General features: G+C 61.9%; 44 protein-coding genes and 1 pseudogene (2 of these 45 running past the window's edge). 30 read left to right on the top strand and 15 right to left on the bottom strand.

Features of this window, described 5'->3' with window-relative positions; genetic code table 11:
- From OSJ75_RS08155 to OSJ75_RS08115, 9 genes are all read left to right on the top strand, one after another.
- On the top strand, positions 1-118 hold the end of the coding sequence (locus OSJ75_RS08155) for a hypothetical protein (protein ID WP_250019374.1). It extends 389 nt beyond the left edge of the window; 118 of the gene's 507 nt are visible here — the last part of the coding sequence; its start codon lies off the left edge, out of view; its stop codon occupies positions 116-118.
- A gap of 15 nt (positions 119-133) precedes the next feature.
- The gene (locus OSJ75_RS08150) at positions 134-310 is read left to right on the top strand and encodes a hypothetical protein (protein ID WP_250019375.1); all 177 of its coding nucleotides are present in this window, start codon (positions 134-136) and stop codon (positions 308-310) included.
- A gap of 260 nt (positions 311-570) precedes the next feature.
- Positions 571-1,533, top strand: a complete 963-nt coding sequence (locus tag OSJ75_RS08145) for a sulfate ABC transporter substrate-binding protein (RefSeq protein WP_371929557.1) — start codon at positions 571-573, stop codon at positions 1,531-1,533.
- A 6-nt stretch (positions 1,534-1,539) separates the two neighbouring features.
- On the top strand, positions 1,540-2,400 hold the full coding sequence (gene cysT, locus OSJ75_RS08140; RefSeq protein WP_250019377.1) for a sulfate ABC transporter permease subunit CysT: 861 nt from the start codon (positions 1,540-1,542) through the stop codon (positions 2,398-2,400).
- Positions 2,390-3,262, top strand: a complete 873-nt coding sequence (cysW, locus tag OSJ75_RS08135; protein WP_250019378.1) for a sulfate ABC transporter permease subunit CysW — start codon at positions 2,390-2,392, stop codon at positions 3,260-3,262. Before cysT ends, cysW begins: the two co-directional genes overlap by 11 nt.
- An 11-nt stretch (positions 3,263-3,273) precedes the next feature.
- Complete coding sequence (locus tag OSJ75_RS08130; protein WP_250019379.1) at positions 3,274-4,311, top strand: sulfate/molybdate ABC transporter ATP-binding protein; 1,038 nt, start codon at positions 3,274-3,276, stop codon at positions 4,309-4,311.
- Between the two features lie 233 nt (positions 4,312-4,544).
- Positions 4,545-13,124 (top strand): GH36-type glycosyl hydrolase domain-containing protein, encoded by an 8,580-nt coding sequence (locus tag OSJ75_RS08125; protein ID WP_267227481.1) that lies wholly within the window; start codon positions 4,545-4,547, stop codon positions 13,122-13,124.
- 87 nt (positions 13,125-13,211) lie between these two features.
- The gene (locus tag OSJ75_RS08120; protein WP_267227479.1) at positions 13,212-13,880 is read left to right on the top strand and encodes a class I SAM-dependent methyltransferase; all 669 of its coding nucleotides are present in this window, start codon (positions 13,212-13,214) and stop codon (positions 13,878-13,880) included.
- A gap of 123 nt (positions 13,881-14,003) precedes the next feature.
- Positions 14,004-14,441, top strand: a complete 438-nt coding sequence (locus OSJ75_RS08115) for a Fur family transcriptional regulator (RefSeq protein WP_267227478.1) — start codon at positions 14,004-14,006, stop codon at positions 14,439-14,441.
- Between the two features lie 42 nt (positions 14,442-14,483).
- On the opposite strand, the gene ptsN is transcribed toward OSJ75_RS08115, so the two are convergent.
- The 6 genes and pseudogenes from ptsN to lptC form a co-directional block, all read right to left on the bottom strand.
- Positions 14,484-14,948, bottom strand: a complete 465-nt coding sequence (gene ptsN, locus OSJ75_RS08110) for a PTS IIA-like nitrogen regulatory protein PtsN (protein WP_250019383.1) — start codon at positions 14,946-14,948, stop codon at positions 14,484-14,486.
- A gap of 70 nt (positions 14,949-15,018) precedes the next feature.
- Positions 15,019-15,609: a ribosome hibernation-promoting factor, HPF/YfiA family gene (hpf, locus tag OSJ75_RS08105; RefSeq protein ID WP_250019384.1), complete on the bottom strand. Its 591-nt coding sequence runs from the start codon at positions 15,607-15,609 to the stop codon at positions 15,019-15,021.
- A gap of 200 nt (positions 15,610-15,809) precedes the next feature.
- Positions 15,810-17,405: an RNA polymerase factor sigma-54 gene (rpoN, locus tag OSJ75_RS08100; protein ID WP_267227477.1), complete on the bottom strand. Its 1,596-nt coding sequence runs from the start codon at positions 17,403-17,405 to the stop codon at positions 15,810-15,812.
- Positions 17,406-17,566: 161 nt separating this feature from the next.
- Positions 17,567-18,301 (bottom strand): annotated as a pseudogene (gene lptB, locus OSJ75_RS08095) (LPS export ABC transporter ATP-binding protein); the annotation flags it as partial.
- A gap of 108 nt (positions 18,302-18,409) precedes the next feature.
- Positions 18,410-19,015 (bottom strand): LptA/OstA family protein, encoded by a 606-nt coding sequence (locus OSJ75_RS08090; RefSeq protein ID WP_250019386.1) that lies wholly within the window; start codon positions 19,013-19,015, stop codon positions 18,410-18,412.
- Positions 19,016-19,064: 49 nt separating this feature from the next.
- The gene (lptC, locus tag OSJ75_RS08085; RefSeq protein ID WP_267227476.1) at positions 19,065-19,802 is read right to left on the bottom strand and encodes an LPS export ABC transporter periplasmic protein LptC; all 738 of its coding nucleotides are present in this window, start codon (positions 19,800-19,802) and stop codon (positions 19,065-19,067) included.
- 235 nt (positions 19,803-20,037) lie between these two features.
- Here lptC and sppA point away from each other — a divergent pair, with 235 nt between their 5' ends.
- The 14 genes from sppA (at position 20,038) to OSJ75_RS08015 (ending at position 36,139) form a co-directional block, all read left to right on the top strand.
- Entirely contained in the window at positions 20,038-21,024 is a 987-nt protein-coding gene (sppA, locus tag OSJ75_RS08080) for a signal peptide peptidase SppA (protein WP_250019388.1), read from the top strand.
- Positions 21,025-21,105: 81 nt separating this feature from the next.
- The gene (locus OSJ75_RS08075; RefSeq protein ID WP_250019389.1) at positions 21,106-21,393 is read left to right on the top strand and encodes an integration host factor subunit beta; all 288 of its coding nucleotides are present in this window, start codon (positions 21,106-21,108) and stop codon (positions 21,391-21,393) included.
- A 34-nt stretch (positions 21,394-21,427) separates the two neighbouring features.
- Entirely contained in the window at positions 21,428-21,760 is a 333-nt protein-coding gene (locus OSJ75_RS08070; RefSeq protein WP_250019390.1) for a LapA family protein, read from the top strand.
- Between the two features lie 72 nt (positions 21,761-21,832).
- The gene (locus OSJ75_RS08065) at positions 21,833-22,807 is read left to right on the top strand and encodes an ornithine cyclodeaminase family protein (RefSeq protein ID WP_267227475.1); all 975 of its coding nucleotides are present in this window, start codon (positions 21,833-21,835) and stop codon (positions 22,805-22,807) included.
- Positions 22,808-22,876: 69 nt separating this feature from the next.
- The gene (locus tag OSJ75_RS08060) at positions 22,877-23,980 is read left to right on the top strand and encodes a class I SAM-dependent rRNA methyltransferase (RefSeq protein ID WP_323748349.1); all 1,104 of its coding nucleotides are present in this window, start codon (positions 22,877-22,879) and stop codon (positions 23,978-23,980) included.
- The gene (locus tag OSJ75_RS08055; RefSeq protein WP_250019393.1) at positions 23,977-24,840 is read left to right on the top strand and encodes a TrmH family RNA methyltransferase; all 864 of its coding nucleotides are present in this window, start codon (positions 23,977-23,979) and stop codon (positions 24,838-24,840) included. Before OSJ75_RS08060 ends, OSJ75_RS08055 begins: the two co-directional genes overlap by 4 nt.
- A 6-nt stretch (positions 24,841-24,846) precedes the next feature.
- Positions 24,847-25,338: a signal peptidase II gene (lspA, locus tag OSJ75_RS08050; RefSeq protein WP_250019394.1), complete on the top strand. Its 492-nt coding sequence runs from the start codon at positions 24,847-24,849 to the stop codon at positions 25,336-25,338.
- Between the two features lie 141 nt (positions 25,339-25,479).
- A complete protein-coding gene (locus OSJ75_RS08045) occupies positions 25,480-26,319 on the top strand; it encodes a GNAT family N-acetyltransferase (protein ID WP_416362532.1) in 840 nt (279 codons plus the stop codon).
- Between the two features lie 198 nt (positions 26,320-26,517).
- Positions 26,518-29,178: a DNA mismatch repair protein MutS gene (gene mutS / locus OSJ75_RS08040; RefSeq protein ID WP_267227514.1), complete on the top strand. Its 2,661-nt coding sequence runs from the start codon at positions 26,518-26,520 to the stop codon at positions 29,176-29,178.
- A 112-nt stretch (positions 29,179-29,290) separates the two neighbouring features.
- Positions 29,291-32,104 (top strand): [protein-PII] uridylyltransferase, encoded by a 2,814-nt coding sequence (locus OSJ75_RS08035; protein ID WP_250019395.1) that lies wholly within the window; start codon positions 29,291-29,293, stop codon positions 32,102-32,104.
- A gap of 1 nt (position 32,105) precedes the next feature.
- Entirely contained in the window at positions 32,106-33,698 is a 1,593-nt protein-coding gene (murJ, locus tag OSJ75_RS08030; RefSeq protein ID WP_267227473.1) for a murein biosynthesis integral membrane protein MurJ, read from the top strand.
- Positions 33,699-33,869: 171 nt separating this feature from the next.
- On the top strand, positions 33,870-34,949 hold the full coding sequence (trpS, locus tag OSJ75_RS08025) for a tryptophan--tRNA ligase (protein WP_267227471.1): 1,080 nt from the start codon (positions 33,870-33,872) through the stop codon (positions 34,947-34,949).
- A 32-nt stretch (positions 34,950-34,981) separates the two neighbouring features.
- On the top strand, positions 34,982-35,470 hold the full coding sequence (locus OSJ75_RS08020) for a universal stress protein (RefSeq protein WP_250019398.1): 489 nt from the start codon (positions 34,982-34,984) through the stop codon (positions 35,468-35,470).
- 90 nt (positions 35,471-35,560) lie between these two features.
- Entirely contained in the window at positions 35,561-36,139 is a 579-nt protein-coding gene (locus OSJ75_RS08015; protein ID WP_250019399.1) for a NifU family protein, read from the top strand.
- Positions 36,140-36,189: 50 nt separating this feature from the next.
- On the opposite strand, the gene OSJ75_RS08010 is transcribed toward OSJ75_RS08015, so the two are convergent.
- The 3 genes from OSJ75_RS08010 to xylF all read right to left on the bottom strand — a co-directional run bounded on the left by OSJ75_RS08010 (position 36,190) and on the right by xylF (position 39,413).
- Positions 36,190-36,969: an ATP-binding cassette domain-containing protein gene (locus OSJ75_RS08010; protein ID WP_250019400.1), complete on the bottom strand. Its 780-nt coding sequence runs from the start codon at positions 36,967-36,969 to the stop codon at positions 36,190-36,192.
- Positions 36,970-36,982: 13 nt separating this feature from the next.
- Positions 36,983-38,290, bottom strand: a complete 1,308-nt coding sequence (locus OSJ75_RS08005) for a sugar ABC transporter permease (protein ID WP_267227470.1) — start codon at positions 38,288-38,290, stop codon at positions 36,983-36,985.
- Positions 38,291-38,369: 79 nt separating this feature from the next.
- Positions 38,370-39,413, bottom strand: a complete 1,044-nt coding sequence (xylF, locus tag OSJ75_RS08000; RefSeq protein ID WP_250019402.1) for a D-xylose ABC transporter substrate-binding protein — start codon at positions 39,411-39,413, stop codon at positions 38,370-38,372.
- Positions 39,414-39,622: 209 nt separating this feature from the next.
- Here xylF and OSJ75_RS07995 point away from each other — a divergent pair, with 209 nt between their 5' ends.
- Genes OSJ75_RS07995 through xylA form a run of 3 tightly spaced genes read left to right on the top strand, consistent with a single transcriptional unit; the run spans position 39,623 to position 43,641 of the window.
- Positions 39,623-40,864 (top strand): ROK family transcriptional regulator, encoded by a 1,242-nt coding sequence (locus OSJ75_RS07995; RefSeq protein ID WP_267227469.1) that lies wholly within the window; start codon positions 39,623-39,625, stop codon positions 40,862-40,864.
- Positions 40,865-40,879: 15 nt separating this feature from the next.
- Entirely contained in the window at positions 40,880-42,334 is a 1,455-nt protein-coding gene (xylB, locus tag OSJ75_RS07990; RefSeq protein ID WP_250019404.1) for a xylulokinase, read from the top strand.
- Positions 42,331-43,641, top strand: a complete 1,311-nt coding sequence (xylA, locus tag OSJ75_RS07985; RefSeq protein ID WP_250019405.1) for a xylose isomerase — start codon at positions 42,331-42,333, stop codon at positions 43,639-43,641. The genes xylB and xylA overlap by 4 nt, the downstream gene beginning before the upstream one ends.
- A 132-nt stretch (positions 43,642-43,773) precedes the next feature.
- Here xylA and OSJ75_RS07980 read toward each other — a convergent pair whose 3' ends face one another.
- A complete protein-coding gene (locus OSJ75_RS07980; protein WP_267227468.1) occupies positions 43,774-44,523 on the bottom strand; it encodes an SDR family NAD(P)-dependent oxidoreductase in 750 nt (249 codons plus the stop codon).
- A gap of 124 nt (positions 44,524-44,647) precedes the next feature.
- On the opposite strand from OSJ75_RS07980, the gene glpK reads away from it, so the two are divergent.
- Positions 44,648-46,138, top strand: a complete 1,491-nt coding sequence (gene glpK, locus OSJ75_RS07975; protein WP_267227467.1) for a glycerol kinase GlpK — start codon at positions 44,648-44,650, stop codon at positions 46,136-46,138.
- Positions 46,139-46,162: 24 nt separating this feature from the next.
- On the opposite strand, the gene OSJ75_RS07970 is transcribed toward glpK, so the two are convergent.
- Entirely contained in the window at positions 46,163-48,343 is a 2,181-nt protein-coding gene (locus OSJ75_RS07970) for a transglycosylase domain-containing protein (RefSeq protein ID WP_250019408.1), read from the bottom strand.
- A 224-nt stretch (positions 48,344-48,567) separates the two neighbouring features.
- On the opposite strand from OSJ75_RS07970, the gene OSJ75_RS07965 reads away from it, so the two are divergent.
- A complete protein-coding gene (locus OSJ75_RS07965; RefSeq protein WP_250019409.1) occupies positions 48,568-48,753 on the top strand; it encodes a hypothetical protein in 186 nt (61 codons plus the stop codon).
- A 255-nt stretch (positions 48,754-49,008) separates the two neighbouring features.
- The gene (locus tag OSJ75_RS07960; RefSeq protein WP_267227466.1) at positions 49,009-50,145 is read left to right on the top strand and encodes an acyltransferase family protein; all 1,137 of its coding nucleotides are present in this window, start codon (positions 49,009-49,011) and stop codon (positions 50,143-50,145) included.
- An 18-nt stretch (positions 50,146-50,163) separates the two neighbouring features.
- Here the strand turns inward: OSJ75_RS07960 and OSJ75_RS07955 are convergent, their stop codons facing one another.
- Both OSJ75_RS07955 and OSJ75_RS07950 read right to left on the bottom strand, forming a co-directional pair.
- Complete coding sequence (locus OSJ75_RS07955) at positions 50,164-50,781, bottom strand: ribonuclease D (protein WP_250019411.1); 618 nt, start codon at positions 50,779-50,781, stop codon at positions 50,164-50,166.
- A 12-nt stretch (positions 50,782-50,793) separates the two neighbouring features.
- Positions 50,794-52,182, bottom strand: a complete 1,389-nt coding sequence (locus OSJ75_RS07950) for a dipeptidase (protein ID WP_250019412.1) — start codon at positions 52,180-52,182, stop codon at positions 50,794-50,796.
- A gap of 433 nt (positions 52,183-52,615) precedes the next feature.
- Here OSJ75_RS07950 and polA point away from each other — a divergent pair, with 433 nt between their 5' ends.
- Positions 52,616-55,546, top strand: a complete 2,931-nt coding sequence (gene polA / locus OSJ75_RS07945) for a DNA polymerase I (protein ID WP_267227464.1) — start codon at positions 52,616-52,618, stop codon at positions 55,544-55,546.
- 46 nt (positions 55,547-55,592) lie between these two features.
- Here polA and OSJ75_RS07940 read toward each other — a convergent pair whose 3' ends face one another.
- Positions 55,593-57,173, bottom strand: coding sequence for an FGGY-family carbohydrate kinase (locus tag OSJ75_RS07940; RefSeq protein ID WP_267227463.1), 1,581 nt, complete (start codon positions 57,171-57,173; stop codon positions 55,593-55,595).
- A protein-coding gene (locus OSJ75_RS07935; RefSeq protein WP_267227462.1) for an HAD family hydrolase crosses the window boundary here: on the bottom strand, positions 57,173-57,671 show its 3' portion. It continues 188 nt past the right edge of the window; only the last 499 of its 687 coding nucleotides appear in the window; its start codon lies beyond the right edge, outside the window; the stop codon is at positions 57,173-57,175. Before OSJ75_RS07935 ends, OSJ75_RS07940 begins: the two co-directional genes overlap by 1 nt.

The following is a 57,671-nucleotide window of genomic DNA, read 5'->3' as shown; positions in this document are numbered from 1 at the left end:
GAACGCGGCCATCGGCTTTGCCGAAACGCTGGCGGAAATGGACCAGATATTGCTGCCGATCCCGAGGTTCGCCATCGATGACATAATTTCTCGCCCTTTGCGGGCCAAATATCACTGAAAAGGGAACCGAATCATGGCAATCACATCACGCACCGAGCGCCAGCTTTCCATAGCGGCAACCTTGCTGCTCACGGCGGCGATCTTCGTCATTCCGCTGAAAACACCGTACCAGCACGCACCGATCGCCGACCTGAAACCGGTCGTAGTGCACCTCGCCTATGCCGAAACCGCGCTGACCATTCGCAAATGATGGCGGGGAGCCTGTGAGAAGCTCATTCGCCATCCACGGCCAGCACAGGCTCTGGTTAGACGACAATTTCAGTAAGGTATAGCGTCCGGGTAGAATATTCTATCTTTTCGGGATAAAAGGAATTCTTTCTAACGCCCTTCTTTCGGGCGCCTCTGCTACGCTTCGGTTACAACGACACGGAGGCAGGCATGAAAAGTTCCAGACTGATACTGGCCGTAGCGGCGACGCTGCTCTTTGCAACGGCAGGCACCAATAGCATCATGTCCGCCGCCATGGCCGACACGACCTTGCTCAATGTTTCCTATGACCCGACGCGTGAATTCTACAAGGAATTCAATGCTGCCTTCGCGGCCAAGTGGAAGACCGACACCGGCGAAACGCTTACCGTGCAGGCATCGCATGGCGGTTCCGGCAAGCAGGCCCGCGCGGTGATCGACGGGCTCGACGCGGATGTCGTCACGCTGGCGCTGGAAAGCGATATTGCCGCAATCGTCGACAATACGAAGAAAATCAATCCGGATTGGCGCAGCAAGTTCCCGCACAATTCCGCGCCCTACACGTCGACGATCGTTTTCCTCGTCCGCAAGGGCAACCCGAAAGGGATCAAGGATTGGGGTGACCTGATCAAGGACGGTGTCGAAGTCATTACCCCGAACCCCAAGACCTCCGGCGGCGCGCGCTGGAACTATCTCGCCGCCTGGGCCTGGGCGCATGGCCAGTTCGGCGGTGACGAAGCCAAGATCAAGGAATATATCGGCACGCTGTTCCAGCACGTGCCGGTGCTCGATACCGGCGCGCGCGGTTCGACCACCACATTCGCCCAGCGCCAGCTCGGCGACGTGCTGCTCGCCTGGGAAAACGAGGCCTATCTGTCGCTGGCCGAGTTCGGCGAAGACAATTTCGACATCGTGGTTCCGCCGCAGTCGATCCTGGCAGAGCCGCCGGTCGCCGTCGTCGATGCCAATGTCGATGCGAAGGGCACCCGCAAGGCGGCGGAAGCCTATCTGCAATATCTTTATTCGCAGGAGGGGCAAACCCTTGCAGCGAAACATTATTATCGCCCCGCCGAGCCCAGTCTCGTTCCGGCCGAACTCATCAAGAAGCTTCCGGAGTTGAAACTGGTGACGATAGATGATCCAATCTTCGGCGGATGGGCCAAAGCGCAGCCCTACCACTTTGGAGATGGCGGCACATTTGACCAGATTTACAAGCCGAAACAGTAACGAGACATGATTTCCAACCGCGCGAATGCAGGTTGGCGGTTCAAGAGGCCGAGCGTCATTCCAGGATTTGGACTGACACTCGGCTTCACACTTGCCTACCTGGTCCTTATCGTCCTCATTCCATTGGCCGGGCTCGTCTGGCGTTCGGCCGGCCTCGGATGGTCCGGCTTTTCGGCTGTCGCGCTCGACCCGCGAACCGTCAATGCGCTGAAGATCAGCTTCGGCGCCTCGTTCATAGCCGCTCTCGTCAACGTGGTCTTCGGCGTCATCGTCGCCTGGGTCCTGGTGCGCTATCGCTTCCCCGGCAGGCGGATCATCGACGCCATCGTCGACCTGCCCTTCGCGCTGCCGACCGCGGTGGCGGGCATCGCCCTCACCGCGCTCTATGCCCGCAATGGCTGGCTCGGCCAATGGCTGGAACCGCTTGGGGTGAAGGTCGCTTTCACGCCCGTCGGCATCATCATCGCCCTCATCTTCATCGGCCTTCCCTTCGTCGTGCGCACCGTGCAACCGGTGATGGAGGAGATCCGCAAGGAAGTGGAAGAGGCAGCGGCGACGCTCGGCGCATCGCGCTTCCAGACGATCACGCGGGTGTTGCTGCCGGGGCTCCAGCCGGCGATCCTGACCGGTTTCGCCCTGGCCTTTGCGCGGGCGGTCGGCGAATATGGCTCGGTGATCTTCATTGCGGGGAACCTGCCCTACGTCTCCGAAATCGCCCCGCTGCTGATCGTGATCCGGCTCGAGGAATTCGACTACAAGGGAGCGACGGCCATCGCCACCATCATGCTCGGCATCTCGTTCCTCATGCTGCTGGTGATCAACCTGATCCAGGCATGGAGCCGCAGGAGGTATGGCTATGGCACATGAACCGCACGCCGCAGCCGGCAACTGGCACCCCGCGACCACGGAAAGCCGCACCGCCCGCTATATACTGATCGGCGTCACCCTGGCCTTTCTCGGCCTGTTCCTGGTGCTGCCGCTGATCTCCGTCTTCGTCGAGGCGCTGCGCAAGGGCCCGGCGGAATATCTCGCGGCCTTTGCCGAACCCGATGCGCTGGCCGCCATCCGGCTGACGCTGCTGGTCGCGGCCATCGCGGTGCCGCTGAACGTGCTGTTCGGCGTTGCCGCCGCCTGGGCCATCGCCAAGTTCGAGTTCAAGGGCAAGGCGTTTCTCACCACGCTGATCGACCTGCCCTTCTCCGTCTCGCCGGTCATATCGGGCCTCGTCTACGTCCTGCTTTTCGGCGCGAACAGCGTGCTCGGCCCCTGGCTGAAATCGCATGGGGTCGAGGTGCTCTTCGCCGTGCCGGGCATTGTTCTTGCGACAGTATTCGTCACCTTTCCCTTCGTGGCCCGCGAGCTCATTCCGCTGATGCAGGACCAGGGCACGGCCGACGAGGAAGCGGCGCTTTCGCTCGGCGCCAATGGCTGGCAGACATTCCGCTATGTGACGCTGCCGAACATGAAATGGGGCTTGCTCTATGGCGTGCTTTTGTGCAACGCCCGGGCAATGGGAGAATTCGGCGCTGTTTCGGTGGTGTCCGGTCATATTCGCGGGCTGACGAACACGATGCCGCTGCACGTCGAAATTCTCTATAATGAATATAATTTTGTTGCTGCCTTTGCCGTGGCATCGCTTCTGGCGCTTCTGGCGCTGGTGACGCTCATACTCAAGACTCTGCTCGAGTTGCGGTATGGGTCGGAATTGCGGGCCGCCGGCGGGCATTGAAGGGACTGAATATGGAAGTTCGCGTAAGTGGGGTGCGTAAGGAGTTCGACCGGTTTCCGGCCTTGCATGATGTATCTCTGGATATAGATTCGGGCGAGTTGATCGCATTGCTCGGCCCGTCCGGTTCCGGCAAGACGACCTTGCTGCGCCTGATCGCCGGCCTCGAAGTGCCGACGGAAGGCAAGGTCTTCTTCGGCGACGAAGACGCATCGCTGAAATCGGTGCAGGAGCGCAATGTCGGCTTCGTCTTCCAGCATTACGCCCTGTTCCGGCATATGACCGTGCTCGACAATGTCGGTTTCGGTCTCAAGGTGCGGCCGGGTGCGACGCGGCCAAGCAAGGAGGAAATCCGCCGGCGCTCGGCCGAGCTTCTGGATTTCGTTCAGCTTTCCGGCCTGGAAAAACGCTATCCGGCCCAGCTTTCCGGCGGCCAGCGCCAGCGCGTGGCCCTCGCCCGCGCCATGGCCATCGAGCCGCGCGTCCTGCTGCTCGACGAACCGTTCGGCGCGCTCGATGCCAAGGTGCGCAAGGAATTGCGGCGCTGGCTGCGCGAGCTGCACGACAAGACCAAGCATACGACCGTCTTCGTGACGCATGACCAGGACGAAGCGCTCGAGCTCGCGGACCGGGTCGTCGTCATGAGCCAGGGCCGCATCGAACAGATCGGCACGCCCGACGAGGTCTATGATCGGCCGAATTCTCCCTTCGTCTATAGTTTCATCGGCGAGTCCAGCTCGCTTGAACTGGAGGCGGCGAAAGGCGAATTGCGCCTGGCAGGGAAACCCATCGGGCTTGCCGGCGGCGAGGCGGATGGCGCGACCGTGCTCTATTTCCGGCCGCATGACGTCGAGATCGTCACCGACGGCAGCGCCGCGCTGGCCGGCACGGTGGTGGCCAGCCGGCGTGTCGGCGCAAGCCGCAGGGCGGAACTCGCGATCGACGGCAGCGACACCCTTGTCGAGATCGGCATCGATGCGGAACATCCCGCCAATGTCGGCGACCACATAGCTTTCCGGCCAAAGCACTGGCGGGCCTTTCCGAAGGCCTAGTGGCCCGATTCTGACATTTGCATCCCTCCATCACGCGGCCGCCAAATGGCGGCCGCGGCATTTGCAATGCAAATCTTCCATGGCAATCTGACTCATTTTCATCAAAACTGATCGCTATCAGCAAAAGTGGTGATAGCTTCATTGCTGTTAACCGATTAGATCATCAAACTGAGGCCAAACCTCAGCAATACTGCAATCCGAAGAATGTCCTTCTTCCAACCGAAAAGAAGCAAATGGCGTTGTTAAGCTTTCTTCCAGCCTTCGCATCTCAGAAGAAAACGGTCAGTCAGATTTTCGCCGTGCAGCCCAATCCTATCCGGGCGCACTACAAGTCGATCGACGATCTCCGGGTTCTCGGCGGAATGGTTGCCAAGGGGGAGAATGTCCATCTTCCCGACTACGAACCGCTGACCTTCGAGCAGCGCACGGTCGAGAATGCGAAGCTGATACTTCACGTCTACCGCTCGTCGGATGCGGCGGCCCGCAAGGGCGAGACCATCACCCCGGCGGCGCAATGGCTTCTCGACAATTACTATCTCGTCGACCAGAACATCCAGCAGGTCGAGCGCGATCTGCCGAAGAAATTCATCCGCCAATTGCCCACCCTGCACGGCCGCCCGGAAATCCCGCGCGTCATGGCCCTCGCCTGGCTTTATGTCGCCCATACGGACAGCCAGTTCTCGCTCAACAGCCTCAGCGCCATCGTCGAGGGCTTCCAGGCGATCGAGCCGCTCCACATCGGCGAATTGTGGGCGCTGCCTTCGGCGGTGCGCTTCATCCTGATCGAAAATGCGCGGCGCCTGTCGCTGCGCGTCGAGCGTGCGCGCGGCATGCGCGCCTATGCCAACAGCGTCGCCGACGAGATCACCCTGAACGCCGAGAAGGACGCGCTGCCGCAATTGCTGGCGCAATATGCGACGGCGGCGAAGGACAGCACTTTCGCGACCCACCTTCTCTACCGGCTGCGCGGCGGCGCCATGCATTCGGGCGCCGCGGTTGCCTGGCTGGAAGAGGAACTCGAGAAGAACGGCAGCGACGCCGAGAGCGCCATCATCCAGGAACATACGCGCCAATCCACCGGCGGCGTCACCATGGGCAATCTCATCCGCAGCCTCAAGGCCATTGACGACGTCGACTGGATCACCTGGTTCGAGACCGTCAGCGGCGTCGATGCGGTGCTGCGCGAGAATTCGAATTTCGACGCGCTGGATTTCCATTCGCGCAACGCCTACCGCGTCGCGATCGAGAAAATCGCCCGCCGCGCCGGCAAGAACGAAAACGACGTTACCCAGGTCGCGCTCGAGCTCGCCCGCAAGAGCGCCGAGGAAACCGGGACGGAAGGCGGCGTGACCGAGCAGCGCAAGCGCGATGTCGGTTACTATCTCGCCGGCGATGGAAGGCCGGAACTCGAGGAGAAATGCGGATATACGCCGCCGCCGGGATTGCGCTGGGTGCGTTTCTACCGAAGCCTCGGCCTTGCCGGCCTCTGGGTGCCGGCCTCGATCTTCTCGATCGCGATCCTGTTCCTCGTTCATTACTGGCTTTCGCGCGCCGGCCTTTCCGATGGCCTGGTGCTGCTCCTGACCCTTCTCGCTGTCTTCCCGGCCATGGAGACGGCCAATGGCCTCGTGAACTGGATCATTCCGATGTTCATGCCGCCGACGCGGCTGATCGGCTTCGAATACAAGAACGGCCTGCCGCTGGAAGCGAAGACGCTGGTCGCCGTGCCGACGCTGATCACGTCGCGCGATTCCGTGGATGAGCATATCCGCAATCTCGAAGTGCATTACCTGACCAATCCGCGCGGCGAAGTCTATTTCGCGCTTCTGACGGACTGGGCGGACAGCAAGGTCGAGCAGACCGACGACGACCTCGACATCCTGGACTATGCGCGCGAAAAGATCACCGCGCTGAACGAGCATTACACCCAGAGCAATCCGCGCTTCTTCCTTCTGCATCGCAAGCGGCTGTTCAATGCCCAGGAAAATTGCTGGATGGGCTGGGAGCGCAAGCGCGGCAAGCTGCATGAGCTCAACCTGCTGTTGCGCGGCGACAAGGATACAACCTATTTCCCTTCGAACGAGGAGCTTCCCGGCGACATCAAATTCGTCATGACGCTCGACTCCGATACGCGCCTGACGCCGGATTCCGTCAACAGGCTGGCCGGCAAGCTCAGCCATCCGTTGAACCGCCCGATCTACAATCCGAAATCCGGCCGCGTCGTCAGCGGCTATGCGATCCTGCAGCCGCGCGTGACGCCTTCGCTCACCACCGGCGACGATGCCTCGTTCCTGCAACGGGTGTTCTCGGTCAACCGCGGCATCGACCCTTATGTCTTTGCGGTCTCGGACGTTTATCAGGACCTCGTCGGCGAAGGCACCTTCACCGGCAAGGGGCTTTACGACGTCGATTTCTTCGAACATGCGCTTGAAGGCAAGATCGGCGAAAACTCCATTCTCAGCCATGACCTTCTCGAAGGCGGTTATGCGCGCAGCGCGCTCGTCAGCGATGTGGAGGTCGTGGAAGATTATCCGACCGGATACAATGTCGATATTTCACGTCACCATCGCTGGACGCGCGGCGACTGGCAGCTTCTGCCCTACCTTTTCAGCAACAAGCCCGGCGTAACCGCAGTCACGCGCTGGAAGATGGTGGACAATCTGCGCCGCTCGCTGACGCCGATCTTCTGGATCGTCGCCTCGATCGCCGCATGGACCCTGCTCCCGCCAGGCATAGCGGCGCTGTGGCAGTTCTTCATGATCTTCAGCATGTTCATCGTCCCGACGATGATCCTGTTCACCAATCTGGTGCCGACGGACATGAACCTGTCCCTGAAGGGGCATTTCCAGACGATCCTGACGGATATATTCGCCGGCGCGGCCGATATAGCGCTGCGCATCACCTTCCTTGCCAACATGGCCTGCCTGATGGCGGATGCCATCGCGCGCACGCTCTACAGGCTCTTCGTCTCGCGCCGCCACCTGCTCGAATGGCGTGCGGCGGCCCAGGCGAAGGCCAGCGCGCCGGACACGCTCAACTATTACGTCCGGCTGATGTGGCCGGCCGTCATCGTCGCGCTGGTCGCCATTGCGCTGCCGCTCGTCAATGAAAGCCGCGCCTGGATGCTGGCGGTTCCGTTCGCGCTGATCTGGTTCTTCTCGCCGGTCATTGCCTGGCTCGTCAGCCGCTCGGCCAAGCCGCTGGACGATCTCATCGTGCGCTCGTCGGACATGGGCGAGCTGCGCCGTTTCGCCCGGCGCACCTGGCACTATTACGACACTTTCGTCACCAAGGAGCAGAACTTCATTCCTCCGGACAACTTCCAGGAGGACCCGCATCCGGTCATCGCCACGCGCACCTCGCCGACCAATATCGGCATGTACCTGCTGTCGACGGTCGCCGCGCGCGATTTCGGCTGGATCAGCTTCAACGAAACGCTGACCCGCATCGACGATACGCTCGAAACGCTGGAAAAGATGGAGAAATATCGCGGCCATCTCTACAATTGGTACGAGACGACCACGCTTCGCCCCCTGCTGCCGCTCTATGTTTCGGCGGTGGACAGCGGCAATCTCGCCGGCCATCTCGTGGCGCTGTCTTCGGCGCTGGAAAAATGGGCCGAGGCGCCTTCGGTCTATCTGCAGAGCGAGCTCGACGGCATTCTCGACGTCAGCGACATCCTCGAAGAGGCGATCGCCGAGATTCCGGACGATCGCCGTGTCCTGCGCCCGCTCCGGCGCCGGCTCGAGGAGCGGGTGGCCAATTTCCGCCGCGCGATCAAGACGATCAAGGAAGAACCGGAAACCGCTTCCCTGCGCACGATCAATCTCTCGCTCTTTGCCAGCGACATCCAGCGCCTTACCGAGGAGCTGAACGCCGAACTTGCGCTTGGCGTCAGCGAGGCCGCCAATGAATGGGCGCTGCTGCTGGTCAAGACCTGCCAGGGCCATACCGACGACGCGATCGGCACCCACGAAGCCACGGACGTGCTGCGCGACCGGCTGGTGACGCTTGCCACGCGGGCGCGGCAGCTTGCCTTCGACATGGACTTCACCTTCCTCGAGCGCAAGGAACGCCGGCTGCTCTCGATCGGCTTCCGCGTCGAAACCAATGAGCTCGATGCCAGCTGCTACGATCTGCTGGCCTCCGAGGCGCGTCTTGCCAGCCTCTTCGCCATCGCCAAGGGCGACATTCCCGTCGATCACTGGTTCAAGCTCGGGCGGCTGCTGGTGCCGGTGGGCTGGCGCGGAGCGCTGATCTCCTGGTCGGGATCGATGTTCGAATATCTCATGCCGCCGCTCGTCATGATAGAGCCGCTCGGCAGCATGCTGGATCAGACGAACAAGCTCATCGTCCAGCGCCAGATCGAATATGGCGAGTCGAAGGGCCTGCCATGGGGCATTTCGGAAGCGGCCTACAATGCCCGCGACCCCGAGATGAACTATCAGTACACCAATTTCGGCGTGCCGACGCTCGGCCTGAAGCGCGGCCTGTCGAAGAATTACGTCGTCGCGCCCTATGCCAGCATCATGGCCAGCCAGTATCAGCCGGCTGCAGCCGTGCAGAACCTGCAACGGCTGCGCGCCATGGGTGCGCTCGGCAAATACGGCTTCTACGACGCCGTGGACTTCACCAAGTCGCGCGTGCCGGAAGACCAGCAATATGCGGTCGTGCGCAATTACATGGCGCACCATCACGGCATGTCGATCGTGGCGGTGAACAATGTCGTGTTCGAGGGGCGGATGCGCGAGCGCTTCCATGCCGATCCGGTGATCGAGGCAGCCGAACTGCTGCTGCAGGAAAAGGCGCCGCGCGAAATCCCCGTATTGCAGGCCAAGGCCGACAATCCGATGCGCAAGGCGGTCGAGAGCTCCGAGGAGCCAGCCTCGATCCGCTACGTGCCCAATCCGCTGTCGGCGCCGCGCGCCACGCAAGTCATGTCGAACGGGCGCTATTCGGTCATGGTCACCGCCAATGGCGGCGGCTACAGCCGCTGGAACGGCCTCGCCATCACGCGGTTCCAGCCGGACCCGCTCGAAAGCGGCTATGGCACCTTCCTGTTCCTGCGCGATCTCGACAATGGCGACTGGTGGTCGGCCACCGGCGATCCATTGCGCATCGCCGGCGAGAAGAGCACCACGATCTTCACCGACTACAAGGCGGAGTTCATCAAGGAAGTCGGCACCATCCACAGCACGGTCGAGACCATCGTCGCGTCGGATTCCGATGGCGAGGGACGGCGTATCGTCATCACCAATACGGGCTCCAAGGACCGGGTCCTGGAGGTTACGTCCTATGCGGAGCTCGTCCTGACGAGCGAGCAGACGGACATGGCCCATCCGGCATTCGCAAAGATGTTCGTCGAGACCGAAACGGACGAGCGCGGCGATACGATCTACGCGACCCGCCGCAAACGCGGCTCGGACGATCCCGACATCCACGTCGCCCATCTGGTGAGCGACGGCTCGGGCGCCATGCGCGAAGTGGAGACGGAAACCGACCGGCGCAGCTTCATCGGCCGTGGCCGCTCGCTGCGCAATCCTGCCGCCTTCGACGAGAATGCCAAGCTGAGCGGCAGCCATGGCTTCGTGCTCGATCCCATCGCTTCGCTGCGCTGCCGCGTCCGCGTTCCTGCCCACAAGAAGGTCACGCTTGTGTTCTGGACGCTGGTGCACCAGGACCGCAAGGAACTCAAGGACATCGTTGCGCGGTTCCGGCATCCGGATTGCTTCGCGCGGGAATTCTCGCTGTCCTGGACGAGTTCGCAGGTGCGGCTGCACCATATCGGCATCAATCCGGACGAAGCCGCGGTGTTCCAGCGTGTCGCCACCAACCTCATCTATCCGGACAAGACATTGCGCCTGCCGCCGGAAAGCATTGCCAGCGGGCTCGGCAGCCAGTCGGAACTCTGGCCCATGTCGATCTCTGGCGATTTCCCGATCCTTGCCCTTCGCATCGACGACGAGGCGGATATGGAGACGCTGAAGAACATATTGAAAGCCCATGAATATTGGCGGGCCAAGGGCCTCGTGGTCGATGTCGTGGTCATCAATGAGCGCTCGTTCTCCTACGCCCAGGATTTCCAGCGTGGCCTGGAGGCGATCTGCGAAAACAGCCGCGCCCGCGGTGCGCAGATGGGTCCGCGCGTGCATATCTTCACCGTGCGCCGCGACCAGATGAGCGATGCGAGCTACAATACGCTGCTGGCCTCGGCCCGCATCGTGCTGCACGCCCAGAACGGCTCGCTCTCCGAACAGCTGAACCGCAACGAGGAACTCACCGCGGAAAGCACGCCCGTGATCGCCAGACAATCGGCGGAGACGGAAACGGAGGAGCTGCGCGTGGCCCAGCCCGCGCCCTTGCAACTGATTTCGAAGTCCGCTGCCTCGCCGTCGGGCGAAGGCCTGGAGTTCTGGAACGGCTTTGGCGGCTTCGATCTCGCCAGCGGCGAATATGTGGTGCGCCTCGCCGGTACGGCCGCGACACCGCAGCCTTGGATCAACGTCATCTCCAATCCCGGTTTCGGCTTCCATGTTTCGGCCGAAGGCGCCGGCTTCACCTGGTCGGGCAACAGCCGCGATTATCAGCTGACGCAATGGTCGAACGATCCGGTCGTCAATCGCTCCGGCGAGGCGATCTATGTCGCCGACCTCGACAATGGAACGGCGTTCGCCCCGACTGCCTCCGTCCTGCGCGACCCCTCCGTGGTCTATGAAGCGCGGCACGGGCAGGGTTATTCGATCTTCTCGTCGCGACACGGGAGCATCGGGCTCGAACTGATCCATACGGTGGATCCGGAGCAGCCGGTCCGGCTATCGCGCCTGAAGATTACCAATCACGGCAATGCCGGCAGGAAGCTGCGCGCCTATGGCTTCATCGAATGGATGCTCGGCAGCGCCAGGTCGAAGACGGCACCCTTCATCGTGCCGTCCTACGATGCCGGCAAGGGCGTGCTCTTCGCGCGCAACCCCTATGGCATCGAGCGCCGTGACCAGATCGCCTTCTTCGCCTGCAGCGACAAGCCTGCCAGTGTCACCGCCGACCGTGCCGAGTTCTTCGGAAACCTCGGTACGGTCGAACGTCCGGCAGCGGTCCTCGAAGCGAAGGCGCTTTCCAACAGCGTCGAGGCCGGGGGCGACCCCTGCTCCGCGCTGGCGGTCGACCTCACGCTTGCCGCCGGCGAAACGAAGGAAGTCGTGTTCTACACCGGCGATGCAACGAGCATGGAAGAGGCGGTGCAGATCGTCACCGACCATGCCGCGAAGCCCTTCGAGGAGACGCTCGCGGCGTCGAAGCATGTCTGGAGCGATTTCCTCGGCGGCCTTCAGGTGGAAACGCCGGACGAGGCATTCAACGTGCTGGTCAATCGTTGGCTGCCCTACCAGAGCCTTGCCTGCCGGATCTGGGCGCGCTCGGCCTTCTACCAGGCCAGCGGTGCCTTCGGCTGCCGCGACCAGTTGCAGGATTCGCTGTCGATGCTGATCCTCGATCCGACGCTGGCGCGCAAGCAGATCCTCAATGTCTCGGCGCGGCAGTTCACCGAGGGCGACCTTCAGCATTGGTGGCTGCCGACGACGGGCGCCGGCGTGCGGACCCGCATCTCCGACGACGTGGTGTGGCTGGGCTATGCCATAGCCCATTACACCGATGTGACCGGCGATTTTACCATCCTCGACGAAACCGTTCCCTTCATCGAGGGACGTGCCTTGGAGGAAGGCGAGCACGATGCCTTCTACCAGCCGACCATCTCCGAGGAAGTGGTCAGCGTCTATGAACATGCGGCCCGCGCGCTCGATCTTGCGGTCGAACGGACGGGCCAGCACGGCTTGCCGCTGATGCTGACGGGCGACTGGAACGACGGCATGAACCGCGTCGGCGAAGAAGGGAAAGGCGAAAGCATCTGGCTCGGCTGGTTCCTGATCAGCACCCTGCGCGATGTCGTTCCGATTGCGGAGCGGCGCAACGATAGCGAGCGCGCCAAGCGCTGGAGCGCCCATATCGAAAGCCTGAAAGAGGCGCTGGAGAAGAACGGCTGGGACGGCGAATGGTATCGCCGCGGCTATTTCGACGATGGCGCTCCGCTCGGCTCGAAGCAGAGCGACGAATGCAAGATCGACTCGATTGCCCAGTCCTGGAGCGTCATCTCGGGCTTTGGCGATCCGGAACGTTCGAGGCAGGCCATGCAGTCGGTTTCGACGCATCTGGTCGATGACGAGGCGAAGTTGATCAGGCTGTTCACGCCGCCCTTCAACAAGACGCATCACGATCCGGGCTATATCAAGGGTTATCCGGTCGGCGTGCGCGAGAATGGCGGCCAATACACCCATGCGGCGACCTGGGCGGTTCTGGCGATGGCAAAGCTCGGCAATGCCGATGAAGCATATCGCTGGTTCAGCATGCTCAATCCCGTCAACCACTCGCTGGATGCCGAACAGGCCGAATCCTACCGCGTCGAACCCTATGTCGTGGCTGCCGACGTCTATTCGGTCGATCCCATGCGCGGCCGCGGCGGCTGGACCTGGTATACCGGCTCGGCCGGCTGGCTCTACCGCGTGGCGACGGAAGGCATTCTCGGCATCAGCCGCAGCGGCGACCGTCTCTTCATCAAGCCGGCGCTGCCCTCGGCCTGGGAGGGTTTCAGCTTCACGCTGCGCCATGGCGGCGCGAGCTATGCCATCGTGGTCAAGGCAACTGCCAAGGGCGGGGTGACGATCACGGTCAACGGCAAGAAGCTGGCCAAGCCGGAAGACGGCATCCTGCTCGACGAGAGAGCGGCCGGCGCTGTCGCGGTCGGGGAAGCAGCCTCCGGCTGAGAAATGATGGCTGCGGTCGTGGCCGGTTGACAGGACAGACGCATGTAACAATAATAGTTACATGATAGATTTCCGCGATCAACCGGCATGACCGATAGCAAGGCGAACGCCTTCGGCGCAGCCCATGCGCAGAATTACGCGCAAGGGCCGCGCCGGCAGGTACCGGGCTTTGCCGATCTCCACCGCATGACTTCGATGCTGCTGGCCGAGCGCGTCCCACCGCATGGGCGCATATTGGTGGTTGGCGCTGGCGGTGGCCTGGAACTGAAGGCACTGGCAGACGATCATCCGGCCTGGACCCTCGACGGCATCGATCCATCGGCGGACATGCTGCAGGCAGCCGCGACTTTGACCAGCGCACATTCGGAACGGATACGCCTGCATCAAGGCTACGTCGATGCTGCGCCGCCTGGGCCTTTTGACGGCGGCACCTGCCTGCTGACGCTTCATTTCGTCCCCCGCGCCGAGCGACTGGAGACACTCAGCCAGATCCACCGCCGCCTCAAGCCCGGCGCGCCGTTCATCGTTGCCCATGTCAGCTTGCCGCAAAGCCCGTCCGAACGTTCCATGTGGATCAAGCGGCACGTCGCATTCGCCGGCACTGCAAACGCCAGGGAGGCGGAGCGCATCATTGCGAGCCGGCTGACCATTCTGTCGCCCGAGGAGGACGAAAAGCTATTATGCGAAGCCGGCTTTACCGGCGTCAGCCTGTTCTATGCCGGCCTCAGCTTCAAGGGCTGGGTCGGCTATGCCTGACGTCCGGCAGCGCATCCCGTATTCAGGGGGCATGGGCGCCATTTCTGTTCATAGAAGGCCGTTCTTCTCCATGCTCAGTTGAGAATCTTTGCAACTGGCGCCAATCTGGAGCATAGTTGCACCATGGCAAATGCGAGTGGCAACAAACCGGATTACGAGAAAGAGCTGCGCCGGGCCGGCGTGCGGATCACCCGGCAGCGGCGGGTCATCCTCGATATCCTGACATCGACGGAAGACCATCCCGATGCGATGAAGATATTCCATCGCGCCATCGATATCGACGACAGCATCTCGCTTTCCACCGTCTACCGGACGATGAACCTGCTTGAAGAGATGGGCGCCATCCACCGCCATGCCTTCAATGGCGGGCCGTCACGCTTCGAACAGGCCCATGGCGAGCACCATGATCACCTGATCGATATCGACAGCGGTGCGGTCATCGAGTTTCAGTCCGACAAGATCGAACGTCTCCAGGACGAAATCGCCCGATCTCTCGGGTATGACATCGTCCATCATCGTCTCGAATTGTATGGAAGAAAGATCAAGAAAGCCAAAGCCTGATTGGTATGATCAGGCCTTATCGCTGCGGCTGCGGAGTGGCACTCACGCAGCGTTGGACGTCGGCTGGGACGTCAGCAGATCATAAAGCAGCGTCGCATCATGGGCCGTGCGCAACTTCGCGATGCGCTCCGGGTCGCGCAACATGCGCGCGATGCGCGAAAGCGCCTTCAGATGATCCGCGCCTGCATTTTCGGGTGCGAGAAGCAGGAACACGATATCGACGGGCTGATCGTCGAGCGCCTCGAAATCGACAGGTGTCTCCAGCTGCGCGAAAACGCCGGCGATCCGCTTGACGCTGTTCAGCTTGCCGTGCGGAATAGCAATGCCGTTTCCGACGCCCGTCGAGCCAAGCCGCTCCCGCTGCAGGACCGTGTCGAAAATCTCACGCTCGCTCAATCCAGTCAAAGCGGCCGCTTTTTCGGACATGATCTGCAAAAGTTGCTTCTTGGAGTTCACTTTCACTGCAGGCAGGACAGCGTCGGGCTGAATGAGATCACCCAGATCCATTATTTCTATTCCTTCCAGTTACCGCCCGCGCGCCGTGCGCGAACGGTATTTCAATTTGCCTTACCCAATCTCAGCGGGAGGCATTCTGACCGGGAACCGCCGAGGGATCGATCCAGCCGATGTTTCCATCAGGGCGGCGGTATACGATATTAACCTGCGTACTGCCAGCGTTGCGGAACACAACCACAGGACTATCTTTCAGGTCGAGCTCAACGACAGCCGAAGCGACGCTCATGCTCCTGAGCGCCACGGAGGTTTCGGCGACGATGGTCGGCGCATAATCCTCCGGAATGTCCTCGTCATCGTCCGGCACGGGCGCCATGACGCGATAGGAAACATCGTCGAACACGCCGTTCGAGCCCGGCGCCTGGTGCGACTTCAGGCGGCGCTTGTAGCGGCGCAGCCGCTTGTCGATACGTTCGGAGGCGGCATCGAAGGCGAGTTGCGGATCCTGGGCCTCGCCGGCAGCCTGAAGCACCGTACCGGTATCAAGCCGGATGAGGCAGTCGGATATGAAGCGTGAACCCTGCTTTTCCACCGTCACGTGGCCGGAAAAGCCGCCGTCGAAATATTTCGAAACCGTTTCGGATATGCGCTCTTCGATGCGGACCCGAAAGGCATCGCCGATGTCCATATGTTTTCCAGATACACGCAGACTCATGATACCTCACCTTCATTGTGATTTTTCATTGCCCGATTCAATCTACACTGTGTTGAGGGTCGAGCAAAGACGTCCCGCAGTCTCCAGAAGAGACGGCCATCACATTATCCTGTTCTCTGAGTTTCCATTTAAAGGCGCGCTCTCGCTCATTGCCGCAGGTACCAGCGCTTTCTCCCCTGCCGGACTTCTTTTGGCCCGGTCTATTTGCCCACTGGCTCCAATCCTACACTCGACCGGGTGATGAATCCAGAGCCGAGATTGGCACCGCGCGTTCCCGCCTGGGCTTTTTTCTCGCGCCGCCGCTGCACCGAGGAGGCAATGTTCATCGATTCCCGATATTTGGCCACGGTTCGGCGCGCGATGTCGATATTCTGGGCTTTCAAGATATCCACAATCGTATCGTCAGAAAGCACCGCATCGGCCGTTTCGGCGTCGATGAGCTGCTTGATCTGGTGGCGAACGGATTGCGATGAATGATTGTCTTGGCCGTCATTGGCGGCGATGGCAGCGGTGAAGAAATAGCGCAGTTCGAAGACGCCGCGCTCGGTCAGCATGTATTTGTTGGCGGTGACCCGGCTGACGGTCGATTCATGCATGCCGATCGCATCGGCGACGGCGCGCAGATTGAGCGGCTTGAGCTGCGTTACGCCATGCAGCAGGAACTGTTCCTGGCGCCGGACGATCTCGCCTGCCACCTTGAGGATGGTCTGCGCCCGCTGGTCGAGGCTTCGCGTCAGCCAATTGGCATTCTGCAGGCACTCTCCGAGGAAGGATTTGTCGCCGGGAGACACTTTTCCCTGCATCACCTGCGCATAATAGCTGTTGTTGACCAGCACGCGCGGCAGCGCCTCGGGATTGAGCTCGATCTGCCAGGCTCCGGCAGAATCGCGGCGGACATGGATGTCGGGAACGATGCTGTCGGCGACATCGGATGCAAAGGCGGCGCCGGGCTTCGGATCAAGGCCCTGCACCTCGCGCAGCATGGCGAGGATTTCCGCTTCGCTGACACGGCACAACCGTTTCAGGCTGTGAAAATCCCGTTTTGCCAGCAATTCCAGATTCGCCAGCAGGATTTCCATCGCCGGCGTCGACCTGCCCCGCGCCCGCATCTGCAGGACGAGGCATTCGGCAAGATCGCGCGCGAACAGGCCGGCGGGATCGAAACCCTGCAGGGTTGAAAGAACGCGCTCGATATCCGCGCGGCCGGCACCCAATCTTTCACCGATTTCGGCAAGATCGCCGCGGAAATAGCCCGATTCATCGAGATGTTCGGCAAGTTCATGGGCGAGGAGACGCTCGGACGTATCGCGGAAGGCGAAGGCGACCTGTTCCGTCACATGATCGCGCAGCGTGATAGCCGCCGGCGTGACCAGTTCCAGATTGAAGTTCTCATCCCCTGTCGAGACATAACCGTCGCCGGCCGACGATTTCCACTGCGAGGCGAGACTGTCGCCGATAAAATCCCGCGTGCCGGGCTCGTCGGGGAAGACGTTCTCAAGCGAACTGTCGAACGTATCCGCCATGGCCGAAAGATCCGGCGATTCCGGCAGCCATTCCTCACTGCCGTCCTGCGGCTCGGCAAGGTCCATCGCATCGCGGCCATCCGGCTCGACTTCGCCGCCAAAGGGCTCGTCAGCCTGCGCGCGCTCCAGCAGCGGATTTTTCTCGATCTCCTGGTCGATGAAGCTTTCAAGCTCGACATGCGTCAATTGAAGCAGCCGGATCGACTGCATCAATTGCGGCGTCATCACCAGACTTTGGGTCTGCCTGAGGTCGAGTTTTGGCGAAAGAGCCATGGCGGCCGAAGAAACTCCGAAGAAAATTTACTCCGGAAACAGAACTGGCCCAAACCTTGCTTGTCAAACAAAAACTGCCATCGAGCGGCAGTTTCCGATCAAATCAGCAGCTTTTCGACCTAAGATTGCAGAATAACCGCTGCTTCGCGCCAATATTGCGGTCAGAGTCGGAATTCGTCGCCGAGATAGAGCCGGCGGACATCGGGATTGGCGATGATTTCGTCCGGTCGCCCATGCGTCAGCACCTGGCCGGCATGGATGATATAGGCGCGGTCGATCAGCTTCAACGTCTCGCGAACATTGTGATCGGTGATCAGGACGCCGATGCCGCGTCCGGTCAGGTGCCGGACCAATTGCTGGATATCGGCAACGGCGATCGGATCCACGCCGGCGAAGGGCTCGTCGAGCAGCATGAAATTCGGGCGCGACGCCAGGGCGCGGGCAATCTCGAGCCGCCGGCGCTCACCGCCCGACAGCGAAATTGCGGGCGCCTTGCGCAGATGGGCTATGTGGAACTCCTCAAGCAGGGAATCGAGCTCCTGCGCGCGCGCATGCCGGTCCTTTTCGACAACCTCAAGCACTGCCTTGATGTTGTTTTCCACCGAAAGGCCACGGAAAATGGAGGCTTCCTGGGGAAGATAGCCGATGCCGAGGCGCGAGCGGCGATACATCGGCATGGTGGTGACGTCGAAACCGTCGATCTCGATGGTGCCGCTGTCCACCGGCACCAGTCCGGTCACCATGTAGAAGCAGGTGGTCTTGCCGGCGCCGTTGGGGCCAAGAATGCCGACGGCCTCGCCGGCGCGCACGCCGAACGAAACGCCGTTGACCACCTGGCGGCCATTATAGCTCTTGGTGATGCCGCGGGCGACCAGCGTGCCCTTCATGCGATCCGCCGCCGTGCTGCTGGCGGGCCGCATTTCCTGGGTCACAGTCGATTCAGTGCGCGCCTGAACCTTGTTGGGTGAGCGTGAGAACAAGGACACTAAAGGATTTCCAGCGGCTCAGTTTTTCTGGTCATTATTCGGCGCCACGACGATCGAGACTCGTCCGGTCTGGCCGCTCTTGCAGCTTTCAAGCTGGGCCTGCCCGGTCTTCAACTGGGCGGTCAACTTGCAGCCGACGGCGACATTGTCGCCCTGCGACAGGACGACCTTGCTGCCGGTCAGCACCAGCACTTCGGTCTTCATGTCGAACGTGCCCTTGTCGCCCGTGGCAACCTGATCCTCGGATTTCACATAGACCTTGTCGCTGACCTCGAGATGGTCGATGTCCTGCGAGCCGGCGGCGCCCACACCCGATGATGCCTGCTCTCCGGAAGCCTGCTTGGGCTCGCCTTCCTTCTTCTTGATGTAGTAGACGACCATCGTGCCGGCCTTGAGCAGGGTCGGGCCCTGCGTCACGGTCACATTGCCGGTGAATGTCGCGGTGGCTGCGTCATTGTTGAGGACGACCTTGTCTGAATCGATCTGGATCGGCTGGTCGCCGGAAAGCTTGATGCCGCCGGGCGCCGTGGTCGTATTCTGCTGTGCGGTCGCCGGCATCGCCAGGGCGAAGGCCAAGCCCAATGCAAGCGACGAAATGCTGAACAGTCTAACCCCAGACGACATCGTCTCTCTCCTAACCCGAGAAATAAGTTGAAACCGCGTCCGCCCGATACTATCCGGGCGAAGCGGCTGGTTTTTCACCTTCTTGCAGCTTTGTGGGCTGAATGACAAGCCTTACGCGCTTCTCAAAGGTCACTACCTTGCCGCCCTCGCCCACCTGCATGCTGCCCGCGACTATGCTGCCGTCCTTGCTCGTGATGCTCACCGGATCGTTGGTGGACATCGTATTGCCGGCAATATCGATATTGGCCGATTTGAGCTCAGCCGTCATACCGTCCGACGTTACCAGCCGTATGTCGCTGTCGAGCGTCAACTGCCGATTGGCATTGTCGAACACGCCCGTCCGCGCCTTCACCTGTGCCCGCAGCTCGTCTCCAAGCGGAATTTCGGCATCTATGCCTTCGAGCGAGACGACCGAACTGTTTCCAACCTGCTGCAGGGCACGCAAGGCGCTCATTTTATATGGCAATTTGTCTTTCGTGAAGCCATCGAGCTTTGGATTCGTCATCACGAGCTTGCCGTCTTCGATGTCCGCCTTGTCGAGCGAGATATTGCTGGGAAGGCCCGTTGCCGAGAAGAAGGTGAACCAGGAGAACACCACCGCGCTGATGATGGCGACGACCGGCAATGCGATTTTCAGCAGGCGGACACGGCGGGAATGGCGCTCGGCGGCCTTGAATATGGCGGAATCCTTGTCCGAGCCCGCAAATTGCCGCGCCACCTCGGCATGGTGGTCGGCACTGGCAACCTCTTTGGGCGCCGCATCGATGGGCATTCTCTGAGTGGACATGGTCTGGTTGCTTTTACCGAATAGAGTAAACTAGCTATACTGCCGCTATTATGGTTATTTTTCGATGAACCCGCGCTTAACGTTGCGAACTCCAATAATGGCCTTACCTATGCTTTCCACGGGTGCGTTACAAGACCAAATCGACGAGGCTCTTCCTGCATCCGCGCAGTATGGACTTCCGCTCCAGCATGTCGCAGAACAGATGACGGCTATTCGGCAAGATGGATGAACGAGCATGGCAGATACAGCAGAGGCGATAATCGACAGGCGGAAAATGCGTCGGAAACTCACTTTCTGGCGCGTCTTGACGCTTTGCCTGGTAGCGCTCGGCCTCGTCGTGCTGTCGGTGATGAGCGGCGGCCCGGATGGCTATTCCGGCCGCTCGACACCGCACATCGCCAAGGTACGCATCGAAGGAACGATCCTCGAAGACGAGGAATTGCTGAAGCGTCTGCGTGAGGTCGAAGAATCGGATGCGGTCAAGGGCGTCATCCTGACGATCGATTCACCGGGCGGCACCACGGCCGGCGGCGAGGCGATCTATGAGGCGGTGCGCCGGGTCGCCGCCAAGAAGCCCGTCGTATCGCAGGTAGGCACGCTGGCGGCCTCGGCCGGATATATGATTGCGATCGCCTCGGACCATGTGGTGGCGCGCCAGTCCTCGATCATCGGCTCCATCGGCGTGCTGTTCCAGTATCCGGACGTTTCGCAATTGCTGACCAAGATCGGCGTCAAGGTCGAGACGATCAAATCCAGCCCGCTCAAGGCAGAGCCGAATTTCTTCAATCCCGCCAGCGACGAAGCCAAGGCGATGATCCACCGGATGATCATCGATTCCTACGACTGGTTCGTCGGCCTCGTCCAGGAACGGCGGAATTTCAACCGGGAGCAGACGCTGGCGCTCGCCGATGGCTCGGTGTTCACTGGCCGTCAGGCCGTGGCCAACAAGCTCGTCGATGAACTCGGCGGCGAGGACACCGCCGTGGCGTGGCTGAAAACGAAGGGCGTCGCCGACAATCTGAAGGTGCTGGAATGGAAGCCGGCGGAGAAATCGTCGCTGGGCATGTTCTTTTCCCGATCGGCACTGAAAATGATCGCGCAATATCTCGGCATTCCGCAGGAGAGCGCCGGCGTACTCGAAGAAGTGACGGGCAAGCGCATCTTTCTTGACGGACTTGTTTCGGTTTGGCACGTTGACGGAAAGCCTGTTGGGGGGCAATAAGATAATACATAAGATCAGTGACATATCGGCATTTCATAATAATGGAATGTTGCTGATCACAGAACCGGAAGGGACCTCACCGTGATCAAATCCGAGCTTGTGCAGATTATCGCCAACCGCAATCCGCATTTGTTTCAGCGCGACGTTGAAAATATAGTCGGCGCCATCTTCGATGAGATCACCGACGCGCTGGCGGAGGGCAACCGGGTCGAACTGCGTGGCTTCGGAGCGTTTTCGGTCAAGAACCGCCCTGCACGCAGCGGACGCAACCCGCGCACCGGCGAAAGCGTCGAGGTCGAGGAGAAATGGGTTCCATTCTTCAAGACGGGCAAGGAACTGCGTGACCGGCTGAACGCCAACAATAGCTGAAATGGCTTGAACGGAACGGATCCGGGAATTGTCCATGATCAATCGAATTGTCGTCGTCGTGATCCTGATACCCCTGGCGATCATCCTGATCGCCCTGTCGGTCGCGAACAGGAGCACGGTTTCCTTTACGATCGATCCGTTCAATCCGGGCAATCCGGCGCTTTCCTATAACGCGCCGCTCTTCGTCTGGCTGTTCGCCGCGCTCATGCTCGGCCTTGTCATCGGCAGCCTCGCGACCTGGTACAATCAGGGCAGGTACCGCAAGGCGGCGCGCCAGCGCAGGCTCGAAGCGGAGATGCTGCGCAAGGAAGCCCGGCGGGCCTCCGCCGAAACCGGATCGACGCCGAACCTTCCGTCTCTTCACTAGAACGCCCTGCCTCAGGATATTCCGGGCATCGTCGGCGCCCGGCAATCCGTAGCCTTCATTCGGGAATCAATCATGAAAATCATCTCCCCCGCCGAGGTCGACCAGCTTTTGACCTGGCCTGACATGGTCGATGCGATCGGCGACGCCTTCCGCCAGGGCATGATCCAGCCGGTGCGCCATCACCATACGGTCGATCGACCCGACGGCGCCGCCTCGACGCTGCTGCTCATGCCCGCATGGTCCGATTTCGATGCCCTCGGGGATTCCGCCAAGGGCTATATGGGCGTGAAGATCGTCACAGTCTCCCCCGATAACGGCCTCGTTGCCAAGCCTGCGGTCATGGGCGTCTACCTGCTCCTCGACGGCAAGACCGGCGAGCCGAAGGCGATCGTCGACGGGCAAAGGCTGACGCTCTGGCGCACGGCGGGCGCTTCCGCCCTTGCTGCGCGCTATCTCGCGAGGGAGGATGCGGAGCATCTCCTGGTTCTGGGCGCCGGGGCGCTGTCGGCGTTCCTCGCGCGGGCGCACAGCGCGGTGCGACCGATCAAGCGCATATCGATCTGGAACAGGAACCTGGCCGGCGCGGAGAAGATCGCTTCGACGCTCGCTGCCGAGGGCTTCGATGCCAGCGCCGTCGAGGACAAGGAACAGGCCGTGGCGGAGGCCGATATAATTTCGGCCGGCACGCTGTCCACCGAACCGCTGATCCTCGGCAGGCATGTCCGGCCCGGCACACATATCGACCTGATCGGCGCGTTCACGCCCCATATGCGCGAAAGCGATGACGAATGCGTCAAGCGTGCGCGGGTTTTCGTCGACACGAGGGAAGGTGCGCTCAAGGAGGGCGGTGACATCGTGCAGCCGATCAAGGCGGGGATCATCGACGAGAACCATGTCGTCGGCGACCTCTACGACCTCACCCGGGGCACGATCGACGGACGCGGCTCATCCGATGAGATCACGCTGTTCAAATCGGTCGGCGCAGCGCTGGAGGATCTGGCCGCGGGCATTCTCGTCTATGAAAAGTCCAACTCCGCCGGCTCCTGAACATTTTTGCTTCCGTCATCGATGCTCTTGGCTTAGGAACCTTCGAACAGATTTGCGAAGGACCGTGACTTGAAACCAGCCGGCGGGAAAAACAGGAAGGCCAAGGCGAGCGGCGGGAAAACCGGCGCGCCGAAGGATGCAAAGCCCTTCCGTGCGCCATCGAGCCGCCCGCGTCCGCAATTTGCCAAGCTCTCGCAGTCCGAGTCGGCTCCGGCGCGCGCGGCAGTACAGGCGGAGAATGCCGCTCCCCGGCTGACCACCCGCAGGACGGGGCCGCGCCCGAGCGAGCAGACGGCGATCATCCTCGAGACCGAGCCATCGGCCGATTATGCGCTGCTCGACAGCGGCAACGGCCTCAAGCTCGAACAATACGGCCCCTTGCGCATCGTGAGGCCGGAAGGACAGGCCATCTGGCTGCCCGCCTGGGACAGACGCGAATGGGACAAGGCAGACGCCATATTCACCGGCAATACCGATGAGGAAGGGGTCGGCCGCTGGCACTTCCCCAAGGTTCCACTCGGAGAGACATGGCCGCTCGCCCATGAGGGCATGCCGTTTCTCGGGCGCTTCACCTCGTTCCGCCATGTGGGCGTCTTTCCGGAACAGGGCACGCACTGGAACCATATGGAGACGCTCATCCGCAATGCCGGGCGAACCGTGCGCGTCCTCAATCTCTTCGGCTATACGGGTGTTGCCTCGCTGGTGGCAGCCCGGGCCGGGGCCGAGGTCACCCATGTGGATGCCTCCAGGAAAGCCATAGGCTGGGCCCGCGAAAACCAGGAAATGGCAGGGCTCGGCGGCAAACCGATACGCTGGATCTGCGAAGACGCCATGAAATTCGTCGCGCGGGAGGAACGCCGCGGCAGCTTCTACGACATCATCCTGCTCGATCCGCCCGCCTATGGCCGCGGCCCGAATGGCGAGGTCTGGCAATTGTTCGACAATCTGCCCGACATGGTCGATCTGTGCCGCTCCATCCTCACGCCGCAGCCGCTCGCCGTCGTCCTCACCGCCTATTCGATCCGGGCGTCGTTCTTCGCCATTCACGAACTGATGCGGGACGTCTTCACCGGGCTTGGCGGCAATCTTCAATCCGGCGAACTCATCCTGCGCGAACGGTCCGCCGGCCGCGCCCTGTCTACCTCACTCTTCAGCCGCTGGAGCGCCAAATGAACCGCATCGACGACCAGCAGCCGGGCATTGCCCGCCCCGGAAAGGTCAAGGAAGTCACCAGCCTGACCAACCCCATCGTCAAGGAATTGCGGTCGCTGGCGCTGAAGAAATATCGCGACCAGCAGCGGGTGTTCCTGGCGGAAGGCCTCAAGCTCGTCATCGACGCGCTGGATCTCGGCTGGACGATCAGGACGCTGGTCTATTCCAAGGCCGGCAAGGGCAATGCGGCTGTCGAACAGGTTGCCGCACGGACCATCGCCAAGGGCGGCGACGTGCTCGAAGTGAGCGAAAAGGTGATCGGCGCCATAACCCGGCGCGACAATCCGCAAATGGTCGTCGGCGTCTTCCAGCAGAAACTGCAGCCTCTGGCGGCCATCGAGCCGAAGGGCGACGATGTCTATATCGCGCTCGATCGGGTGCGCGATCCGGGCAATCTCGGCACGATCCTGCGCACGGCGGACGCCGTGGGTGCGAAAGGCCTCATCCTCATCGGCGACACGACCGATCCGTTTTCGCTGGAGACGGTGCGGGCAACGATGGGTTCCGTATTCGCGATGCCGATCACCCGGGTCAGCGAGGAGGAATTCCTCGCCTGGCGCAAGGATTTCCGCGGGCTCGTCGTCGGTACGCATCTGAAGGGCGCCGTCGACTACCGCAAGATCGATTATGCCGGCCGCCCGGTGATCCTGCTGATGGGCAATGAACAGCAGGGATTGCCCGACACGCTGGCAAAGAATTGTGACAGGCTGGCGCGCATTCCGCAGCAGGGACGCGCCGATTCGCTCAATCTGGCGATCGCCACCGGGGTCATGCTGTTCGAGATCAGGCGCGGCGCCCTCACCCTCGACAAGGCTGACTGACCCATCATGAAGGACAATCGCTTCCAGAGCCTCGCGCTCATCCTCGTGCTTGCGGTCGCCAGCGACCAGATCGTCAAATATCTGGTCGAAACCGGCATGGATTACCGCCAGCAGATCGATATCCTGCCATTTCTCGCGCTATTCCGCGTCCATAATGATGGAATTGCCTTCTCGATGCTGAGCGATCTGCATGATACGGCGCTGATCGTGCTGACATTGGCGGTCATAGGTTTCGTCAGCTATCTGTGGTGGACGACGGCTACCGCCCGCTGGATCTCCCGCGCCGGCTTTGCCCTGATCATTGGCGGGGCGCTCGGAAACCTCATCGACCGGAGCCTTCATGGCTATGTGATCGACTATGTCCTGTTCCACCTGCCGAGCTGGTCGTTTGCGGTCTTCAACCTCGCGGATGCCTATATTTCCATAGGCGCGGCGCTGGTGATCCTCGAGGAACTGGCCGTATGGCTGCGCGAGCGACGCGCACGCAGCGGCGAGTAGGCGCGTCGGCAGCGTCATGCTGTCGTCATCGATCCGTAGTATTCAGGCCAAAGTACATCAGCAATCAACTGCTTGAGAGAGCGAATCGTCATGGACATCGCCTTGCTTGAACCTGCTTCAATCTCTAAAGATCAAGGGATGATGTCGCAGGTTGATTCAACGCCTTCGCCCTTGAAGGCAATACAGCTCGGATCGGTGCTTGGCCGCATCGGTACGCTGGAAGTGTGTCTGGCGCAAACCGAGGATGAAGTGGCATCGTCCCAGCAGCTGCGTTTCAAGGTATTCTTCGACGAGCTCGGCGCGCGCGGCTCCGCGACGCTGGAACAGCGGGACGCCGACCGTTTCGACCCGTTCTGCGATCATCTCCTCGTCTATGACACCGCCATCCCGGGGCCGAAGCACAAGCAGATCGTCGGCACCTATCGGCTGTTGCGGTCGGAAAAGGCCTTCGAGACCGGCGGTTTCTACTCCGCCGGCGAATATGACATAGAGCGGCTCGTCGCCGCCAAGCCGGAACTGCGGTTCCTCGAACTCGGGCGCTCCTGCGTACTGCCGGAATATCGTTCCAAGCGGACCGTCGAGTTGCTCTGGCAAGGCATATGGACCTATTGCCGCCACCATTCCATCGGCGTCATGTTCGGCTGTGCCTCGTTCCAGGGCACCGTGCCGGCCGCGCATGCCCTGCCGCTTTCCTTCCTGCATCACAATTGCCGCGCTACGCCGGACTGGGACGTGCGCGCGCTTCCGGCGCTTTACCAGCCGATGGATCTCGTGCCCAATGAGGCCATCAATCCGAAAGTCGCGCTGTTTGCGATGCCGCCGCTCATCAAGGGCTATCTGCGGCTTGGCGCGATGATCGGCGACGGAGCGGTGGTGGATGGCGATTTCGGCACCACGGACGTGCTGATCATCCTTCCGGTCAGCCGCATTTCCGAGCGCTACATCAATCATTACGCTGCCGAGGCGAAGCGCTTCGCCTGACGGCGATCCAGACCCTGCGGCCCATTATCAGCTGTGGAGAAGGCGGGGTTCGAAGCCTGCAGAGGTGTGCTCTTGGGCAAAGAGCGCTAAATTGCGCCTGAACGCCTCAGGGTTCAGGAGAAGGTTTTGGACGACTTGACACCCATCATCGAGCCGCAAGCAACGTATGATTCCGAGCCGTCGGCACGCCCGACGCCGATGATGGAGCAATATATCGAGATCAAGGCGACCAATTCCGACAGTCTGCTCTTCTACCGCATGGGCGACTTCTACGAATTGTTCTTCGACGACGCCGTGGAGGCATCGCGGGCGCTCGGCATCACCCTGACCAAGCGCGGCAAGCATCTCGGCCAGGACATCCCGATGTGCGGCGTGCCGGTGCATGCGGCCGACGACTACCTGCAGAAGCTGATCGGGCTTGGCTTCCGCGTCGCCGTCTGCGAACAGGTAGAAGACCCGGCGGAGGCAAGGAAACGCGGCGCCAAATCCGTCGTCAAGCGCGATGTCATCCGCCTGGTGACCCCCGGTACGATCACCGAGGAGAAGCTGCTCGATCCATCGCAAGCCAATTACCTGATGACACTCGGCCGGGTGAAGGGCGCCGAACAGGGCCAGTTCGCCCTGGCCTGGATCGATATTTCGACCGGCATGTTCCGCGTCGGCGAAACCGAGCCGTCGCGATTGCTGGCGGACATATTGCGCATCGATCCCCGCGAACTCATCGTCGCCGATACGGTATTCCACGATCCCGAGCTGCGCGGCGTCTTCGATGTTCTCGGCCGTGTCGTCACCCCGCAGCCGCCAAGCCTGTTCGATAGCGCCACGGCGGAAAACCGGGTCCAGCGCTATTTCAATGTCAGCACGCTCGATGGCTTCGGCCAGTTTTCCCGCGCCGAACTGGCCGCCATTTCCGGCGCCATCGCCTATGTGGAAAAGACCCAGTTCGCCGAGCGGCCGCCGCTGATGCGACCCGAGCGGGAATCCGAGGGCTCGACGCTTTTCATCGACCCGGCGACACGGGCAAACCTCGAGCTGCTGCGCACCCTGTCCGGCAAGCGCGATGGCAGCCTGCTCAAGGCTATCGACCGCACCACGACCGGCGGCGGAGCGCGGCTGCTCGCCGAGCGGCTGACGTCGCCGCTGACCGATGTGCAGGCCATTGCCGCAAGGCTTGATTCCATATCGTTTTTCCTGTCGCAGCAGCAGTTGGCGGAGCTTGTCCGCGAGGCGCTGAAAGGCGTGCCGGACACGCCGCGGGCGCTATCCCGGCTGGCCGTCGGCCGCGGCGGGCCGCGCGATCTCGGAGCGCTCGCCCGCGGGCTGCAGGCAGCCGCTGAAATCGCCGGCCTTCTTGCGGGCCAGGACCTGCCGACGGAATTAAATTCCGTGCGTGACTGCCTCGCCAGCCTGCCGGTGGATTTCGCCGGGCATCTGGACCGCGCCCTGGCGGACGAGCTTCCGCTGCTCAAGCGCGACGGCGGCTTCGTCCGCCCTGCCTACCAGGCGGAACTCGACGAGATGCGCGCCTTGCGCGATCATTCGCGCCGGGTCATTGCCGGTCTTCAGGCCGACTATATGGAGCTGACCGGCATTCGCACCCTGAAGATCAAGCACAATAATGTGCTTGGCTACTTCATCGAAGTGACGGCCAACAACGCCTCGGTAATGACCGATACGGCTGACGCCAAGGCCAAGTTCATCCATCGGCAGACGATCGCCAATGCCATGCGCTTCACCACGACCGAGCTTGCGGAGCTCGAATCGAAGATCGCAAACGCCGCCGACCGGGCGCTTTCCATCGAGCTCGGCATTTTCGACGCGCTGGTTCAGGAAACCATCGCCCATGCGGACGCCATTCGCGCCGGCGCCAGTGCGCTCGCGGCGCTTGACGTTGCTGCGGCGCTGGCCGAACTTGCAGAGGAACAGGGCTATTGCCGGCCGCGCGTCGATGACAGCCTCGCCTTCGAGATCGTCGCCGGGCGTCACCCGGTCGTCGAGCAGTCGCTTCGCAGGCAGGCGGCCAATCCATTCGTGGCAAATGATTGCGATCTTTCGCCGAAAGACAGCGGAAACGGCGCGATCTGGCTGCTGACCGGCCCGAATATGGGCGGTAAATCGACGTTCCTGCGCCAGAATGCGCTGATCGCGATCCTGGCGCAGATGGGCTCCTTCGTTCCGGCGGGCTCGGCTCATATCGGCATCGTCGACAGGCTGTTCTCGCGCGTCGGCGCTTCCGACGATCTCGCGCGCGGGCGTTCGACCTTCATGGTCGAAATGGTGGAAACGGCGGCGATCCTCAACCAGGCGAGCGAGCGTTCGCTGGTCATTCTCGACGAGATCGGCCGTGGCACTGCGACGTTCGACGGACTGTCCATTGCCTGGGCCACGGTTGAATACCTGCACGAGAAAAACGGCTGCCGGGCGATTTTCGCCACGCATTTCCACGAAATGACCGCGCTGTCGGAAAAGCTGGAGCGGCTCAGCAATGTGACGATGCGGGTCAAGGAATGGGATGGCGATGTCGTCTTCCTGCATGAAGTGGCCAAGGGCGCGGCCGACCGCTCCTATGGCGTGCAGGTGGCGCGGCTTGCGGGCCTGCCGGAAGCCGTGGTGGACCGGGCGAGGGACGTCCTGCACCAGCTGGAACAAGGTGGCAACTCGGGCAAGGCCGACAAGCTCATCGACGACCTTCCGCTTTTCTCGGTCGAGGTGAAACAGAAGCCGCTACCGAAGCCGGCCAATCGCGAAGCGCCGGTGCTGACGGAGCTTTCCGCCGTCAATCCGGACGAACTTACGCCGCGCGAGGCGCTGGAAGTGCTCTATCGCTTGAAAGGCCTCGCCGGCGCACCGACATCCTGAGGCGCGACCTGAAGCACGACCTGAAGTATCGGGGCGGCGCCCGCGAATGTAATCGTTTCGTTTGTCGCCAATTCGCGCTATAGCGTGCGCCATCATTCATAAGAACGTGTTCATGAGCGCCTCAGACCTTAAACTGGAACAGATCGTCAATCCGGCCAAATTGCGCCGGCAGTTTGAGGAACTGGTAAAATCCGCAGCCGCGCAGGGCAAGGCAGCGGTGGATCGCAACGACGTGCTGCAGCTCATCAAGCAGACGCTGGAAGCCGGCAGGAAATCGGCCGAAACCATGCTGATGCAGGATGCGCATGGCACAAGCTGCTCCGTCCGGCTTTCCTTCCTCATGGACCAGCTGATCACCGCGCTCTACGATTTCGCCATCGCCCACGTCTATCCCGCGATAAATCCTTCGACGGCGGAGCGGATGACGGTGGTGGCCGTCGGCGGCTATGGCCGCGGCGGTCTCGCGCCCGGATCGGACATCGACCTGCTCTTCCTGCTGCCCTACAAGCAGACGCCATGGGGCGAGCAGGTGGTCGAATATATCCTCTATCTGCTCTGGGACACGGGCCTGAAGATCGGCCACGCCACGCGCAATCTCGATGAGTGCATCCGCCTCTCCCATTCGGACATGACGATCCGCACCAGCATTCTCGAAGCGCGCTATGTCTGCGGTAATCGCGAACTCTTCGACACGCTGGTGAAGCGCTTCGACGAAGAAGTGGTGGAGGGCACCGGGCCTGCCTTCATCGAGGCAAAGCTCGCCGAAAGGGATGCCCGCCACCGCAAGTCCGGCGCGACGCGCTATCTCGTCGAGCCCAATGTGAAAGAGGGCAAGGGCGGCCAGCGCGATCTGCACACGCTGTTCTGGATCGCCAAATATTATTACCGCGTGAAGACGAGCGACGAACTGGTCAAGCTCGGGGTCCTTTCGCGCGCCGAGCACAATATCTTCCGCAAGGCCGAGGATCTCCTGTGGGCGGTGCGGTGCCACATGCACTTCCTGACCGGCAAGGCCGAGGAACGCCTGTCCTTCGACATACAGAGCGAGATCGCGCGCCGTCTCGGCTATACGGCGCATCCCGGCCAGCGCGACGTCGAGCGCTTCATGAAGCACTACTTCCTCGTCGCCAAGAATGTCGGCGACCTCACCCGCATCATCTGCGCGGCGCTGGAGGAGGAACAGGCGAAACATGTTCCAGGTTTCAACCGGATTTTCCTCACATTCTCGCGACGCAAGCGCAAGCTCGCCGGGACGAGCGATTTCGTCGTCGACAATCACCGCATTACGATCGCCAATGATGGGGTGTTCCAGAAGGACCCTGTGAACATCATCCGCCTGTTCCACCTTGCGGACAAGCACGGCCTGGAGTTTCACCCGGATGCGATGCAGCTCGTTACCCGCTCCCTGTCACTGATAAAGTCGGACCTGCGCGACAATCCCGAGGCGAACGAACTCTTCCTCGAAGTCCTGACTTCGGAGCGCAATCCGGAGCTTATCCTGCGGCGGATGAACGAATCCGGCGTGCTCGGCAAGTTCATCCCGGACTTCGGCAAGATCGTCGCCATGATGCAGTTCAACATGTATCACCATTATACGGTGGACGAGCATCTGCTGCGCTGCATCGCGGTTCTTTCCGAGATCGAGCATGGCGATCTCGAACAGGAACATCCGCTTGCCAACCAGATCATGCCCGGCCTCAAGAAGGACCGCAGGCTGATCTACGTCGCCCTCCTCCTGCACGATATCGCCAAGGGCAGGCCTGAGGATCATTCCATTGCCGGCGCGCGCATCGCCAAGCGGCTGTGCCCGCGACTCGGCCTGTCGAAAGCCGATACGCAGACCGTTTCCTGGCTGGTCGAACATCATCTCACCATGAGCATGGTCGCCCAGTCGCGCGACCTCAACGACCGCAAGACGATCGAGGATTTCGCCGAGATCGTCCAGACGCTCGACCGCATGAAGCTGCTGCTGATCCTCACCATCTGCGATATCAAGGCGGTGGGCCCGGGCGTGTGGAACGGCTGGAAAGGGCAGCTGCTGCGCAACCTGTTCTACGAGACCGAACTGCTGCTGACCGGCGGCTTCTCGGAAGTTTCGCGCAAGGAGCGCACCGACCATGCGCGGGCGCGGCTCGAACATGCTTTGTCATCCTGGCCGCAGGCGGAGAAGCAGGCCTATCTCGCCCTGCATTACCAGAACTATCTCCTGACCGTGAGCGTCGACGACCAGCTGCGCCATGCCGGTTTCGTCCGCGATTCCGATGCGGCTGGAAAGACGCTCGCCACCATGGTCAAGACGCATGATTTCGAGGGCGTGACGGAAATCACCGTATTGTCGCCCGATCATCCACGGCTGCTCTCCATCATAGCGGGAGCCTGCGCCGCGGCCGGGGCCAATATCGTCGATGCGCAGATCTTCACCACCAGCGACGGGCGGGCGCTCGACACGATCCTGATCAGCCGCGAATTCCCGACCGACGACGATGAGAGACGGCGGGCGACGCGCGTTGGCCGCCTCATCGAGGACGTGCTTTCGGGCAAATCCTACCTGCCGGAAATGCTTGCGGCACGCACCAAGCCCAAGCGCGCCGCCAAGGCCTTCACCATCACGCCGCGCGTCGAAATCCACAATTCGCTGTCGCATAAATTCACCGTCATCGAAGTGGAGGGGCTGGATCGGCCCGGGCTTCTTTCCGAGATCACCGGTACGATCTCCGATCTTTCGCTCGACATCGCCTCCGCCCACGTGACCACCTTCGGCGAGAAAGTGATCGATGTGTTCTACGTCACCGATCTGGTCGGCCATCAGGTGACCAATACCGCGCGTCAGGGCCGCATCCGCAAGAAGCTGCTCGCCCTCTTCGGCGAGGGCGATATCATCACCGCGCAGCCGCAGCGCGGCAATATCCTCGTGTCGGCAGATTAGCATGAGCCTTGTCAAGAAATTCGCGACGGTGGCGTCCGGCACCCTGATGAGTCGGATCTTCGGGCTCACCCGGGAAATGATGATGGCGGCGGCGCTCGGAACCGGCCCCGTGGCCGATGCCTTCAACGCCGCGTTCCGCTTCCCCAACACGTTCCGGCGGCTCTTCGCCGAGGGCGCGTTCAACGCCGCCTTCGTCCCGCTTTTCGCCAAGGAGATCGAGGCCAATGGCCTTGACGGGGCAAAACGCTTCTCCGAGGAGGTATTCGGGGTCCTGTTCAGCGTGTTGATGGCGCTGACGATCCTCATGGAGCTCGCAATGCCCCTGCTCGTGCGACTGGTGATCGCGCCGGGCTTTGCCGACGACCCGTCGAAATTCGACAATACGGTATCGATGGCGATCATCATGTTCCCCTATCTCGCCTGCATGTCGCTGGCGGCCATGATGGGCGGCATGCTGAATTCGCTGCACCGCTATTTCGCCGCCGCCGTCGCCCCGGTCTTTCTCAACATCATCCTGATCGCCGTACTGGCCTATGCCTGGTATGCGGGTCATGATCCGATCGCGATCGGCTATGGGCTTTCCTGGGGCGTGATGGCTGCGGGGCTGGTGCAACTCGCCATCGTGTGGTTCGCCGTGCGCCATGCGGGCATTTCCATCGGCTTCCGGCGTCCGCGCCTGACTGCCAACGTCAAGCGGCTGCTGGTGCTGGCGCTGCCCGCGGCGATCACCGGCGGCATCACCCAGATCAATCTTCTCGTGAATACCGCTATCGCCTCGGGAAGCAGCGGCGCGGTGACTGCGCTCGCCAATGCGGACCGGGTCTACCAGCTGCCGCTCGGCGTCGTCGGCATTGCCGTCGCGACCGTGCTTCTGCCGGAACTTGCGCGTGCGCTGCGCTCGGGCAATCTGACGGAAGCCGGAAATCTCCAGAACCGTTCGGTCGAATTCATCCTGTTCCTGACGCTGCCCGCCGCCGCCGCACTCCTCGTCATGTCCGAGCCGATCATCCGCCTGCTGCTCGAGCGCGGCGAGTTCACCGCCGAATCGACGCGCCGCGTCGCCAATATCCTTGCCGTCTACGGACTTGGCCTGCCCGCCTTCGTCCTCATCAAGGCGTTCATTCCCGGTTTCTTCGCCCGCGAGGACACGAAGACGCCAATGATCTATGCGGCCGTGTCGGTCGTGATCAATGTGGCGATGGCAATCACGCTGTTCCCCTATATGGCCGAATCCGGCATTGCCACGGCGGAGGTGACTGCCGGCTGGGTCAACGCCATGCTGCTTTTCGCCACCCTGCTCTGGCGCGGCCACTGGGGTCGCGATATCGCGCTGGTGTCGCGCATACCCCGCCTCGTCATTGCAGCGGCGATCATGGCAGTCGCATTGTCCTATGCCATCGATTATGCCGCGCCCTATATCGCATCCACCGCGCCGCTGCACATGCAGGCGGCGGGCGTGCTGGGGCTCATCGTCATTGCCATGATCCTCTATTTCGCCCTTGCCTTCGGCACCGGCGGGGCAAGCCTCGGCATGATCCGGCGCAATATCAGGCGCGGCGGCAAGGCCGCGACACCGAAGGACGGTCCGGAATGAGGGCGCGGACCGGCCTCTTGCGCGTACCGTGCGATTTGCTCACGCGGACCGCTTCCATCTGATCCGGAAACGCTCTAAGGGTGCAGGGGCTTGAACCTTGTGTCCTGCTCTGCCAGAAACCGCGACAATACCGGCCATGATGGCTGGCCATATCTATCCAAGGGACGATCCATGAGCATGTTCGAACCGCTCGTTTTCTCCGGCGTACAGCCCACCGGAAATCTGCATCTCGGCAATTATCTCGGCGCCATCAAGCGCTGGGTCGCCCTGCAGGAAAACAATAATTGCATCTATTGCGTGGTCGACCAGCATGCGATCACGCAGGCAATGTCGGTGTGGGGCGGGCCAGCGGAACTCATGCGCAATACGCGCGAGGTGGCCGCGGCCTTCCTCGCCGCCGGCGTCGATCCGCAGAAGCACATCGTCTTCAACCAGAGCCGTGTGCGGCAGCATGCGGAGCTTGCCTGGGTGTTCAACTGCGTTGCCCGCATGGGCTGGCTGAGCCGGATGACCCAGTTCAAGGACAAGGCGGGCAAGGATCGCGAGAATGCCTCCGTTGGGCTTTTCACCTATCCCAACCTGATGGCCGCCGACATCCTGGTCTACCGCGCCACCCATGTGCCGGTGGGCGAAGACCAGAAGCAGCACCTGGAGCTGACCCGCGACATCGCGCAGAAATTCAACGTCGATTTCTCCGATCGCATCGCCGAACTCGGCCTTGGCATGGAGACGAAATCCGGTGACGAGACCATCTCCAGCTATTTCCCGCTCACGGAGCCGGTGATCGGCGGACCGGCGGCGCGGCTGATGAGCCTGCGCGACGGCACCAAGAAGATGTCGAAATCCGATCCATCAGATCTGTCGCGCATCAACCTCATCGACGATCCCGACACGATCTCGAAGAAGATCCGCAAGGCCAAGACCGATTCCGAACCACTGCCATCCGATGTAGAGGGCCTCGCCGCCCGCCCCGAGGCAGACAATCTCGTCGGCATCTATGCAGCCCTGACCGATACGGACAAGGAAAGCGTCCTGCGCGATTTCGGCGGCCAACAATTTTCCGTGTTCAAGCCCGCCCTCGCCGATCTCGCCGTGGCCAAACTCGGCCCGATCGCCAGCGAAATGCGCCGTATTTCCGCCGATCCCGGCTATGTCGACGCGGTCTTGAAGCAGGGCGGCGAACGTGCAAGCGTGCTGGCGGAGGCGACAATGCGCAATGTTCGCGATATTGTCGGCTTCCTGCAGGACTAAGCCCGGGATAAAGCCAAGGACAGGTCGAAACCATGGTATCCAGACGTCTCAGTCGCGAAGAGGGCCACAGGCGCAAATTCCTGGCCATCATTGACGAAACGCCCGAATGCGAGCGGGCGGTCGCCTATGCCGCGCGCAGAGCCAAGACGACGGGCGGCACGCTGTTGCTGCTGTTCGTCATCGATACGGCCGATTTCCAGGCCTTTCTCGGTGTCGAGCAGATCATGCGTGCCGAGGCACAGGAAACGGCGCATTCGACGCTCAGCAAGTTCGCGGCGAAGGTGCGCGAGGAAATCGGCATCGAATCCGAGCTCGTCGTGCGCGAGGGCGTCACCTCCGAGGAAATCCAGAAACAGATCGAGGAAGACCAGGACATCGCCATCCTCGTGCTGGCGGCGGGCTCCGGCAAGGAAGGCCCGGGACCACTGGTGCAATCGCTGGCCGGAAAGGACGGTTTTTCCATTCCCGTCACCGTCGTTCCCTACAATCTGTCAGACGAGGACATAGACGCGATCACCTGATCGCGTTTCATGCTAATCTTGACTTGAAGAGAATGGTTTAAAGGCCTATATCCGTCTTTGAATTATTCTAAACTAGATGCGAGACGCGCCATGTTTATCCAGACCGAAGCGACGCCCAATCCTGCGACCCTGAAATTCCTGCCAGGCAAAGTGGTTCTGGAAGAAGGCACCGCCGATTTCCGTGACGCGGCCAGCGCCAGCGAGACTTCGCCGCTCGCCGCCAAGATCTTCGCCGTCCCCGGCGTGACGGGCGTGTTCTTCGGATATGATTTTGTCACCGTCACCAAGACGGAAGGGCCGGAATGGCAGCACCTGAAGCCGGCGATCCTCGGCGCCATCATGGAGCATTTCATGTCCGGCGCGCCAGTCATGGCCAATGCCGCGGCAGCCGCTGCCAGCGCCCATGAGGGCGAGGATGGCGAGTTCTTCGACACGGCGGATACGGAAATCGTCGATACGATCAAGGAACTGCTCGAGACCCGCGTCCGCCCTGCGGTTGCGCAGGATGGCGGCGACATCACCTTCCGCGGCTATGAGAACGGCACCGTTTTCCTGCACATGCGCGGCGCGTGCTCCGGCTGCCCGTCTTCCACCGCGACGCTCAAGCACGGCATCCAGAACCTGCTGAAGCATTTCGTCCCGGAAGTGCAGCAGGTCGAAGCGATCTGATCGCGCCGATCCTCGAATGAAAAAAGGCCGCTTGTGCGGCCTTTTTCTTGTCAGTTCACCGCCCCCGGGCCGGGTATGGCGCCGGGCGGGCATTTGCCGAGGATAATCATCCCCAGCACCTCGTCCTCATTGACGTCGCCGACCTTGGCGGTGCCGACGACCTGGCCATTCTTCATGACAGCCACGCGATCCGCGAGGTGGAAGACATCGTGGATGTCGTGGCTGATGAGGAAGATGCCGAGCCCCTCGCTCTTCAGCTGCTTGATCAATTCGCCTACCTGCGCCGTCTCCTGCGGCCCGAGGGCTGCCGTCGGCTCATCCATGATCAGGATGCGCGCATTGAACAGGATCGCCCGCGCAATGGCCACCGATTGCCTCTGGCCGCCGGAGAGCGCCTTCACCGGGTCCTTGAAACGCTGGAACCGCGGGTTGAGCCGGCCCATCACCTCACGCGCGCTGTGCTCCATGGCGACGTCGTCGAGCGTGCCCCAGGGGGTCATCAGCTCGCGGCCGAGATAGAGATTGGCGGCGGTATCGACATTGTCTGCCAGCGCCAGCGTCTGGTAGATCGTTTCGATGCCATAGGCCTTCGCATCGCGCGGATTGCTGATCGACGCTTCCTCGCCATTGACGCGTATTGTGCCGCTGTCGCGCTTGTATGCACCCGACAATATCTTGATGAGGGTCGATTTTCCCGCGCCGTTATGGCCGAGAAGGGCAACGACCTCGCCGGGATAGAGATCCACCGAAGCGCCGTCCACGGCCCGGATGCCGCCAAACGCGATGGAGATGTTTTCCATCTCGATGAGAGCTGTTTGCGTATCTGCCATGTCTATTTCTCCCTCAAGCCGTGCGGCGCCGATAGATCGTGTCGAGCCAGACGGCGATGACGAGCACCACGCCGACGACAATGTTCTGCAGCGGCGTATCGAGGCCGAGAAGCACCATGCCGGAGCTCAGCGACTGCATGAGCAGCGCACCGATCATGGCCCCGGCGATCGTGCCGACACCACCGGCCAGCGATGTTCCGCCGATGACGGCAGCGGCGATCGTCAGCAATTCGTCGAGTGTTCCCTGCGCATTGGTGGCCGCATTGAGCCGGGCCGTCGAAACGGCGCTGGCGATGGCGCAGAGCACGCCCATGATGATGAATATCTTCATCGTGACCCAGCGGGTATTGATGCCTGCGAGGTCGGCCGCCTCCGGATTGCCGCCCATCGCGAAGACATAGCGGCCGAAGCGTGTGCGGGTCGTGACGAACGTCATCACCAGGCCGGTCGCCACCGCTATCAGGACCGGCACGGCGATACCGTGCGAGATGAAGATTCCCCCTTCGGGGATGGTGATATTGTTGGCCTCCGCATAGCGGCGGACGATGCCGATCGGCCAGTAATAGGCATTGGCGAGCGCCACCGCGCCGAGAACGAGGCCACAGCCGATGGCGGTCATCAGCGTCTCGGCCCAGATGGGGCGGCGCGGGAAGTTGAAGCGCTTGCGCTGGCGGCGGCTGTTGAGGACCATGACGACGATCGCAACGCAGGCGATGACCGCAACCACCCAGCTCCATGTGGACCCGATCGAACCATCCGGCCCGCCGCCCATGAGGCGGAAGGTGGAATCCATCGGCGCGACCGTCCGGCCGGACGTGACCCACCATGCGGCGCCGCGCCAGACAAGGAGGCCGCCGAGCGTCACGATGAAAGCGGGAACGCCGAGAAAGGCAATGACGAAGCCCTGGAACGCGCCGATGAAGCCACCGGCGACGATGCCGACGCCCAGCGCGATGAGCCAGGTGGCAGGATGTTCGAAACCGATGAGCTTCGGCAGGATTTCCACCTGCGCGACACCCATGATCATGCCGACGAAACCGAGGATCGAGCCGACCGACAGATCGATATTGCGGGTGACGATGATGAGCACCATGCCGGTCGCCATGATGGCCACGGAGGAAGTCTGCACCGACAGGTTCCACAGGTTGCGGGGCGTCAGGAACTGCCCGCCCGACAGGAACTGGAAGGCCAGCCAGATGATGACCAGCGCACCGATCATGCCGAGAAGGCGTGTGTCGAGCTCGGTCGCCTTGAAGAAGCGGGCAACAGCGCCGAGTTCGGAAGCGCGCGCACGGTCCACGCCAAGAGACGAATCGGTCATTGGGTTCTCCCCGGGGTCTTGTTCGTTAAACGCCGCTGGCCCAAGGGACCAGCGGCGCATGATGTTCGGCGATCTTGTCTTATTTGCAAGCGGCGACGGTATCCGGCTTCACGCCCTGGCACACCACATCCTTGCCGACCCAGCCGGCATCGATGACGACATTGAGATTGTCCTTGGTGACCGGTACGGGCGTGAGGAATACGGCATTGACCTCGACCTTGTTGGCGCCGCCCGCGAACTTCTGGACGTTCGGAATCTCTTCCATCTTCTTGCCATCGGCAAGGGCGGAAGCAATGCCCGCGGCCTGCGTACCGAGTTCACGCGAGTCCTTCCAGATCGTGACGGTCTGCGTGCCGAGCGCAACGCGGTTCAGCGCCGCGAAATCGGCATCCTGTCCGGAAACCGGTACGGAACCGGCCAGGCCCTGGGCCTGCAGCGCGGCGATGGCGCCGCCGGCAGTACCGTCATTGGCCGCAACGACAGCATCGATCTTGTTGTCATTGGCGGTCAGGAACTGCTCCATGTTCTTCTGGGCATTGGCAGGAAGCCAGCCATCCGTATAGGCCTCGCCGGCATTCTTGATCTTGCCGGAGTCGATTGCCTCCTTCAGGACCTCCTGCGCGCCCGAAAACAGGAAATCCGCGTTCGGATCGGCCGAGCTGCCCTTGATGAAGGCATAATTACCCTCGGGCTTCACGGCGAATACGGCGCGGGCCTGCATGCGGCCGACTTCCTTGTTGTCGAAGGTGATGTAGAACGCGTCCTTGTTCTCGATCAGGCGATCATAGCCGACGACCGGAATGCCTTCGGCGACAGCTTTCTCGACTGCCGGCCCGATGGCGCTCGAATCCTGCGCGAGGATGATGAGGGCATTGGCGCCCTGCGAGATCAGGCTTTCCACATCGGTCAATTGCTTGGATGCGGAAGATTGCGCATCAGCGGAGATGTACTTGTCGCCATTGGCCTCGAGCGCCTTCTTGATGGCTGCTTCGTCGGTCTTCCAACGCTCTTCCTGGAAATTCGACCAGGATACGCCGATCACCTTGTCCTTGGCCAACACAGGCGCTGAAAACGAGGCAGCGAGTATCGCCGCTCCCGCCACTGCGGTTGCAAATTTCTTCATGTAACCCTCCCAGGTGCACGTGGCACGTTGACCCTGCGCGGCGCCTTTTGCCTCCGGCTTCCGCATCAAACCTCTTTATTTCGAGGCTCGAAAAAAATAGTGACTTAAAACGAATTCCGTGTCAACTTGCATTTTGGAAACGTAACCTATTGCAATGCAACAATAATTTTTGCGATGCACAAAAAAGATTTCGGGAGGAGGTCGATTTGTTGCTGGAGGAGATCGCACGGCCGGACGATGTAAGGCGCCAGAACAGGCGCCTCGTGCTGAGCTCTTTGCGGCAACATGGTTCGGCATCGCGGACAGACATCGCCGCGCGTACCGGGCTCAGCCCTTCGACGGTTTCGGCCATCACGACGGCGCTGATTTCGGAAGGCATCATCGGGCACAATCCCGATGGCGATCCGGCCGCCAACCGGCGTGGCCGGCCACAGATCGCGCTTTCGTTGAACTCAGGCGCGGCGACCGTGGCGACGATCGAACTCGCGCTCAACCTCGTCCATGTCGTGCTCTTCGACTATCGCGGCGACGTGATCGGCGAGGAGCACCGGCGTACACCGACGCTCGATGCGACGACGCTGGACCTGACGCGCATGATGTGCGCCATGCTGGACCGGCTGCTGGAGGCGAGGCCGGCCGATGCGGGACCGCTGCTGCACATTTCCATGGGGGTACAGGGCGTCACCGATGCGGGGAGCTCTTCCATGCTGTGGTCGCCGATCACGCCGGACGGCAATATCGGCTTTGGCGACGCGCTCAGCAAACGGTATGGCGTGGCGGTCTCCGTCGCCAATGATTGCAGCATGATCGCCGAGGCGCTGCGCTGGACCGATCCGGGGCATTATACGGAAGATTTCGCCGCGATCCTGCTTTCCCACGGCATCGGCATGGGACTCTATCTCAAGGGCAAGCCGTTTCTCGGCGCCTATTCCTCCGCGGCGGAATTCGGCCACATGCTGCACGCACCGAAAGGTGCCCTGTGCCGTTGTGGCCGGCGTGGCTGCATCGAGGCCTATGCCAGCGACTACGCCATATTGCGGCGCGTTTCGGGGCAAGGCGAAGATGCCCTGCCCGCGCCCGATGTCGAGCCTGCCGCCTTCTACATGGTGGCCGAACGGGCAAGGCTTGCCGAGGGCAGCGAGCGGGAGGCCTTCCGCAAGGCAGGACAGGCCATCGGCTCGGGCCTGCGCAGCCTGTTTTCCCTCATCGATCCAGTGCCCGTCGCCCTCGTCGGTCCGGGCGCGGGCGTCTTCGACCTGATCGAAGAGGAACTTCGTGCGGTCGTTTCCGACACGTCCGGGTGGGGTGCCGGGCACGATCTCACCATCCGCTGCTATCCGGATGAACATCCGCTCATCCTGCAGGGCTGCATGATGACATCCCTGCTACATCTCGATACCCATCATTTCGCGCCGGGAGAAGCGCCCGTCAGGCGGGACATTCCAGCGTAATATCAGGAGGATTTCATGTATCTCGGGCTTGATCTGGGCACGTCGGGCGTCAAGGCGCTGCTCATCGACGCCAACCAGGCAATCATCGGTTCCGGCAATGGCTCGCTGGACGTCTCCCGCCCCCATTCCGGCTGGTCGGAACAGGATCCGGCCGAATGGATCCGGGCTGTCGAGGACGCGCTGGATGCGCTGAAGCGCGACCATCCGCGCGAGCTGGCCGCCGTGAAGGGCATCGGCCTTTCGGGTCAGATGCACGGCGCGACGCTTCTGGACGAGAGCGACAACGTGCTTCGTCCCTGCATGTTGTGGAACGATACGCGCAGCCATGTCGAAGCGGCGGAACTCGACGGCGATCCGCGCTTCCGCGAGCTGACCGGCAACATCGTCTTTCCGGGCTTCACGGCGCCGAAGGTTGCCTGGGTGCGGCGGCACGAGGCGGAGCTGTTCGCCAGGCTGCGTCGCGTGCTCCTGCCGAAAGATTATCTGCGGTTGTGGCTGACCGGCGAATATGCATCCGACATGTCCGATGCTTCCGGCACCTCATGGCTGAACGTACGCGAACGGGCATGGTCGGCTGAGCTGCTCGAAGCCACGGAACTCGGACTCGATGCCATGCCATCCCTCGTCGAGGGCACCGAGGTTTCGGGGACGCTCAAGCCAGAACTTGCGGCGCGCTGGGGCATGGGCAGGAATGTCGTGGTTGCCGGCGGCGCCGGCGACAATGCGGCCTCGGCCTGCGGCATGGGGACCGTCGGCGAGGGCCATGCCTTCGTTTCGCTCGGCACGTCCGGCGTCCTCTTTGCGGCCAATCGCGCCTATCTTCCCAATCCCGAAAGTGCCGTCCATGCCTTCTGTCACGCGCTGCCGGCCACATGGCACCAGATGGGCGTCATCCTTTCGGCCACCGATGCCCTCAACTGGTATGCGGGGATCACCTCCTGCAAGCCGGCGGAGCTGACGGAAGAGCTTGGCGCGGCCTTGCGCGAGCCGTCGCGCGTGAGGTTCCTCCCCTATCTCTCCGGCGAGCGCACGCCGCTGAACGATTCCAGCATCAGGGGCTCGTTCCATGGCCTCGAACATGCCAGCGACCGCGCGGCGCTGACCCAGGCGGTGCTCGAAGGCGTTGCCTTCGCCTTCCGCGACTGCCTTCAGGCGCTCGCCGCTGCCGGCACGAAGCTCGATCGCGTGACTGCCGTCGGCGGCGGCTCGCGGTCGCAATACTGGCTCAAGACCATAGCGACGGCCCTCGGCCTGCCGGTCGACGTGCCGGCGGACGGGGATTTCGGCGCAGCCTTCGGCGCAGCCCGCCTCGGCCTGATCGCCGCGGAGAATGCCGAGCCCATGGAAATCTGCAGCGCACCCGCCATCGAAGCAACGATCGAGCCGGATCTTGCACTGAAACCGGCCTTCGATGCCGCCTATCAACATTATCACGCCCTATATCCAGCACTAAAAGGAGTTCAATCATGAGCAGCGGATTTTTCGGTGATGTCACCCCGGTTAAATACGAGGGACCGGACAGCACCAATCCACTAGCCTACCGTTTCTACAATCCGGACGAGATCGTTCTCGGCAAGCGTCTTGAAGACCATCTCCGCTTTGCGGTTGCCTATTGGCATTCCTTCGTCTGGCCGGGCGGCGATCCCTTCGGCGGGCAGACGTTCGAGCGGCCATGGTTCAACGAGACCATGGATGGCGCGAAGCTCAAGGCCGATGTGGCCTTCGAGATGTTCAGCCTTCTCGGCGCGCCCTATTTCTGCTTTCACGATGCCGATGTTCGCCCCGAGGGCGAGACGATTGCCGAAAGCAATAAGCGCCTGCATGAAATCGCCGATTATTTCGCGGCCAAGATGGAAAAGACCGGCACGAAACTGCTCTGGGGAACAGCGAACCTGTTCTCCAACCGGCGCTACATGGCGGGTGCAGCGACGAATCCCGATCCGGATGTCTTCGCCTACTCCGCAGCGACGGTCAAAACCTGCATGGACGTCACGCAGAAGCTGAACGGCGAGAACTATGTGCTGTGGGGCGGCCGCGAGGGCTACGAGACCCTGCTCAACACCGACATGAAGCGCGAGCTCGACCAGATGGGCCGCTTCCTCAGCCTCGTGGTCGATTACAAGCACAAGATCGGCTTCAAGGGCACCATCCTGATCGAGCCGAAGCCGCAGGAGCCGACCAAGCATCAATATGATTATGATGCAGCCACCGTCTACGGCTTCCTCAAGCGGTTCGGCCTCGAAAACGAGGTGAAGCTCAACCTCGAACAGGGCCACGCCATCCTTGCCGGCCACTCCTTCGAGCATGAGCTTGCCACGGCGGCTGCATTGGGCGTCTTCGGTTCGATCGACATGAACCGCAACGACTACCAGTCCGGCTGGGACACGGACCAGTTCCCGAACAATGTTCCGGAAGTCGCCCTCGCCTATTACGAGATATTGAAGGCGGGCGGCTTTACCACCGGCGGCACCAATTTCGACTCCAAGCTTCGCCGGCAGTCGCTCGACCCGCAGGACCTGCTGATCGCCCATATTGGCGGCATGGACACTTGCGCGCGCGGCCTGAAGGCAGCGGCGGCGATGTTCGAGGACAAGGTCCTTTCCGGCTTCGTCGAAGACCGCTATGCCGGCTGGTCCAAGCCCGAGGCACAGGCGATGCTTTCCGGCAAATTGTCGCTCGAGGAAATCGCCGCCAAGGTGGAAAGCAGCAATCTCCAGCCGAAGCCCAAATCCGGCCGCCAGGAATATCTGGAGAATATCGCCAACCGCTACGTCTGACGCTGGCGTTCGGATCGACGTGAATCCAAAGCGGGCGGCAAGAAGGGCCGGGACATGGTTCCGGTGCTTCTGTCGCCCGCTTCTTTATCAGGCACGATGTCGCATTTTCCGTGCCAGCGATGCCCGCAGGGCTCAGACGTGCTGGCCGCCATTGATGTGGATTTCGGAGCCCGTGACATAGGACGAGGCTTCGCTGCAGAGGAAATAGATCGTCTCCGCCACTTCCGCCGTCTTGCCGAGGCGGCGCAGCGGCAGATGCTCCACCAGCTTGTCCGTACCCGGCGATAGAATGGCGGTGTCGATCTCGCCCGGTGCAATCGCATTGACGCGAATGCCGTGCGGTCCGAAATCCGATGCCATCTCGCGTGTCAGCGAGGCCAGCGCTGCCTTGGACGTCGCATAGGCCGTACCGGCGAAGGGATGCACCCGGCTGCCGGCGATCGACGTCACGTTCACCACCGATCCCTTGGCTGCTTCGAGCTCCGCGAAAAGCCCGCGAGCCAGCATGATGGGTGCGAAGAAATTGACGCGGAAGACGTTCATCCACGTGTCCATCGGCGTCGCGATCGAATCGAGACGCTCGCCCTTGCCATTCTTCGGGGAGATACCGGCATTGTTGACCAGCGCATTCAGGCGCCCGCCCTCGCTCGCCAGCCGCTGCCTTATCTCCGCCACCGCATGTTCGACATCGACAGGATCGGCAAGATCGACCTTGATGTGATCTTCCGGCCCTGCCGGCCATGGGCAATTATCGGCGAAACCCTGGCGCGAACAGGTAATGACGCGCCATCCGGCTTGGGAAAAACGTTTGACTGTGGCATGGCCGATGCCACGGCTTGCGCCGGTCAGAACGAGGACTTTGCGAGGTTGATCAGCGGTCATGATTTAGGTCTCCGTCCCAGCCATAGACGAAAGCATCAGGAATATCGAGGCATAAGTTTTCGCGCTCATTGATCAAGGAAGGCGAAGGCAATAAGTTGACCGCCGCAGAAGAGGGGGAGCAAGCATGAACGGTTATGTCCTGGCCATCGATCAGGGAACGACTTCGACCCGAGCGATCATTTTCGACAAGAATCGCAAGGTCGTGGGCACGAGCCAGCGCGAGTTCCAGCAGATCTATCCACAGTCGGGCTGGGTGGAACATGATCCGGAAGAAATCTGGCAATCCGTGGTGGGCACGTGCCAGATCGCCATCGACAACGCCAGGATCGAGGCCGGCGAAGTGGCTGCCATCGGCATCACCAATCAGCGCGAAACCGTTATCGTCTGGGACAAGGCCACCGGCCGCCCCGTGCACAATGCCATCGTCTGGCAGGACCGGCGCACGGCGGCCACATGCCAGAAACTGAAGAAGCAGGGACTGGAAAAACGCTTTACCCGGAAGACCGGCCTGTTGCTCGACCCGTATTTCTCCGGAACCAAGCTTGCCTGGATCCTCGACAAGGTTCCGGGTGCACGCAAGCGCGCGGCAAATGGCGAACTGCTGTTCGGAACAATCGACAGCTTCCTCATCTGGCGACTGACCGAGGGAAAGGTGCATGCCACCGACGCCACAAATGCCTCGCGCACGCTGCTGTTCAACATCGCCAGGAACGAGTGGGACGACGAACTCCTGGATATCCTGCGGATACCGCGCGCCATGCTCCCCGAGGTCAAGGATTGCGCCGCCAATTACGGTTCCGCCGCCGCCTCGCTATTCGGCGCCGCCATACCCATTCTCGGCGTCGCCGGCGACCAGCATGCGGCAACCATCGGCCAGGCCTGTTTCGAGCCGGGCATGTTCAAATCGACCTATGGAACCGGCTGCTTCGCCGTCCTGAACACCGGGAGCGACATGGTCCTGTCGAAGAACCGGCTGCTGACGACCATTGCCTACCGCCTGAACGGCAAGACCACCTACGCCCTGGAAGGCTCGATCTTCATCGCCGGCGCTGCCGTGCAATGGCTGCGCGACGGCCTGAAGATCATCGGCTCGGCGCCTGAGACCGGCAAGCTTGCCGACCAGGCCGACCCGAGCCAGGAAGTCTATCTCGTACCCGCCTTCGTCGGCCTCGGAGCGCCCCATTGGGACGCCGAAGCGCGCGGCGCCATCTACGGGCTGACCCGCAATTCCGGTCCGGCGGAATTTGCCCGCGCGGCGCTCGAAGCGGTCTCCTACCAGACCCGCGATCTCCTGGACGCAATGCGCAAGGACTGGAAATCGGCGGATGCCAAGACCGTGCTGCGCGTCGATGGCGGCATGGTGGCATCCGACTGGACCATGCAGCGGCTGGCCGACATACTCGACGCGCCGGTCGATCGCCCCACAATATTGGAGACGACGGCACTCGGCGCGGCATGGCTGGCGGGATCAAAGGCAGGCATCTGGCCGAACCGGCGGGAATTCGCCAAGACCTGGGAGCGCGACACGCGCTTCACGCCAAAGATGGACGAGAAGACCCGCAAGAGGAAGATCGCCGGCTGGAAGGCAGCCGTTCGCCGCACATTGACGAGTTGAGGCAACGGCAGTTGCCGGGCGGCTTCAATTGCCCATGATCAGGTCGAACAGCGTGGTCTTCCCGCGCTTCTGTCCGGAACCGCCTACGTCGCCAGGCGGCACCGGACGGGTCGACCCCGTCTGGCCGGTGATATCGACCGGCGGCATCGGCGCACCGCCGTCGAGCTGGGCCGAAGGCGCGCCGCCATCCGCGCCGGAGGCCGGCAAGATGTCGTTGCCATCCTCGACCTGCTCGTTGAGCCGATAATTGCCGGGCAATGCGGCAACGGGCACGCCCTTATGGGCCGCGACCATGAAATCCTTCCAGGCGATCGCCGGCAGGGAACCGCCGGTCAGCTTGGTCGGCTTGCCATTGTCATTGCCGAACCAGACGCCGGTCGTCAGGTTCGACGTATAGCCCACGAACCAGGCGTCGCGGAAATTCTGGCTGGTGCCGGTCTTGCCGGCCGCCGGCCAGCCGAACCTGGCCCTGGTCGCCGTGCCGCGCTCGATCGTCTGGCTGAGCATCGCATTCATCATGCCGACATTGCGCGCCTCGATGACGCGGCTCGGCGCTGGCGCCTTGTACTCATAGAGCAGCTTGCCGCCCGTCGTCCTGACCCGCCGGATGATATGGATCGGCGCCTTGTAGCCGCCATTGGCGAAGGGAACGAAGGAATCCGTCAGTTCCAGCAAGGTCACCTCCGAAGTGCCGAGGGCGAGCGAGGCGTTGGAGGTGAGGTCCGATTCGATGCCCAGCCGGTGGGCGGTGGAAACTACCGTTGCCGGGCCGACCTCCATCACCAGCTGCGCCGAGACCGAGTTGAGCGACCGCGCCAGCGCCTCGGCAAGCGTGACCTTGCCGTAATATTTGCCGTTATAGTTTCCCGGCGTCCACTTGCCGATGCGGATCGGAGCGTCATTGCGCACGGAATCCGGTGTGAAGCCCGCTTCGAGCGCCGAGAGATAGACGAAGGGCTTGAAGGTCGAGCCTGGTTGGCGGCGCGCCTCGCTGGCACGGTCGAACTGGCTGTTGGCATAATCATAGCCGCCGACGAGCGCGCGGACGGCGCCGGTGCCGTCGATGGAGACCAGCGCGCCCTGCGACACCTTCAGCTTGTCGCCATTCTCGCTGATCAGATCGCGGATCGAGGCTTCGCCGAGCTTCTGCAGCCCGAGATCGACCGTCGTATCCACCACGACGTCGGACCGAACCTCGCCGATGAGCTCGGGCAATTCCTCCATGACGCGATCCGCCACATATTGCTCCGATCCGGTCCAGTAGGACGAGACGCGCGAGGCGGGCTGCTTCATCGCGAAGGTCAGCTCCTTGTCGCCGATCACGCCCTGCTCGCGCATGGCGGCAAGCACAAGCTGCGACCGCTCGCGGGCCGCCTTCGGATCGCGTGCCGGAGAGAGACGCGACGGCGCCTTGAGAAGTCCGGCAAGCAGCGCTGCCTCGGGCAGGGTGACTTCCTTGGCCGACTTGTTGAAATAACGCCGCGAGGCTGCGGCGACACCGTATGATCCGGAACCGAGATAGACCCGGTTCAGATACATTTCGAGTATCTGCTTCTTCGTATATTTCTGCTCGAGCCAGAGCGCGAGGAGCACTTCCTGCACCTTGCGCTCGATGGTGCGGTCCGGCGTCAGGAACAGGTTCTTGGCGAGCTGCTGCGTGATGGTGGAGCCGCCCTGGACGAGACGCCCGGACATGACATTTGTCACCATGGCGCGGGCAAAGCCGATGGGATCGACGCCGAAATGCGAGAAGAACCGGCGGTCCTCGATGGCCACCACGGCTTCAGGAATGTAGGGCGACATTTCGGTCAAATCGATCGCCTCGCCGCCGGAAGCCCCCCGATTCGCGATGAGATCGCCCTCCACCGATACGATCTTCACATTGGGCGGGCGGTCGGGAATGCTCCAGCTCGTCGTTTGCGGCATCTTGGCGGCGAAGTAGATGACGGTCCCCGCCATCGCGATGCCGCCCCAGAGGCAGAGAACCAGCGACCAGTATACCGCACGGCGCAGCGCCGAGACGAGCCCGCCGCCGCTCTTGCGGCGCGTTGCGCGGCTCCGCCTGGTCTTGGGCGATTTGCGTGCTGCCGTCTTGCGTTTTGCCAGCGGTCTGTCCTCCGGATCGGCACGCAGATCATCGCCGGACCGACGCCCGGAGCCGAAGGACGGTTCGATGCGCTGCCTGCCTCTGTCGCGTGGTGCCATTAGGGCCGTAACCTCAATCAATCAAAGGGCGTGATGAGACACTGCCCACGCGTTGCAGAGTAATTGCGGCAATTTAAGGGGCCGTTAAATTTCGCGCAGGTCTTCATCATCAACGCGCCAGCGTGCCTGCCGGCGGCGCCCGCATCTGCCATGGGCCCTTCAAACCGGGGGCGAAAGGCTCTACGATAGGGGCTTCTCGTCAAGCTGAACCCGTGGAGCGGCATATGCGACTCATCGTTCTTGCATCCCTGGCCTTGCTGGTGACCGGCTGCGGCGGCGGCGCCTTCCAGCGACTCAATCCGAACCATCCGAACGAGGCGCAATACCGCCTTGGCGGCTGTCAGCTGCGGGGGCACGGCGTGTGCAAGGACATGCAGGAATTCGAGGGTCCGGCCACGCCTGCGCAATAGCAAAAGAATATTCTTGGCAAGCCCTTGATAATTGGTCCTCCGAGGTCTACTTTTACTCTTGCGTAACGAACGGTTCTCCTCCCATTTTTCGTTCGTTGCGTGTTCCCCTCTGGACGCTATTGCGTTCACAATTCGCCGGGCATATTGCCCGGCTTTTTTGTGGCCAGCACCAAGCCGCGATGTTCCCTGTCAGCCGGGGAGCCATCCCGCGGACCATCACCCGTTTTTTACTTTCCAGGAATAGAATTGCATGGGATGAGGGCAATGGGGTCGGGGGAAGTCATGAGCAGCGTGGAAAAGTCCAGGGTCGGCTGGGTGGATATCGCCAAGGGGCTGTGCATCATCTTCGTGGTGATGATGCATTCCGTACTCGGTGTCGAGGCGGAAGCGGGCGCGACCGGATGGATGCACGCGGTCGTCGCATTCGCCCAACCCTTCCGCATGCCGGACTTTTTCCTGATCTCGGGACTCTTCCTCGGCATTGTCATCGACCGGCCGTGGATCCGCTATATTGATCGCAAGGTCGTGCATTTCGCCTATTTCTACGTGCTGTGGCTCACCATCCAGTTCGTGTTCAAGGCGCCCGCCATTGCCGCCGAAACCGGCATTGCGGGCGTGATCGGCGCCTATGCCTTGGCCTTCATCCAGCCATTCGGCACATTATGGTTCATCTATCTGCTGCCGGTGTTCTTCCTCGTCACCCGCATGCTGAAGAATATGAACCCCTGGCTCGTGCTCGTCGCAGCCGCCATTCTCGAAACGCTGCCGGTTCATACCGGCTGGCTCGTCATCGATGAGTTCTGCAGCCGCTTCGTCTATTTCTATGCGGGCTATGCCCTTGCCCCCCTCATCTTCCGGCTGGCGGAACGGCTGAGCGCACATCGTCTCGTTGCGCTCGCCATTCTGCTTGCATGGGCCCTGATCAATGCCTGGCTGGTCTTCACCCCCGCGCCGCCATCCCTGGCCGCTTTCATCCCGCCGGAAAGTTATGTTTCAGGCGGGCTCGGCGGTTGGGCGACCGTTCCGGTGATCTCGCTCGCCGCCGGAGGCGCCGGTGCGCTCGCGATCGTCTCGATATCCTCGCTGCTGGCCTCGGCCAGGCGCAGCAGTATCGTCCGGGCGCTGGAATGGCTCGGGGCGCATTCGATCGTGATCTACCTTGCCTTCTTCCTGCCGATGGCTGTGGCGCGCACCATCCTGCTCAAGACCGGCATCATCGCCGATATCGGCACGATCTCGCTGCTGACGCTCATCTGCGGCGTGCTCGGCCCGGTCGTGCTGTTCGGGCTGATCCAGCTCACAGGCTACGGACGGTTTCTTTTCAACCGGCCGGAATGGGCGAAGATCGAGCGTCCGCGCGGCAGTGGAGAGCTTTCCGCCACCGCGCCTTAGGCACCACCGCGCCCTGGATCAGCTATGGGCGAATATATCCTGTTCGTCCCAGCCCATGAGGTCGAGCCGCGAGCGCGTCGGGAGAAATTCGAAACAGGCGGCAGCTTCCTGCGCCCGCCCGTCGCGTTCCAGCCGCTCCTGCAGGATCGTGCGCAGCCGGTGGAGATAGAGCACGTCCGAAGCGGCATATTCGAGCTGAGCCTGCGACAGATGCGGCGCCGCCCAGTCCGAGGATTGCTGCTGCTTGGACAGGTTGATCTCGAGCAGTTCGCTGCACAATTCCTTCAGGCCATGCCGGTCCGTATAGGTTCTGACCAGCCGCGACGCGATCTTGGTGCAGAACACCGGCCGCGGCATCACGCCGAACGTGTGGAACAGCACGGCAAGATCGAACCTGCCGAAGTGGAAAATCTTGGTGATGCCGTCATTGCCAAGCAGCCTGACGAGGTTCGGCGCGGCGATCTGGCCCTTGTCGATCTGGATGACATCGGCCGTCCCATCGCCGGGCGAAATCTGCACCACGCAGAGCCGGTCGCGATGTGGATTGAGCCCCAGCGTCTCCGTGTCGATGGCGACGGCATCGACCTGGTAATTGTCGAGATTGGGTAGATCATTGCGGTGAAAGCGAATTGTCATGGTCGGTTCCGATTATTTGGCGAGCGCATCGAGGATGCGTGCCCAGGAGCGTTGCCCCTTGTGGAAGGAGTTCAGCTCATATTTCTCGTTGGGCGAATGAATGCGATCGTCCTCCAGGCCGAAGCCGACCAGCAGGGATTCCATGCCGAGCATGTTCTGGAAATCGCCGACGATCGGGATCGACCCGCCCATGGCGATCAGGACAGCGGGCTTCGGCCATTCGTCGCTGAGGGCATCCTTGGCCTTGGCGAGTAGCGGCGAGTCATAGGAGAGCTGGATCGCTGGCGAACCGCCATGTTCGTGGAATTCCACCGAGCAATCGGCGGGGATGCGCTCACGCACGAAGGCGCGGAACGCTTCGCGGATCTTCGCCGGGTCCTGCTTGTGGACGAGGCGGAACGAGACCTTGGCCGAGGCTTGCGCGGCGATCACCGTCTTGAAGCCCTCGCCCGTATAGCCGCCGGTGATGCCGTTGAACTCGGCCGTCGGCCTTGCCCATGTCAGCTCGAGGACGGAGCGGCCCTTCTCGCCCGAAGGTTCCGACAGGCCGATGGGGCCGAGGAAGCTCTCGGCGGTCCTGCCAAGCCCTTCCCACATCTGCAGGATCTGCGTCGGCGTTTCCTCAACGCCCTCATAGAAGCCCGGAATGGTGACGCGGCCGTTCTCGTCATGGATGTCCGCGAGCACCCTGGCCAGGATACGGATCGGATTGGCGGCTGCGCCGCCGAAGAAGCCGGAATGCAGGTCGCGATCGGCGGCCTTGACGACGATCTCCTCGCCGACCAGCCCGCGCAGGCCGACCGAGATCGCCGGCGTCTGCGGGTCCCACATGCCGGTATCGCAAACGAGAGCGAAATCCGCCTTCAATTCATCCTTGTGTGCTTCGAGAAAGGGCTTCAGCGATGGTGAGCCGGATTCTTCCTCGCCCTCGAAAAGCAGCGTCACCCGCACCGGCAGCTTGCCATGCACCGCCTTGTAGGCGCGGCAGGCTTCGACGAACGTCATCAACTGTCCCTTGTCGTCGGAGGTGCCGCGGCCGGTCAGAACCTTGCGGCCATTGCCGAGGTCCTTGACGGCGGGCGCGAACGGATCGTTCTCCCAGAGTTCGAGCGGATCGACCGGCTGGACGTCATAATGACCGTAGAACAGCACATGCGGCGCGGAAGCATCCGGACCGTCATGATGCGCGACGACCATGGGATGGCCCGGCGTGTCGCGCAGGCTCGCATCGAAGCCGATGGTCTTGAGGTCTGCCACCAGCCATTCGGCTGCCTTCCGGCAATCCGGCTTGAAGGCGGGATCGGTAGAAATCGACTTGATCCTCAGGAGATCGAATAGCCGCTCAAGGCTCTTGTCGAGATTGGAGTCGAGCGCATCGAGGACGGGGGCGAGTTCAGACATGGGATTTCCTGAATGTTGGGCGAGACTATGAGGGAGCTCTTCTTAGCCCATTTTGCCGGCAGTGGCACAAAAAAATGGGACGACCTGCCGCCACAAAAGAAATGGCCGCCGTGGCGGGGGGACCACAGGCGACCAGATCACTACACTCATTACAACCAGCCCTGGAGAGGGGGGATGGGGGTGGTTGCAGACCGGAAACAAGGCGGGGGACGAGCCTTGCAGACCGGACATCGATCTAACGTCGACAGCCTGGATTTGGGGGAGCAACCGTGGCAATTCAAGGGCGAAAAAGATTACATCTTTGTAACAAAGCCGTGACCATATGGCGCCGCACCGATGCGCTGGCGAATGGCCTGGCGCGAATGTCAGCAGCCTGTGAAACAACGCGGCATGGCATTTCCTTTTTGCAGGTCATCCTTTAATCCTATCGCTCATGAACAAAGGCGATCATCTGTTTCTAGTCGATGGCTCCGGATATATTTTCCGGGCCTATCACGCACTCCCCCCGCTCACCCGTAAATCCGATGGCCTGCCGGTCGGCGCCGTCTCGGGTTTCTGCAACATGTTGTGGAAGCTCCTGCGTGAGGCGCGCGATACGTCCGTGCGTGATACGCCGACGCATTTCGCCGTCATCTTCGACTATTCCTCCACCACGTTCCGCAAGGAGATCTATGCGGATTACAAGGCGAACCGTTCTGCCCCGCCGGAAGATCTCGTTCCGCAATTCGGTCTGATCCGGCAGGCGACGAAGGCCTTCAACCTCCCCTGCATCGAGAAGGAAGGCTATGAGGCGGACGATCTCATCGCCACCTATGCCCGCATGGCCGAGCAAGCCGGGGCGGAAGTGACCATCATTTCTTCCGACAAGGACCTCATGCAGCTCGTGACGCCGCTGGTGTCGATGTATGACAGCATGAAGGACAAGCAGATCGGTATTCCGGACGTCGTCGAAAAATGGGGCGTGCCGCCGGAAAAGATGATCGACCTGCAGGCATTGACCGGCGATTCCACCGACAATGTGCCCGGCATTCCCGGCATCGGGCCGAAGACCGCGGCGCAATTGCTGGAGGAATTCGGCGATCTCGACACATTGCTGGCGCGCGCATCCGAGATCAAGCAGCAGAAGCGGCGCGAAAACATAATTCAATATGCCGAACAGGCGCGGATATCGCGCCAGCTCGTGACCTTGAAGACCGATACGCCCATCGATGTCGGGCTCGACGAGTTTCGGCTCGAGCCGCAGAACGGCCCCAAGCTGATCGCCTTCCTGAAAGCGATGGAATTCAATTCGCTGACCCGGCGGGCAGCTGAAGCCACGGGCGTCGATGCCGGCGCCGTCGATCCGGTCGACGTCAAGGTCGTCGCCGTTGCCGAAGCACGCGGGCCGGACCTCGATGCGATCGAGGCAGCCGAGAGCACCGGCGCCGAAGAGGCGGTGAAGCCGTCCAACCTCAACGCGGTCTTTACTCCGGCCGAACTCGTCAAGGCGCGCACGGACGAGTCGCTAGGCGCGCGGATCGACCGCAGCACCTATACGACCATCCGCGATGTCGCGAGCCTTGAAATCTGGATCGACGAGGCGATGGCTTCCGGGCTGCTGGCCTTCGACACCGAAACGAGTTCCTCGGACCCCATGCAGGCGGATGTCGTCGGCATATCCCTGGCAACGCGGCCGGGACGCGCCGCCTATATTCCCATCGGGCACAAGAGCCGCGACGGCGATCTCCTCGGCGGCGGCCTGCTCGAGCACCAGATACCGGAGAAGGACGTCTTCAGCCGGTTGAAGCCGCTGCTGGAAGACCCGTCGGTGCTCAAGGTCGCCCATGGCATGAAATTCGAATGGCTGATCATGCATCGCCACGGCATCGATCTTCATCCGGTCGACGACACGATGCTGATTTCCTATGTGCTCGATGCGGGCGAAGGCAGCCACAGCATGGACAGCCTGTGCGATCGCTGGCTTGGCCACAAGCCGCTATCCTTCAAGGAGATCGTCGGTTCCGGCAAGTCGACGCTCACCTTCGACAAGGTCGAGATCGAGCGTGCTGCCGAGTATGCGGCGGAAGATGCCGACGTCACGCTGCGGCTGTGGCGCCTACTGAAGCCGCGACTCGTCGCCGATGGGCTCGTCTCTGTCTATGAGAGGCTGGAGCGGCCGCTCATTCCCGTTCTGGCGCGTATGGAAGAGCGGGGAATTTCGGTCGATCGGCAGATTCTGTCGCGGCTTTCGGGCGATCTCGCCCAATCGGCCGCCGCCATCGAAGAGGATATCTACAAGCTGGCCGGCGAGCGGATCAATATCGGCTCGCCGAAGCAGATGGGCGACATACTCTTCGGCAAGATGGGATTGCCGGGCGGCAGCAAGACCAAGACCGGCCAGTGGTCGACTTCGGCGCAACTGCTCGAGGACCTCGCCGCAGAGGGGCATGAACTGCCGCGCAAGATCGTCGACTGGCGCCAGCTGACCAAGCTCAAATCAACCTATACGGATGCCCTGCCCGGCTATATCAACCCACGCACGCAGCGCGTCCACACTTCCTATGCCATGGCCGCCACTTCGACCGGGCGGCTCTCCTCCTCGGAACCGAACCTGCAGAATATTCCCATCCGCACCAGCGAGGGTCGCAAGATCCGGACTGCGTTCATCGCCAGTCCCGGCAACAAGCTGATTTCGGCCGATTACAGCCAGATCGAGCTTCGCGTGCTGGCGCATGTGGCGGAAATCCCGCAGCTGACGCAGGCCTTTGCCGATGGCATCGACATTCACGCCATGACCGCCTCGGAAATGTTCGGAGTGCCGGTGGAAGGCATGCCGTCGGAAGTGCGGCGGCGGGCCAAGGCGATCAATTTCGGCATCATCTACGGCATTTCGGCCTTCGGCCTCGCCAATCAGCTGTCGATCGGGCGCGAAGAGGCCAGCCTCTATATCCGCACCTATTTCGAGCGCTTCCCCGGCATCCGCGACTACATGGAGGCGACGAAGGCTTTCGCCCGCCAGCACGGCTATGTGGAAACCATCTTCGGCCGGCGGGCGCATTATCCGGAGATCCGCTCCTCGAACCCGCAATTGCGCGCTTTCAACGAACGAGCCGCCATCAATGCGCCGATACAGGGCTCGGCCGCCGATATCATCCGCCGCGCCATGGTGCGGATGGATGCGGCACTGGCGGATGCGCGGCTTTCAGCCCGCATGCTGCTGCAGGTCCATGACGAACTGGTGTTCGAGACGGCGGAAGACGAGGTCGAGGCGACGCTGCCGATCATCCGGCAGGTGATGGAGAATGCCGCGATGCCGGCCGTCTCCCTGTCGGTGCCGTTGCAAGTCGATGCCCGCGCCGCCCATAATTGGGACGAGGCGCACTGACGGCAGCGGTCTTCAGGGCCATTGGCCAAAGGGCATTTGGCCCGGTCTATTGGATCGCGTCGAGCACCCGCCGCTGGGCGTGCATCTCAAGGAAAATGCGATAATCCCGGTCGAGCCGCTTGCGGGCGTCGGGATTGGGCAGCCTTTCGCGCCCGCCCTGCTTCATCGCAACGCAGGCCGATGGCAGATCGGGATAGAAGCCCGCCGCCGTCGCCGCAACCATGGCCGTTCCGAGGAGGACCGCATCCTCGGCGGCGGAGGTGATGACGGTGCAGCCGGTGGCATCGGCATAGAGCTCCATCAGCAACGGGCTCTTGGTATGGCCGCCGGTCACATGCATCGTGTCGATCGCATAGCCCTTCTCATTGAAGGCATCGAGAACGTGACGCACGCCGAGCGCAATGGCCACTGAAGTGCGCCAGTAGAGCCGGCACAGGCTGTCGAAGGACGCATCGAGATTGAGCCCGCTTATGACGCCGACGGCGTGGGGATCGGCCAACGGCGAACGGTTGCCGTGGAAGTCGGGCAGGACATGCAGCCGGTTGGCAAGATCGGGCTCCTGGCTGCGCAATTCATTGATGCGCTGCGCGATCTTGCCATGCAACTCGCCATCCGGCTCGCCGACCGAACCATGCAGGCGGATGATATGATCGAGAAGCGCGCCCGTCACCGACTGACCGCCTTCGCTGAGCCAGATATCCGGCAGGGCCACGCCGTAATAGGGCCCCCAGCCGCCACTGATAAGAATGGGATCGGGCGAAAGCGCCATCAGGCAGCTCGACGTGCCGGCGATCAACGCCAGATGCCGGTCGATCTGCGAGAGGTCGCAGGCAAACCCGCCGAGGACGCCGAGCGCTCCCGCATAGGCATCGATCAGGCCGGCGCCGACATGGCAATCGGTGGTGAGGCCGAGCGCGGCAGCCGCGTCGGGAGTGAGCCGTCCGACATCGGTTCCGACGGGGCTGGCCTTTTCCGGCAGATTGCCCTTTGCCACCATGTCGTCGAGCCCGATTTCCTGCAGATAATCCGGCTGCCAGCCACGTTCCTCATGGGCGAGATAAGTCCATTTGCACGTCAGCGTGCATTGCGAGCGCTCAAGCGAGCCGGATGCACGCCAGCTGAGATAATCTGCCAGATCGAAGAAATAGCCAGCCTTGTCCCACGTCTCGGGCAGATGCCGCTTCAGCCACATAAGCTTCGGCGTCTGCATCTCGGGCGACATGGCGCCGCCGAGATATTCAAGCACCTTGTGCCCCGTGGCCGAACATTCATCAGCCTCCTCGAGCGCGCGATGATCGAGCCAGACGACCGTATCCCAGCGATTGTCGCCCGTGGTGGAGACCGTGAGAGGATCACCCTGCCGATCCCTGACGACCAGCGAACAGGTGGCATCGAAGCTGATGCCGGCCACTTCCGAGGCGGCGATGCCCGCGGCCTTGAGCGCGCCGCGGACCGCGATGCACACGGCTTTCCATATGTCTTCGGAGTCCTGCTCGGCGTGATCGGTGGCAGGCTTGTTCATCACGATCGGATGTTCGACCCTGCCGGCCAGCCTGCCGCTCTTATGAACTATGCCCGCGCGGGCGCTTCCTGTACCGACATCGACGGCGCAGACATATTCAGGCATCAAGGAACTTTCAGCTTGGCCTTCTGCTGCGTGAGCAAATCAGGCAATTCCAACATGTCGGCGAATATACAGTCTGGTCCGAGAGACGCAAGCGTCTCCTCCAGCCGTCCGCCACGGGAATGGGTGCCTCCGGTGAATGCGAATACCCGCATTCCGGCGCTCTTGGCGGCAGCGATTCCTGCCGGGCTATCCTCGATAACGACACATTCGCGCGGATCGACATTCATCGTCTTGGCCGCGAAAAGGAAGAGGTCCGGCGCGGGCTTGCCGTTCTTGACCATCGTGGCGCTGAAGATATGCGGATCGAGCAGATCGATGAGGCCGGTCAAGGTGAGCGACAGCCTGATGCGCTCGGGCTGGCTCGACGACGCCACGCAGCGCGGCACATCGATGCGGCGCAGCGCCTCGGCAATGCCGGGGATAGGCTTCAGGTCCAGCTCGAACCGGCCATAGAGGTTCTTGCGCATTTCCTCGAGGTCCGCCTCGCTGGCGGCAAAG

Source organism: Phyllobacterium sp. 0TCS1.6A (assembly GCF_026420825.1).
In the GTDB taxonomy this organism is placed as follows: Bacteria; Pseudomonadota; Alphaproteobacteria; order Rhizobiales; family Rhizobiaceae; genus Phyllobacterium.
Note: the sequence above shows the minus strand (reverse complement) of the source record. Positions and strands in the feature narration are given on the sequence as shown.

What these genes read in the sequence shown, in the direction of transcription:
- OSJ75_RS08150 (WP_250019375.1), top strand. Translation starts at nt 134, where the DNA reads ATGGCAATCACATCACGCACCGAGCGCCAGCTTTCCATAGCGGCAACC.
- OSJ75_RS08145 (WP_371929557.1), top strand. Translation starts at nt 571, where the DNA reads ATGTCCGCCGCCATGGCCGACACGACCTTGCTCAATGTTTCCTATGAC.
- cysT (WP_250019377.1), top strand. Translation starts at nt 1,540, where the DNA reads ATGATTTCCAACCGCGCGAATGCAGGTTGGCGGTTCAAGAGGCCGAGC.
- cysW (WP_250019378.1), top strand. Translation starts at nt 2,390, where the DNA reads ATGGCACATGAACCGCACGCCGCAGCCGGCAACTGGCACCCCGCGACC.
- OSJ75_RS08130 (WP_250019379.1), top strand. Translation starts at nt 3,274, where the DNA reads ATGGAAGTTCGCGTAAGTGGGGTGCGTAAGGAGTTCGACCGGTTTCCG.
- OSJ75_RS08125 (WP_267227481.1), top strand. Translation starts at nt 4,545, where the DNA reads ATGGCGTTGTTAAGCTTTCTTCCAGCCTTCGCATCTCAGAAGAAAACG.
- OSJ75_RS08120 (WP_267227479.1), top strand. Translation starts at nt 13,212, where the DNA reads ATGACCGATAGCAAGGCGAACGCCTTCGGCGCAGCCCATGCGCAGAAT.
- OSJ75_RS08115 (WP_267227478.1), top strand. Translation starts at nt 14,004, where the DNA reads ATGGCAAATGCGAGTGGCAACAAACCGGATTACGAGAAAGAGCTGCGC.
- ptsN (WP_250019383.1), bottom strand. Translation starts at nt 14,948, where the DNA reads ATGGATCTGGGTGATCTCATTCAGCCCGACGCTGTCCTGCCTGCAGTG.
- hpf (WP_250019384.1), bottom strand. Translation starts at nt 15,609, where the DNA reads ATGAGTCTGCGTGTATCTGGAAAACATATGGACATCGGCGATGCCTTT.
- rpoN (WP_267227477.1), bottom strand. Translation starts at nt 17,405, where the DNA reads ATGGCTCTTTCGCCAAAACTCGACCTCAGGCAGACCCAAAGTCTGGTG.
- OSJ75_RS08090 (WP_250019386.1), bottom strand. Translation starts at nt 19,015, where the DNA reads ATGTCGTCTGGGGTTAGACTGTTCAGCATTTCGTCGCTTGCATTGGGC.
- lptC (WP_267227476.1), bottom strand. Translation starts at nt 19,802, where the DNA reads ATGTCCACTCAGAGAATGCCCATCGATGCGGCGCCCAAAGAGGTTGCC.
- sppA (WP_250019388.1), top strand. Translation starts at nt 20,038, where the DNA reads ATGGCAGATACAGCAGAGGCGATAATCGACAGGCGGAAAATGCGTCGG.
- OSJ75_RS08070 (WP_250019390.1), top strand. Translation starts at nt 21,428, where the DNA reads ATGATCAATCGAATTGTCGTCGTCGTGATCCTGATACCCCTGGCGATC.
- OSJ75_RS08065 (WP_267227475.1), top strand. Translation starts at nt 21,833, where the DNA reads ATGAAAATCATCTCCCCCGCCGAGGTCGACCAGCTTTTGACCTGGCCT.
- OSJ75_RS08055 (WP_250019393.1), top strand. Translation starts at nt 23,977, where the DNA reads ATGAACCGCATCGACGACCAGCAGCCGGGCATTGCCCGCCCCGGAAAG.
- lspA (WP_250019394.1), top strand. Translation starts at nt 24,847, where the DNA reads ATGAAGGACAATCGCTTCCAGAGCCTCGCGCTCATCCTCGTGCTTGCG.
- OSJ75_RS08045 (WP_416362532.1), top strand. Translation starts at nt 25,480, where the DNA reads ATGTCGCAGGTTGATTCAACGCCTTCGCCCTTGAAGGCAATACAGCTC.
- mutS (WP_267227514.1), top strand. Translation starts at nt 26,518, where the DNA reads ATGATGGAGCAATATATCGAGATCAAGGCGACCAATTCCGACAGTCTG.
- OSJ75_RS08035 (WP_250019395.1), top strand. Translation starts at nt 29,291, where the DNA reads ATGAGCGCCTCAGACCTTAAACTGGAACAGATCGTCAATCCGGCCAAA.
- murJ (WP_267227473.1), top strand. Translation starts at nt 32,106, where the DNA reads ATGAGCCTTGTCAAGAAATTCGCGACGGTGGCGTCCGGCACCCTGATG.
- trpS (WP_267227471.1), top strand. Translation starts at nt 33,870, where the DNA reads ATGAGCATGTTCGAACCGCTCGTTTTCTCCGGCGTACAGCCCACCGGA.
- OSJ75_RS08020 (WP_250019398.1), top strand. Translation starts at nt 34,982, where the DNA reads ATGGTATCCAGACGTCTCAGTCGCGAAGAGGGCCACAGGCGCAAATTC.
- OSJ75_RS08015 (WP_250019399.1), top strand. Translation starts at nt 35,561, where the DNA reads ATGTTTATCCAGACCGAAGCGACGCCCAATCCTGCGACCCTGAAATTC.
- OSJ75_RS08010 (WP_250019400.1), bottom strand. Translation starts at nt 36,969, where the DNA reads ATGGCAGATACGCAAACAGCTCTCATCGAGATGGAAAACATCTCCATC.
- OSJ75_RS08005 (WP_267227470.1), bottom strand. Translation starts at nt 38,290, where the DNA reads ATGACCGATTCGTCTCTTGGCGTGGACCGTGCGCGCGCTTCCGAACTC.
- xylF (WP_250019402.1), bottom strand. Translation starts at nt 39,413, where the DNA reads ATGAAGAAATTTGCAACCGCAGTGGCGGGAGCGGCGATACTCGCTGCC.
- xylB (WP_250019404.1), top strand. Translation starts at nt 40,880, where the DNA reads ATGTATCTCGGGCTTGATCTGGGCACGTCGGGCGTCAAGGCGCTGCTC.
- xylA (WP_250019405.1), top strand. Translation starts at nt 42,331, where the DNA reads ATGAGCAGCGGATTTTTCGGTGATGTCACCCCGGTTAAATACGAGGGA.
- OSJ75_RS07980 (WP_267227468.1), bottom strand. Translation starts at nt 44,523, where the DNA reads ATGACCGCTGATCAACCTCGCAAAGTCCTCGTTCTGACCGGCGCAAGC.
- glpK (WP_267227467.1), top strand. Translation starts at nt 44,648, where the DNA reads ATGAACGGTTATGTCCTGGCCATCGATCAGGGAACGACTTCGACCCGA.
- OSJ75_RS07970 (WP_250019408.1), bottom strand. Translation starts at nt 48,343, where the DNA reads ATGGCACCACGCGACAGAGGCAGGCAGCGCATCGAACCGTCCTTCGGC.
- OSJ75_RS07965 (WP_250019409.1), top strand. Translation starts at nt 48,568, where the DNA reads ATGCGACTCATCGTTCTTGCATCCCTGGCCTTGCTGGTGACCGGCTGC.
- OSJ75_RS07960 (WP_267227466.1), top strand. Translation starts at nt 49,009, where the DNA reads ATGAGGGCAATGGGGTCGGGGGAAGTCATGAGCAGCGTGGAAAAGTCC.
- OSJ75_RS07955 (WP_250019411.1), bottom strand. Translation starts at nt 50,781, where the DNA reads ATGACAATTCGCTTTCACCGCAATGATCTACCCAATCTCGACAATTAC.
- OSJ75_RS07950 (WP_250019412.1), bottom strand. Translation starts at nt 52,182, where the DNA reads ATGTCTGAACTCGCCCCCGTCCTCGATGCGCTCGACTCCAATCTCGAC.
- polA (WP_267227464.1), top strand. Translation starts at nt 52,616, where the DNA reads ATGAACAAAGGCGATCATCTGTTTCTAGTCGATGGCTCCGGATATATT.
- OSJ75_RS07940 (WP_267227463.1), bottom strand. Translation starts at nt 57,173, where the DNA reads ATGCCTGAATATGTCTGCGCCGTCGATGTCGGTACAGGAAGCGCCCGC.